This is a genomic window from Duffyella sp. Ts4, from assembly GCF_051851875.1.
In the GTDB taxonomy this organism is placed as follows: domain Bacteria; phylum Pseudomonadota; class Gammaproteobacteria; order Enterobacterales; family Enterobacteriaceae; genus Duffyella; species Duffyella gerundensis.
The window spans coordinates 57,672-115,342 of record NZ_JBLYPN010000009.1 but is presented as its reverse complement, the minus strand read 5'-3'; the positions used below and the strand labels follow the sequence as shown (position 1 = coordinate 115,342).

The 57,671-nt window shown below is 50.9% G+C and carries 49 protein-coding genes, 1 pseudogene and 1 other annotated feature (2 of these 51 cut by a window edge); of the genes and pseudogenes, 29 read left to right on the top strand and 21 right to left on the bottom strand.

The annotated features are described in order from the left end of the window. Positions 1-2,924, bottom strand: the 5' portion of a protein-coding gene (locus ACJY2L_RS14345; RefSeq protein WP_439212377.1) for a PAS domain S-box protein. It extends 64 nt beyond the left edge of the window; 2,924 of the gene's 2,988 nt are visible here — the first part of the coding sequence; it begins with the start codon at positions 2,922-2,924; its stop codon lies off the left edge, out of view. 176 nt (positions 2,925-3,100) lie between these two features. Next, positions 3,101-3,721 (bottom strand): phosphatase PAP2 family protein, encoded by a 621-nt coding sequence (locus ACJY2L_RS14340; RefSeq protein WP_439212376.1) that lies wholly within the window; start codon positions 3,719-3,721, stop codon positions 3,101-3,103. A gap of 262 nt (positions 3,722-3,983) precedes the next feature. On the opposite strand from ACJY2L_RS14340, the gene udk reads away from it, so the two are divergent. From udk to asmA, 3 genes are all read left to right on the top strand, one after another. After that, positions 3,984-4,625 (top strand): uridine kinase, encoded by a 642-nt coding sequence (udk, locus tag ACJY2L_RS14335; RefSeq protein ID WP_067432111.1) that lies wholly within the window; start codon positions 3,984-3,986, stop codon positions 4,623-4,625. Positions 4,626-4,699: 74 nt separating this feature from the next. Beyond that, positions 4,700-5,281: a dCTP deaminase gene (dcd, locus tag ACJY2L_RS14330; protein ID WP_067432110.1), complete on the top strand. Its 582-nt coding sequence runs from the start codon at positions 4,700-4,702 to the stop codon at positions 5,279-5,281. Between the two features lie 21 nt (positions 5,282-5,302). Further along, a complete protein-coding gene (asmA, locus tag ACJY2L_RS14325; protein WP_439212375.1) occupies positions 5,303-7,141 on the top strand; it encodes an outer membrane assembly protein AsmA in 1,839 nt (612 codons plus the stop codon). Between the two features lie 43 nt (positions 7,142-7,184). Here asmA and ACJY2L_RS14320 read toward each other — a convergent pair whose 3' ends face one another. Next, on the bottom strand, positions 7,185-8,759 hold the full coding sequence (locus ACJY2L_RS14320) for a TerC family protein (protein ID WP_439212374.1): 1,575 nt from the start codon (positions 8,757-8,759) through the stop codon (positions 7,185-7,187). Between the two features lie 602 nt (positions 8,760-9,361). Next, positions 9,362-9,628: a hypothetical protein gene (locus ACJY2L_RS14315; RefSeq protein WP_187485728.1), complete on the bottom strand. Its 267-nt coding sequence runs from the start codon at positions 9,626-9,628 to the stop codon at positions 9,362-9,364. Here ACJY2L_RS14315 and wbaP point away from each other — a divergent pair. The 22 genes from wbaP (at position 9,537) to gndA (ending at position 37,695) form a co-directional block, all read left to right on the top strand. Beyond that, a complete protein-coding gene (gene wbaP, locus ACJY2L_RS14310) occupies positions 9,537-10,970 on the top strand; it encodes an undecaprenyl-phosphate galactose phosphotransferase WbaP (RefSeq protein ID WP_187485695.1) in 1,434 nt (477 codons plus the stop codon). The two genes, ACJY2L_RS14315 and wbaP, sit on opposite strands and share 92 nt — an antisense overlap. A 308-nt stretch (positions 10,971-11,278) precedes the next feature. Next, positions 11,279-12,412 carry a polysaccharide export protein gene (locus ACJY2L_RS14305; RefSeq protein ID WP_067432097.1) on the top strand — a complete coding sequence of 378 codons (1,134 nt, stop codon included), beginning with the start codon at positions 11,279-11,281 and terminating at the stop codon, positions 12,410-12,412. 16 nt (positions 12,413-12,428) lie between these two features. Beyond that, complete coding sequence (locus tag ACJY2L_RS14300) at positions 12,429-12,863, top strand: arsenate reductase/protein-tyrosine-phosphatase family protein (RefSeq protein ID WP_439212373.1); 435 nt, start codon at positions 12,429-12,431, stop codon at positions 12,861-12,863. A 12-nt stretch (positions 12,864-12,875) separates the two neighbouring features. Then, positions 12,876-15,053, top strand: coding sequence for a tyrosine-protein kinase Wzc (wzc, locus tag ACJY2L_RS14295; RefSeq protein ID WP_067432095.1), 2,178 nt, complete (start codon positions 12,876-12,878; stop codon positions 15,051-15,053). 104 nt (positions 15,054-15,157) lie between these two features. Further along, positions 15,158-16,063 carry a glycosyltransferase family 2 protein gene (locus ACJY2L_RS14290; RefSeq protein WP_067432092.1) on the top strand — a complete coding sequence of 302 codons (906 nt, stop codon included), beginning with the start codon at positions 15,158-15,160 and terminating at the stop codon, positions 16,061-16,063. Between the two features lie 231 nt (positions 16,064-16,294). Continuing rightward, a complete protein-coding gene (locus tag ACJY2L_RS14285; protein ID WP_262411327.1) occupies positions 16,295-17,326 on the top strand; it encodes an EpsG family protein in 1,032 nt (343 codons plus the stop codon). A 59-nt stretch (positions 17,327-17,385) separates the two neighbouring features. Beyond that, on the top strand, positions 17,386-18,138 hold the full coding sequence (locus ACJY2L_RS14280; RefSeq protein WP_067432087.1) for a glycosyltransferase family 2 protein: 753 nt from the start codon (positions 17,386-17,388) through the stop codon (positions 18,136-18,138). A 63-nt stretch (positions 18,139-18,201) separates the two neighbouring features. Continuing rightward, a complete protein-coding gene (locus ACJY2L_RS14275) occupies positions 18,202-19,236 on the top strand; it encodes a glycosyltransferase (RefSeq protein ID WP_439212372.1) in 1,035 nt (344 codons plus the stop codon). 61 nt (positions 19,237-19,297) lie between these two features. Then, on the top strand, positions 19,298-21,520 hold the full coding sequence (locus ACJY2L_RS14270) for a phage tailspike protein (RefSeq protein ID WP_439212371.1): 2,223 nt from the start codon (positions 19,298-19,300) through the stop codon (positions 21,518-21,520). A 129-nt stretch (positions 21,521-21,649) separates the two neighbouring features. Beyond that, positions 21,650-22,603 carry a glycosyltransferase family 2 protein gene (locus ACJY2L_RS14265; RefSeq protein WP_439212370.1) on the top strand — a complete coding sequence of 318 codons (954 nt, stop codon included), beginning with the start codon at positions 21,650-21,652 and terminating at the stop codon, positions 22,601-22,603. Positions 22,604-22,605: 2 nt separating this feature from the next. Then, positions 22,606-23,898, top strand: a complete 1,293-nt coding sequence (locus ACJY2L_RS14260) for an oligosaccharide flippase family protein (RefSeq protein ID WP_439212369.1) — start codon at positions 22,606-22,608, stop codon at positions 23,896-23,898. 705 nt (positions 23,899-24,603) lie between these two features. Continuing rightward, positions 24,604-25,761, top strand: a complete 1,158-nt coding sequence (locus tag ACJY2L_RS14255) for a glycosyltransferase family 4 protein (RefSeq protein WP_439212368.1) — start codon at positions 24,604-24,606, stop codon at positions 25,759-25,761. 285 nt (positions 25,762-26,046) lie between these two features. Beyond that, entirely contained in the window at positions 26,047-26,940 is an 894-nt protein-coding gene (galF, locus tag ACJY2L_RS14250; RefSeq protein WP_439212367.1) for a UTP--glucose-1-phosphate uridylyltransferase GalF, read from the top strand. Between the two features lie 47 nt (positions 26,941-26,987). Beyond that, on the top strand, positions 26,988-28,001 hold the full coding sequence (galE, locus tag ACJY2L_RS14245; RefSeq protein ID WP_439212366.1) for a UDP-glucose 4-epimerase GalE: 1,014 nt from the start codon (positions 26,988-26,990) through the stop codon (positions 27,999-28,001). Positions 28,002-28,305: 304 nt separating this feature from the next. Then, on the top strand, positions 28,306-29,073 hold the full coding sequence (locus tag ACJY2L_RS14240) for an ABC transporter permease (RefSeq protein ID WP_439212365.1): 768 nt from the start codon (positions 28,306-28,308) through the stop codon (positions 29,071-29,073). Beyond that, the gene (locus tag ACJY2L_RS14235) at positions 29,073-29,810 is read left to right on the top strand and encodes an ABC transporter ATP-binding protein (RefSeq protein WP_439212364.1); all 738 of its coding nucleotides are present in this window, start codon (positions 29,073-29,075) and stop codon (positions 29,808-29,810) included. Before ACJY2L_RS14240 ends, ACJY2L_RS14235 begins: the two co-directional genes overlap by 1 nt. An 11-nt stretch (positions 29,811-29,821) precedes the next feature. After that, entirely contained in the window at positions 29,822-31,726 is a 1,905-nt protein-coding gene (locus ACJY2L_RS14230) for a DUF4422 domain-containing protein (protein WP_439212363.1), read from the top strand. A 3-nt stretch (positions 31,727-31,729) separates the two neighbouring features. Further along, on the top strand, positions 31,730-32,881 hold the full coding sequence (glf, locus tag ACJY2L_RS14225; protein WP_439212362.1) for a UDP-galactopyranose mutase: 1,152 nt from the start codon (positions 31,730-31,732) through the stop codon (positions 32,879-32,881). Continuing rightward, entirely contained in the window at positions 32,878-33,780 is a 903-nt protein-coding gene (locus ACJY2L_RS14220) for a glycosyltransferase (RefSeq protein WP_315310302.1), read from the top strand. The genes glf and ACJY2L_RS14220 overlap by 4 nt, the downstream gene beginning before the upstream one ends. Further along, positions 33,780-34,904, top strand: a complete 1,125-nt coding sequence (locus ACJY2L_RS14215; protein WP_439212361.1) for a glycosyltransferase family 4 protein — start codon at positions 33,780-33,782, stop codon at positions 34,902-34,904. Before ACJY2L_RS14220 ends, ACJY2L_RS14215 begins: the two co-directional genes overlap by 1 nt. Then, positions 34,897-36,135, top strand: coding sequence for a capsular polysaccharide export protein, LipB/KpsS family (locus ACJY2L_RS14210; protein WP_439212360.1), 1,239 nt, complete (start codon positions 34,897-34,899; stop codon positions 36,133-36,135). Before ACJY2L_RS14215 ends, ACJY2L_RS14210 begins: the two co-directional genes overlap by 8 nt. A gap of 150 nt (positions 36,136-36,285) precedes the next feature. Beyond that, positions 36,286-37,695, top strand: a complete 1,410-nt coding sequence (gene gndA, locus ACJY2L_RS14205; protein WP_439212359.1) for an NADP-dependent phosphogluconate dehydrogenase — start codon at positions 36,286-36,288, stop codon at positions 37,693-37,695. 75 nt (positions 37,696-37,770) lie between these two features. On the opposite strand, the gene ACJY2L_RS14200 is transcribed toward gndA, so the two are convergent. The 13 genes and pseudogenes from ACJY2L_RS14200 to hisL form a co-directional block, all read right to left on the bottom strand. Continuing rightward, positions 37,771-38,841 carry an acyltransferase family protein gene (locus tag ACJY2L_RS14200; protein ID WP_439212358.1) on the bottom strand — a complete coding sequence of 357 codons (1,071 nt, stop codon included), beginning with the start codon at positions 38,839-38,841 and terminating at the stop codon, positions 37,771-37,773. Positions 38,842-38,992: 151 nt separating this feature from the next. Next, entirely contained in the window at positions 38,993-40,291 is a 1,299-nt protein-coding gene (locus tag ACJY2L_RS14195; protein ID WP_439212357.1) for a succinylglutamate desuccinylase/aspartoacylase family protein, read from the bottom strand. Positions 40,292-40,397: 106 nt separating this feature from the next. Then, positions 40,398-41,155, bottom strand: a pseudogene (locus ACJY2L_RS14190) (ABC transporter substrate-binding protein). Positions 41,156-41,259: 104 nt separating this feature from the next. Then, on the bottom strand, positions 41,260-41,739 hold the full coding sequence (locus ACJY2L_RS14185; RefSeq protein ID WP_439212356.1) for a YbaK/prolyl-tRNA synthetase associated domain-containing protein: 480 nt from the start codon (positions 41,737-41,739) through the stop codon (positions 41,260-41,262). An 81-nt stretch (positions 41,740-41,820) separates the two neighbouring features. Beyond that, positions 41,821-42,432 (bottom strand): bifunctional phosphoribosyl-AMP cyclohydrolase/phosphoribosyl-ATP diphosphatase HisIE, encoded by a 612-nt coding sequence (hisIE, locus tag ACJY2L_RS14180; RefSeq protein ID WP_187487477.1) that lies wholly within the window; start codon positions 42,430-42,432, stop codon positions 41,821-41,823. Then, positions 42,426-43,202, bottom strand: a complete 777-nt coding sequence (gene hisF, locus ACJY2L_RS14175) for an imidazole glycerol phosphate synthase subunit HisF (protein ID WP_439212355.1) — start codon at positions 43,200-43,202, stop codon at positions 42,426-42,428. The genes hisIE and hisF overlap by 7 nt, the downstream gene beginning before the upstream one ends. Continuing rightward, the gene (hisA, locus tag ACJY2L_RS14170) at positions 43,184-43,921 is read right to left on the bottom strand and encodes a 1-(5-phosphoribosyl)-5-[(5-phosphoribosylamino)methylideneamino]imidazole-4-carboxamide isomerase (protein WP_439212354.1); all 738 of its coding nucleotides are present in this window, start codon (positions 43,919-43,921) and stop codon (positions 43,184-43,186) included. The genes hisF and hisA overlap by 19 nt, the downstream gene beginning before the upstream one ends. Positions 43,922-43,923: 2 nt before the next feature. Continuing rightward, on the bottom strand, positions 43,924-44,514 hold the full coding sequence (gene hisH, locus ACJY2L_RS14165) for an imidazole glycerol phosphate synthase subunit HisH (protein ID WP_439212353.1): 591 nt from the start codon (positions 44,512-44,514) through the stop codon (positions 43,924-43,926). Further along, positions 44,514-45,581, bottom strand: a complete 1,068-nt coding sequence (gene hisB / locus ACJY2L_RS14160; protein ID WP_439212352.1) for a bifunctional histidinol-phosphatase/imidazoleglycerol-phosphate dehydratase HisB — start codon at positions 45,579-45,581, stop codon at positions 44,514-44,516. Before hisB ends, hisH begins: the two co-directional genes overlap by 1 nt. Continuing rightward, positions 45,578-46,660: a histidinol-phosphate transaminase gene (gene hisC, locus ACJY2L_RS14155; RefSeq protein ID WP_439212351.1), complete on the bottom strand. Its 1,083-nt coding sequence runs from the start codon at positions 46,658-46,660 to the stop codon at positions 45,578-45,580. The genes hisB and hisC overlap by 4 nt, the downstream gene beginning before the upstream one ends. Then, a complete protein-coding gene (gene hisD, locus ACJY2L_RS14150) occupies positions 46,657-47,964 on the bottom strand; it encodes a histidinol dehydrogenase (RefSeq protein WP_225701526.1) in 1,308 nt (435 codons plus the stop codon). Before hisD ends, hisC begins: the two co-directional genes overlap by 4 nt. A 4-nt stretch (positions 47,965-47,968) precedes the next feature. Further along, entirely contained in the window at positions 47,969-48,868 is a 900-nt protein-coding gene (hisG, locus tag ACJY2L_RS14145; RefSeq protein ID WP_067431998.1) for an ATP phosphoribosyltransferase, read from the bottom strand. Between the two features lie 55 nt (positions 48,869-48,923). Further along, positions 48,924-49,048 (bottom strand) — a sequence feature (His leader region). Further along, positions 49,024-49,071 carry a his operon leader peptide gene (gene hisL / locus ACJY2L_RS14140; protein WP_157883921.1) on the bottom strand — a complete coding sequence of 16 codons (48 nt, stop codon included), beginning with the start codon at positions 49,069-49,071 and terminating at the stop codon, positions 49,024-49,026. It overlaps the preceding feature by 25 nt. 170 nt (positions 49,072-49,241) lie before the next feature. Between hisL and ACJY2L_RS14135 the strand changes: the two genes are divergently transcribed. Continuing rightward, entirely contained in the window at positions 49,242-50,066 is an 825-nt protein-coding gene (locus tag ACJY2L_RS14135; RefSeq protein WP_439212350.1) for an SDR family oxidoreductase, read from the top strand. Between the two features lies 1 nt (position 50,067). Here the strand turns inward: ACJY2L_RS14135 and ACJY2L_RS14130 are convergent, their stop codons facing one another. The 3 genes from ACJY2L_RS14130 to puuD are packed head-to-tail and all read right to left on the bottom strand — an operon-like array spanning position 50,068 to position 52,687. Next, the gene (locus ACJY2L_RS14130) at positions 50,068-51,345 is read right to left on the bottom strand and encodes an NAD(P)/FAD-dependent oxidoreductase (protein ID WP_082691690.1); all 1,278 of its coding nucleotides are present in this window, start codon (positions 51,343-51,345) and stop codon (positions 50,068-50,070) included. 23 nt (positions 51,346-51,368) lie between these two features. Beyond that, positions 51,369-51,926, bottom strand: coding sequence for an HTH-type transcriptional regulator PuuR (puuR, locus tag ACJY2L_RS14125; RefSeq protein ID WP_439212349.1), 558 nt, complete (start codon positions 51,924-51,926; stop codon positions 51,369-51,371). Then, on the bottom strand, positions 51,923-52,687 hold the full coding sequence (gene puuD, locus ACJY2L_RS14120; protein ID WP_439212348.1) for a gamma-glutamyl-gamma-aminobutyrate hydrolase: 765 nt from the start codon (positions 52,685-52,687) through the stop codon (positions 51,923-51,925). Before puuD ends, puuR begins: the two co-directional genes overlap by 4 nt. Positions 52,688-52,894: 207 nt before the next feature. Here puuD and ACJY2L_RS14115 point away from each other — a divergent pair, with 207 nt between their 5' ends. The 3 genes from ACJY2L_RS14115 to ACJY2L_RS14105 all read left to right on the top strand — a co-directional run bounded on the left by ACJY2L_RS14115 (position 52,895) and on the right by ACJY2L_RS14105 (position 57,498). Further along, positions 52,895-54,313 carry a glutamine synthetase family protein gene (locus ACJY2L_RS14115; RefSeq protein ID WP_439212668.1) on the top strand — a complete coding sequence of 473 codons (1,419 nt, stop codon included), beginning with the start codon at positions 52,895-52,897 and terminating at the stop codon, positions 54,311-54,313. 233 nt (positions 54,314-54,546) lie between these two features. After that, positions 54,547-55,845, top strand: a complete 1,299-nt coding sequence (gene gabT, locus ACJY2L_RS14110; RefSeq protein ID WP_439212347.1) for a 4-aminobutyrate--2-oxoglutarate transaminase — start codon at positions 54,547-54,549, stop codon at positions 55,843-55,845. A 294-nt stretch (positions 55,846-56,139) separates the two neighbouring features. Further along, positions 56,140-57,498, top strand: coding sequence for an APC family permease (locus ACJY2L_RS14105; protein WP_439212346.1), 1,359 nt, complete (start codon positions 56,140-56,142; stop codon positions 57,496-57,498). A 46-nt stretch (positions 57,499-57,544) separates the two neighbouring features. Here ACJY2L_RS14105 and ygbI read toward each other — a convergent pair whose 3' ends face one another. Continuing rightward, on the bottom strand, positions 57,545-57,671 hold the end of the coding sequence (ygbI, locus tag ACJY2L_RS14100) for a DNA-binding transcriptional repressor YgbI (protein WP_067431977.1). It continues 635 nt past the right edge of the window; only the last 127 of its 762 coding nucleotides appear in the window; its start codon lies beyond the right edge, outside the window — the gene reads right to left on this strand; it ends in the stop codon at positions 57,545-57,547.

The following is a 57,671-nucleotide window of genomic DNA, read 5'->3' as shown; positions in this document are numbered from 1 at the left end:
TTTCCCCATACGCCATTAATGCCAATAGTGTTCAGCGTGGTCAGCGCAGCGGGTAATTCTATCGGGCCAGCCAGCGTGATAATTTGCCGCTTTTCTGCCTGACCGTGAATAATAGAGACTAACATTTCATCCATTAAGCTGGTGTGAACCGTGGCCACCAGATCAGGCGACATCATAATGTAGTCGATGGCTGCGCCGTGGAATTGATTAAAGGCGTCGAGGTGACGGCCAAAATTTTGCAGCATGATGCGACAACCACAACCTTTCAGTTGGACGATCGCCTGCGGCAGGCGGCTGCTGTCGGCAAGCAGTGCCGCTGTTTCAATCACCACGATAAGTTGTGCGGGCGGTAGCGGGCTGGCGTGCAGCAGCGCAAGTAACTCGGTAACGAATGCGTCGTCACGCAGCGCAGCCGCTGTAAAGGGCAGCGCCAGCGTGATGGCTTTGCTGGCCAGCGGCTGCGCATAGTGAGCAAAAAAGTGGCGCATCAGGTTGCGATCTAAGGCGAGTTGCAGGGCGGTTTCCTGCGGGGCGTTCTGCCAGCTGTTTTCATCCAGCGGCCAGCTGGCATCGGCCAGCCGTTCTACCTCGAGCACATAAAAACTCACCGATTGTGTTTTGCCCGGTGGTGTCACCGCCCAGCTCAGCAGCCGTATCGGCATTTTTTCTACCTCGGCGGCGGTCAGCGTTGAGGCCGGGTGGGCGACAATGCTGGTGTGATGACGCTGATAAACCTGCAGCTGGCCACGACCATTGTGCTTAGCGTGATAACAGGCGGCATCCGCCTGCGACATCACATCACTGCTCTGGCAGTTCGTGGCGTCAATTTGCGTCATGCCTGCGCTGGCACCCACCTGATAAATGTTGCCCTGCCACTGAAAGGCGTAATGATTGACCGCGTTAATCAGCCGCTGAATAAGCTCGCTGGCGCTGCGCAGCGTTGAGTCCGGCAGCAGCACGCCAAACTCATCACCGCCGAGTCGGGCAATCACGTCATTGCCGTGCAGATGATGCAGCATCAGCGTCGACAGCTCACACAGCAGCGCATCGCCCGCGGCGTGTCCGGCGGTATCGTTTACCGCTTTGAAGCGGTCAAGATCGATAAATACCAGCACGTGCTGCTGACTGCCGCTGATATTCTGCAATAGCTGCCGCAGCTGCTGTTCAAAGCTGGCGCGATTGGGCAGGCGGGTCAAAATATCGTGCGAGGCGCTGTAGGTTAGCTGACGTAGCGTTTCCCGTGACTCGCTGACGTCGCGAATCACCATGACCGTACCGACATGGTGGCCCTCTTCGGTTTTCAGCGGCGTAAGGCTGTATTGAATATCAAACTGTTCATGCTGCGCGCTATGCAACACCAGCGCTTCATCGAGGTCAGGCGTGTTTTTGGCAGCAGGCAGCGCGCACAGCAGCAGGTTTTCGATACGATCGCCATTAACGCCGTGCGTAATGTGCAGCACATCGCTCAGCGCCTTGCCCGCCGCAGCTTCCTGCGACCAGCCGCTCATGCGTTCCGCCACCGGATTCATAAAGGTAACCAACATTGCTTCATCAGTACTGATCACCGCTTCGTCAATCGAATCGAGAGTAATGTGCATGCGCTCTTTCTCTTCGAACAGCGCGGCATTAGCCAGGGTGATGCGCTCCATCAGGCAGCGGTTAGCCTCTTCGGTACGCTTCAGCTCGGTAACGTCCTGCAGCTGAGAAATAAAATAGAGCGGTTCGCCGTGGCTGTTCCTGACCAGCGAAGAGGCCAAAGTGGCCCAGACCGTTTCGCCATCTTTGCGAATATAGCGTTTCTCCATACGGTAGTTGTCGCCTTCGCCGGCGAGAACCCGCTGCATGGCGGCGACGTTGCTGCTGATATCATCCGGGTGCGTAATCTGCTGAAAGGTCATCTGTATCATTTCAGCTTTCGGGTAACCCAGCAGCTGGCAAAGCGCATTGTTTACGCTTAGCCAGTGCCCTTCGGGCGAAACCATCGCCATACCGATAGTGGAATACTCCATGGCATGGCGGAAACGCAGCTCGCTTTCGCTGATATGCGCTTTTTCTGCACGGAAAGAGTGCATAATCAGCGACATCATATGGCTTGGCAGCAGAATAAGCAGAAACGGTAGCCAGATCGCGGTGTGGCTTAGCCAGACGGTATCAATATGTAATACCACCAGCCGTAATCCCAACAGTACGGAGATCATCAGGGCGTTAACTAAAAACACCACAAAGGCGGAAAAACGTGGCAAACGCACGGCGCAGGTAAACAGGATCACGATAATAAAAGCGAAGGGCCACGGCAGAAAACGCAGCGCCACGTAGCAAGCGGTGAGTGAAGCAACGATGCACAGCAGGGTTTCAGACAGCTGACGCGCACTGATTCGCTGCCGCAGCATGCGGGGCTGCCACAGCAGGCACACCGGTGCCAGGGCCAGCATGCCGATAATTTCAGCGATCACCCAGGTGGCGAAAAAGGCACCGTTACCCTTGAGCAACCACAGGGCGAAGAACCCGCCAAGAAAGGGCGTGATAATGCCCGCCGCCAGCAGCAGCTTGCACCAGTCATATAAGGTATCCAGTGGTGCCTGAGGGTTCAGCAGCAGGCGCAGCAGTACGCCGCCTGTCAGCGCCTGTAGCAGATTGACCAGCGCATAGTACACATTGAATAACGCGGAACCCATGATCAACGTATTAGCGAGAATAACGGCCAGAAAGCAAAACAGCAGGGTCAGCGCCGCTTCCACGTAGCCCAGGCGGAAAGCGGCCACGGTCATCAGCGCGGTGGGCAGCCATAACGGCGAAATCGTCCCGCTAACGACAATCAGCTGCAGACAAAAAAGCGCCAGCAAAAAGCAGAGGCCACCTAGCAGGAGCGCCGTGGTTAAGCGCTGCAGCATGCGATGTCTGAAACCAAACTGAGCTGTGATCATGAGATGTAAACACACCTGACATAAAGGCGAGAGATCAACAGGGACCTCCGCCTGACAGCTGGACGGAATGACCCTGTTTGATGATTATCAGGTTATGCTAGCATATTCAAAATCGTTGTCGTGGCCGAATTCACAAATGCCCTCTATTCGGTCAATTGAACCCTTCAGCCAGACAATTACTGGCGCAGTTTCAGCAGATCGGCACGCGTCCAGGGCCTGTCGATACCGGCCAGATCGGCGGACAAATGCGCCAGAAACTGCTGCGTGGTGGCAATGCGGCCGTGCCCTAACAGCAGCAACGGCAGCAGCAATGCCGCTGACATCTGTCCGAGGCTAAAGCCCTTGAGCTGTGTATGGCGCTGGCTGAGCAAAAACGTCGTGCTGATGGAGAAGCCCAGCAGCAGACCCAGTACCACTTCGCTTTTGGAATGGGCGTGAATCACCAGCCGCGAAAGGCCGACCATTAGCGGAATCAGGTAGCCAATAATGATCGCACACCGGCGCCAGGGTTGCGTCGCGCGCCCGGAAACCAGCCACAGCATCACCGGCCACAGGGTGGCGGACATGGCGCTATGGCCGCTGAAGCCGGTAAAATTGAAACGAGCACTGCCAATACCGAAGCCAAGGAACAGCACTTTTGACACCGAGACCACAAATCCGGCAAGGCAGAAGGCAAAAATCCAGTACCAGACCGTGTGCCGATCGCTGCTTTTCCACGGTAAGACCAGGGCGATAATGATTGCTGTGGGGATCAGCAACATGCTGTCACCAAAATAAGTGAGGGTTTTCCAGGACATATCTTACCTTTATTGTTGTTATGAAAGATTGCCGCACCCGCATTGGCTGGCGCTGAATCTTGTCGCATGCAGTTTATCGGTGAAACAGCGAGCCCGCCAAAGGATATATTCTGAAAAACCTGATGCCGCTTTTTCTGGCATCAACAGGGTGAAATCCCTATAATTGCCGCGAAATAACCCTCTCATCTCCTGACCTATCGTGAGCGCTGTATAATTCTGCATCGCTTACCGGTTTGTCATACTGTAATCAGGTCTTTAATTTATGACTGACAAGTCTCACCAGTGCGTCATTGTGGGTATCGCAGGCGCCTCCGCATCAGGTAAAAGTTTAATCGCCAGTACGCTTTATCGTGAAATTCGCGATCAGGTTGGCGATGAGCATATCGGTGTGATCCCCGAAGATTGCTACTACAAAGACCAAAGCCATCTCACCATGGAAGAAAGGGTTAAAACCAACTACGACCATCCCAGCGCGATGGATCACGATCTGCTGCTGCAACATCTGCAGATGCTGAAATCAGGTGAGACCATCGATCTGCCCGTTTACAGCTATGTTGAGCATACGCGCACCGCAGAAACCATCCAGCTGAAGCCGAAAAAAGTGATCATTCTGGAAGGCATTCTGTTGCTTACCGATGCCCGCCTGCGCAACGAGATGAATTTCTCGATTTTTGTCGATACGCCGCTGGATATTTGCCTGATGCGTCGTATGAAACGCGACGTTAACGAACGTGGCCGCTCAATGGATTCGGTGATGGCGCAGTATCAGAAAACGGTTCGGCCGATGTTTTTGCAGTTCATCGACCCGTCAAAACAGTATGCCGACATTATCGTGCCGCGCGGCGGGAAAAATCGCATCGCTATTGATATTCTGAAAGCTAAGATTCATCAATTTTTTGAGTAAACGGCGGGGTGCTGGCAAACAACGCCAGCATCGGGCCAGCATTAACTACACTATGAGATTCCTGGAGTAAGGCGATGAGATTATGCGACCGCGACATTGAAGCCTGGCTGGACAGCGGTAAGCTGGAGATTACGCCACGGCCGCCGGTTGAGCGCATTAACGGCGCGACGGTAGATGTGCGCCTTGGCAATCAGTTTCGCACCTTTCGTGGCCACACCGCCGCGTTCATCGATCTAAGTGGCCCTAAACAGGAAGTCAGCGCCGCACTCGATCGGGTAATGAGCGATGAGATCGTGTTGCCGGAAGGCGAGGCGTTCTATCTACATCCGGGCGAACTGGCGCTGGCGGTGACCTTTGAGTCCGTGACCATTCCGGACGATCTGGTTGGCTGGCTCGATGGCCGCTCCTCACTGGCGCGACTGGGATTAATGGTACACGTGACGGCGCATCGTATCGATCCCGGCTGGCAGGGACGCATCGTGCTGGAATTTTTTAACTCCGGTAAACTGCCGTTAGCGCTGCGTCCTGGCATGCTGATTGGCGCACTGAGTTTTGAACCGCTCTCCGGCCCGGCAGCGCGTCCGTACAACCGCCGTGAAGATGCCAAATACAAAGGCCAGCAGGGCGCGGATGCCAGTCGTATCGACAAAGATTAAGCAGAGGTAAAGACGGTTTTGATGAGAAGATTGATAACCACGCTGGCCATTTTGCTGGTGGTGATAGTGGCGGGCATGACCGCGCTGGTACTGCTGGTCAATCCCAATGACTTCCGCGGTTACATGGTTAAACAGGTACAACAACGCAGTGGCTATCAGCTGAAGCTGGATGGCGATCTGCGCTGGCACGTCTGGCCGCAGCTCAGCATTCTGGCGGGTCGCATGTCGCTGACCGCGCCGGGCGCTGCGCAGCCAATGGTCAGCGCGGAAAATATGCGTCTCGACGTCAGCCTGATACCGCTGTTCTCTCATCAGCTCAGCGTGAAACAGGTGATGCTGAAAAACGCCGTGATCCGTGCCACGCCGGACAGCGAAAGGCAGCGTCCGCAAAACGCCCCGATTGGTCCGGCTGACTCAACGCCCGCCGAGCCCGCCAGCGGCTGGCAATATGATATTGGCCATTTGCGCATTGTGGACAGCCTGCTGATTTGGCAGCAGCCGGGCGGCGAAGAGATCAATTTTCGTAATCTTAACCTCGATATGACTCAGGATCGTCGCCAGTCGGCGGCGCTGGATGTTGCCACCTCGGTGAGCCGCGATCAGCGCACTCTGCAACTGGCGCTAAAAGGCCACATGAAAATCGCCGACTATCCGCACCGCCTGTCCGGCAACGTTGATAGGTTGCAATGGCAGTTAAGCGGCGCGGGCATTCCGGCTGATGGCATCAAAGGCGATGCGAGCATGCTGGCCAGCTGGCAGGCAGAAAATCAGCAATTCTCACTGCAACAGATCGTCGCCTCACTGAACGACAGCCAGCTCAACGGCGAAATCAGTGGGAAATGGGGCATGCAGCCCGATCTGAAAGTGGCGCTGCACGCGACGACGCTCGATCTGGACAAGCTGTTTGGCATCAACATTGACGGTGTGTCGCAGCAGGCGCAGGCGGCCCAGCTCGCGGCAGCCAACCGACCGCCGGTGATTGCGGTAGAGAAATCCTGGAGCGGGGCCGGTTCACCGCTGACAGGTATACACATGCTGCTTAACCTCAAGCTGGATGCGGTGCGCTGGCGCGGTCTCGACCTGCATACGGTGCTGCTGGATGCAGAAAATCGGGCGGGCGAGATTAGCCTGAATACCTTTAGTGGCCAGGTGGGGGCAGGGCGCTTCTCACTGCCAGGTGCGGTGGATGTGCGTCAACCGGTGGCGAAAATTGCGCTGCAGCCGCAACTGCAAACGGTGGCGATCAAGCCGCTGCTGCGCGCCTTCCGGTTGCCGCAGGCGCTGGATGGCACGCTGACGCTGAACGGCGAGCTGGCTGGCACCGATCTGGATATGATGGTGGCGAAAAATAGCTGGCAGGGCAGTGCGCAGGCAAATGTACAAAATCTGCAGGTCGCAACGCTCAATATTCCTCAGATGGTGCAACGTGCGATATCGCGCAGCAGCGATCGTCTGAGTGCCGATGAGGTGTCGCCCGACGGCACCATCCAGCAGCTTTCCGGCAAGATGATGTTGAATAAAGGCGTGATTACGCTAAGCCAGCTCAATGGCGAGGCACAAAAGCTGTCGCTCACCGGTGCAGGCACCGTGACGATGCCAACCGAAGCGCTGGATATGCAGCTGGCGGTGAAGATTAACGGTGGCTGGAAAGGCGACGATCGCCTGATTGCTGCACTGGCCGAATCCGCGATCCCGCTGCGTATTTACGGCAACTGGCAGAGTCTGCAATATTCCCTGCCGGTGGATCAGCTGTTGCGCAGACAGGTTGAGGACGCAGCGAAAAGCCGCCTGAATCAGTGGATAGATCGCAATCAGAGTAATGAAAAAGCGCAGCAGTTAAAGAAACAGCTCCAGCGATAATTTTGCGGGCCGGAAATTTCCGGCCCGTTTATTATCATACCGGCTAGTCTGATTCAGTAAGAAGACGTGGTTGAATGGCCACTTTTTGTACCCGATGATTCTCGACCTGTAAGGTGCGGAACAGATAGTCGCCCACCTTAACTTCCTCGCCTTCCTGCGGTATCCGCTGCAAATTCTCCATGAGCAAGCCGGCAATAGTGTGATACTCGCGCTTTTCATCCAGATCCAGCGGCACAAACATCACCAAATCATCAAGCGGCATATGGCCATTGGCAATCCAGCCGCCGTCGTCGCTTTTAATAATATCGTGACGCGCATCGACGCTGTCGGGTTCATCGCTCTCATTGGGCAGGCTGCCAGCGATAGTTTCCATCACGTCGCTGAGCGTCACCACGCCTTCAACCGAGCCAAACTCATCAACAACAAAGGCAAAATGGGTGCGCGCATTGCGGAACTGTTCCAGCGCCTGTAGCAGCGGCAAACGCTCCGGGAAGACCAGCGGCTGGCGAATCAGCGCCCGGAGATCCAGTGAGCTTTCATGCAGCGCCTGGTGCAGCAGGTCGATGACGTGCACTACGCCCAGCGGCTCCGGCTCGCCATCGGTGATGAGCAGACGCGTATGCTGATTACGATCCAGCTGTGCCATGATATGTGCCGGATCCGCCTGCAAATCGATACTTTCTACATCGTGCCGCGACGTCATGATACTGCTGATGGTGCGCTGACCCATGCCCAACATGCGCGCGATCATCTCACGTTCCTGCTGATTAAAAATCGCCTGCGCCTCATTGCCACCTGGCAGCGCATTCTCAGCATTTAGCTCGGCCTGCTCGTGATAACCCCGCAGCAGCCGCATTACGGCATCGGTGGTGCGTTTTCGCAGCGGCTGACCGGCGGTGAGAAAGCGTCGGCGATTAAACTGTGCCAGCTGGTTGAGACCTTCAATGACAATCGAGAAGCCGATCGCCGCATAGAGGTAGCCCTTGGGAATGTGAAAGCCGAAGCCTTCTGCCACCAGGCTAAATCCAATCATTAATAAAAAGCTCAGGCACAGTATGACAATAGTGGGGTGTCCATTAACAAAACGCGTTAATGGTTTGCTGGCGAGTAACATCAGCAAAATGGCCACGGTGACGGCCGCCATCATCACTGAAAGTTCTTCCACCATGCCCACGGCGGTAATCACGGAATCGAGTGAGAAAATGGCATCCAGCACCACAATTTGCGCCACTACCGGCCAGAATTTAGCGACGCGTTTTTGGCCGTTCTCCTGCTCATCTTTGCCCTCAAGGCGCTCGTTGAGCTCCATGGTTGCCTTAAATAACAGGAAGATACCGCCTAACAGCATAATCAGATCGCGGGCGCTGAAGTCGTGATGGAACAGGCTGAAAAACGGCTCTGTTAGTGTAACCAGCCAGGAGAGCGATGCCAGCAGGCCCAACCGGGTTACCAGCGCGAGTAAAAGGCCGATTATTCGAGCCTTATCTCGTTGTGCGGGAGGCAGCTTCTCTGCGAGGATCGCAATAAAAATGAGGTTATCAATCCCTAACACCAGTTCCAAAACGATTAGCGTGACTAAACCGGCCCAGATGCCAGGATCGGTGATCCACTCAATCATGTTCATAACACCTTAATAATAGAATTCTGCTTTATCCGATGATAGTGAATTATTAGCCCGTAAACAAACCGCCCTCAACTAAGGAGAGATTCTGGAGAGAAACTGTTCTGATAAAACAATTATCACTATTCAGAATTAACTGCTTTTGAATTTAACGATCATTCTTTAGCATTCTACCGCGCGCATTTAAGATGTCAGTAGTTTTGACAGGATTTAATGAGGCGCCAGAATTTGCGTTAAATGCAAAGGCGAATAGTCCGAAACTTAAGAGAAATTTCTGGGGAGTTGGCAAGGTGACCGTACTAATGGGTGGTAGTCTTTTTCCTAAAATAGTGCAGGGAGTACGGGCCCTACTTGTAAACAGGCCAGTAATAACTAGTATAGCAACCAGTAAGGAAATGTCTGTGCCTGTGTTGCCATAACCACGTTCAAACCACACTTAATCTCACGAATTGTGACGTTAGCCACGTTTGAACCACTACACATCAGGCAGAGCAGCACCAGCAGCGACAAGATGAAAACGGGATTTACCATGCAGTGTGGCAGCAACAAGCCAGGGGCGGTAGCGTTCCTTAAACCGTTTGTTGTTGATTTAGCAGGAATTAATCACCGTTTAGCCTTAATAAAGCGTCACCAACCACTATCTTGCCGGACATTGATGAACGTTGCTGTGAACCCGGAATCGATTGATTGCTTATTCGTGAGCCAATAGTCAAGCGAATAATCATGTTAAGAAACGTCCTGGGCTTCAGGGATAATAAAATAAAAGAGTCAAACATGCGCGATAATGAAATTACTTTTAAAAGCTTATTTACTAAATTGTTGTTGGCGTTTTCAGATTTAATTTGTTTTAACGCAGCGTTATTCATCGCGTTGTCGTTAATAAATATGCTGCCGGTCGATCCTCTGGCGAATATTAGCGAAAAAGATTTGAATCTGAAAATTCTGACTCACATCTGTCTGTCAGTGATTTGTATTGGCTGGTTTTGGGTCCGCCTGCGTCATTTCACCTATCGCAAGCCGTTCTGGTTCGAGCTCAAGGAAATACTTCGTACGGTCTTTATTTTTGCCATCATTGACCTGTCGATTTCCGCCCTGTCAAAATGGGAAATGTCTCGCTACGTCTGGTTAGTGACCTGGCTGCTGGTGCTGATTATGCTGCCACTGGGCCGCGCCATTACCAAACGCGTGCTTAACCATTACAAGCTGTGGAAGAAAGACACCATCATTATTGGCAGCGGCAAAAACGCCCGCGAAGCTTTCCTCGCGCTGCAAAGCGAAGAGGTGATGGGCTTCAACGTTATCGCTTTCTACGATGTTGACGAATCGTCTGAAGAGACCATGCTGTGCGGCGCGCCAATTCTGAAGAATGAAGATGCACTGTGGCAGCGTGTTAATGGCGAAACGCAGTTTATCGTTGCGGTTGAGTATGAGCAGAGTCAGTACAGTGATATCTGGCTGAAGACGCTGGCCAAACATAACTGTCGTTCAGTATCGGTGATTCCTTCGCTGCGCGGCGTACCGCTTTACGGCACAGACATGGCTTATATCTTTAGCCACGAAGTGATGATTCTGCGTGTGAACAACAACCTGGCAAAACGCACCTCGCGTTTCGTTAAGCGCGTTTTCGATATCGTTGGTGCGCTGGCGATCATGACCATGCTGATGCCCGCGCTCGCCATACTCATTTTCCTGGTTTCTCGCGACGGCGGTGCACCAATCTACGGTCACGAACGCGTTGGTCTCAATGGTCGTAAGTTTAAGTGTCTTAAGTTCCGCTCGATGGTGGTGAACTCGAAAGAGGTGCTGGAAGAGGTGCTGCGCACCGATCCGGTCGCCCGTGCCGAATGGGATAAAGACTTCAAACTGAAAAACGACCCGCGTATCACTAAAGTCGGTCACTTTATTCGCAAAACCAGCCTCGATGAATTGCCGCAACTGTGGAACGTGGTGCGTGGCGAAATGAGCCTGGTGGGTCCGCGTCCGGTGATTGAAGATGAGCTGAGTCGTTATGCGGGTGATGTCGATTACTACTACATGGCCAAACCGGGTATGACCGGCCTGTGGCAGGTAAGCGGCCGTAATGATGTTGATTACGAAACCCGCGTCTACTTCGATTCATGGTATGTGAAGAACTGGTCCTTATGGAATGACATCGCCATCCTGTTCAAAACGGTCGGTGTGGTTCTTAAGCGAGACGGCGCGTATTAAACGCAACGGAAAGGCGTTGTTTACAACGCCTTAATGCACGCGAAGGTGGCAGACGTAAGCCGTGTTGGGAATGTCTTTGGCAGGAGCTGGAGTTCTCGGAATACCGAAAAGACATTATTTTCTCACAAACTAAAAATAATGTGCTCTTATAGTGTCGGCATTTTCCGTGACGACAATGTAAAAAAGCCAGGGAGCGAATGATAATGACCCACTTTTTCAGGGTATGAGTGGATAAGCATACTCATTTGACGCTAACACAGCGGCGTTCTCGCCACTATCAATCAAATTACTGATAGCGATGATTCTAGATGATTACAATCAAAACTAAATTGATACCTCTTTTGGTATCCGCCACTTTTTTGTCAGGGTGCACAATCGAACCAGGTCAGCACCTTTCAACCAGTGGTAAAGATGTCATACAGCAGCAAGACAGCAACTTCGATATTGATAAATACGTTAACGTCTTTCCGATGACACCGCGTCTGGTGGAATCTATGCGTCCACGTCCAGTGGTTGCGCAAAACAATCCCGGCCTGCAGCTGGAACTTCAGAACTACGAATACCGCATTGGTGTAGGCGACGTGATCAACGTTACCGTCTGGGATCACCCAGAGTTAACCACGCCAGCAGGTCAGTATCGTAGCGCCAGCGATACCGGTAACTGGGTACATGCTGATGGCACCATTTTCTATCCTTACATCGGCAAAGTTCGCGTGATGGGCCGTACCGTGACTGACGTGCGTACAGAAATCGCTCGTCGCCTGGCACAGTTTATCGAAAGCCCGCAGGTTGATGTCAGCCTGGCGTCGTTCCGTTCGCAGAAAGCCTACGTGACCGGTTCTGTGACCACCTCTGGTCAGCAACCGATCACTAACGTGCCGTTGACCGTTCTGGACGCCGTTAACGCCGCGGGCGGTCTGGCCGCTGATGCTGACTGGCGTAACGTGATTCTGACCCATAACGGTCAGGAGCAGCGTATTTCGCTGCAAGCGCTGATGCAAAATGGTGACCTGAGCCAGAACCACCTGCTCTATAACGGCGACATTCTGTTTGTTCCACGTAACGATGACCTGAAAATCTTCGTCATGGGTGAAGTGAAGCAGCAGACCACCCTGAAGATGGATCGCAGCGGCATGACGCTGGCAGAAGCACTGGGTAGCGCGCAGGGCATCGATCAGACCTTAGCTGACGCCACCGGCGTATTTGTTATCCGTCCGATTAAAGGCAGCAACCGCACCAAAATCGCCAACATCTATCAGTTGAATACCAAAGATGCCGCCGCGATGGTCATGGGCACCGAGTTCCAGCTGGAGCCGTATGACATCGTTTATGTTACCTCAACACCTCTGACTCGTTGGAACCGCGTGATTTCGCAGCTTCTGCCGACCATCTCTGGCGTTGATGACATTACGTCGAGCATCAGTCGTATCCGCACCTACTGATAAGCGGGTTGTAACGATGATTAACTCTGTCCTCGTAGTTTGCGTTGGCAACATCTGCCGTTCACCGACTGCTGAACGGCTGTTAAAGCGGGCGTTACCGGATAAAAAGATCGTTTCAGCGGGCCTCAGCGCGCTGAAAGGTCATGCCGCTGACGCCACCGCCTGCGATGTTGCTGAAGAAAATGGTCTGTCGCTGGCAGGCCATGAAGCGCAGCAGCTGACCTCGAGTCTGTGCCGCCAGTTCGATCTCATCCTGGTAATGGAAAAAGATCAGATTGAACAGGTGAATCGGATCGATCCGGCCGCACGTGGCAAGACGATGCTGATAGGGCACTGGCTCAACCAGCGAGAAATCGCCGATCCCTTTCGCAAAAGCCGGGAGGCTTTTGTTGCGGTCTATGAATTACTGGACAACGCTACCCAGAAATGGGTGAACGTATTAAGCCGATAGCTGAGATTATCCATGAAAACAAAAAATAAGGTTTTGAGTGCGCCGAAAGAGGAATCGGGTGGATTAGATCTGGCGCACCTTGTGGGACAACTGATTGACCATCGCTGGGTAATAGTGGCCGTTACGGCTTTCTTTATGCTGATGGGTACCCTTTACAGCCTGTTCGCAACGCCAATCTATAACGCCGATGCGCTGGTACAGGTAGAAAGCAAAAACGCCAATACCGTACTGAACGACCTGCAGTCAATGCTGCCAGATTCACAGCCGCTTTCTGCAACCGAAGTGGAAATTATCAACTCACGTATGGTGATTGGTAAAACGGTCAAAGATTTAGGTCTGGATACCATGATCGAGCAGGAATATCTGCCGGTGATTGGCAAAGGCCTGGCACGACTGATGGGTAACAAGCCTGCACAGATCGCGATTTCTCGTTTCGATCTGCCACGCAGCTTTGAACCGCGAGCAGTGAAAGTAGAAGTAGAAGGCCCGGACAGCTACAGCGTCTCTTTCAACGGTGATGAACTGTTCAAAGGTAAAGTCGGCCAGCTGGAGCAGCACGGTGATGTCACCATGCTGGTCAGCGATATCAAAGCGGAAGAGGGCACCAGCTTCAAGGTGACCAAGCTGACTAACCTGCAGGCGATCAAAATGATCACCAGCAACCTGTCTGTAGCCGATAAAGGTAAAGACACCGGCGTGCTGGGACTGAGCTACACCGGTGAAGACCCGGTATTAATCAGTAACGTACTGCAGAGTATCGTTGAAAACTATCTGCTGCAGAACGTACAGCGTAAATCAGAAGAAGCGCAGAAGAGCCTTGAGTTCCTGCAGGTTCAGGTGCCGGCCGTTCGTGCCAAACTGGACGCAGCAGAAGACAAGCTGAATCAGTATCGCCGTCAGAATGACTCGGTTGATATGTCACTGGAAGCGAAAGCGGCGCTGGACTCTTCCGTGAGCGTGCAGACGCAGTTGAATGAACTGACCTTCCGTGAAGCTGAAGTTTCACAGCTCTATACTAAAGATCACCCAACCTACCGTGCGCTGCTGGAAAAACGTCAGACACTGGTTGATGAGCAGAAGAAGCTGAATACACGTATTTCGCAGATGCCAAAAACGCAGCAGGAAATTTTACGCCTGACGCGTGACGCGCAGTCTGAACAGGAAATCTACGTTCAGTTACTGAATCGTCAGCAAGAGCTGAACATCAGCAAAGCCTCAACCGTGGGTGATGTGCGTATCATCGACAGCGCAGAAACGGCGGGAATGCCTATTGCGCCGAAGAAATCGCTGATCATTCTTGCCAGCCTGCTGGCCGGTCTGGTGCTTTCCGTTGGCCTGGTGCTGTTGAAAGCGATGTTCCATCACGGCATTGAAAACCCTGAGCAGCTGGAAGAGCTGGGCATGAACGTCTATGCCAGCGTGCCGCTATCTGAATGGCAGCGTAAGAAAGATACTGAAGCGCTGGCGCGCGGCGGCAGCAAAGTTAAAGCCGATCCGCACAACACGCTGTTGGCACTGGGTAACCCGACTGACCTGACCATCGAATCAATTCGTAGCCTGCGTACCAGCCTGCACTTTGCGATGATGGAAGCGAAGAACAACATCCTGATGATCACCGGCGCCAGCCCAGGCATCGGTAAAACCTTTATCTGTTCTAACCTGGCGGCGTTGATTGCTAAAGCGGGACAGAAAGTGTTGTTTATCGATGGCGATATGCGTCGTGGTTATACGCACGAACTGTTGGGCGCAGAGAACAAGCAGGGCCTGTCCAGCGTGCTTTCTGGCCAGACACCGTTTACCCCTGCGTTGATTCAGCGCGGCGAATACGGTTTTGACTTCCTGCCACGCGGTCAGGTTCCGCCAAACCCATCTGAGCTGTTAATGCATCGTCGTATGCAGGAACTGCTGGAATGGGCGAGCGAGAACTACGATCTGGTGCTGATCGATACGCCACCAATCCTCGCGGTAACCGATGCGTCAATTATCGGTAAGCTGGCCGGCACGTCGCTGATGGTGGCGCGTTTTGAAGGCAACACCACTAAAGAGCTGGATGTCAGCTACAAGCGCTTTGCACAGAATGGCATTGAAATTAAAGGTGTGATTCTTAACGCAGTGGTGCGTAAAGCGTCTAACGCTTACGGCCATGGTTACGACTATTACGATTACAGCTACAAAAACGCTAAAAGCTAAGAACTGCACAGGGAACCTTTTCTGCCACTGGCGGGCAGGTTCCCTCTGTTTTTGCACATGCGTTATGTAACCCTTTTATTTTGACGTTAAAAAGGTGCCAGGCAATGAAGGATATCCGCTTTTCAATCGTAATCCCGGCGTACAACGCCTCTGAATCGATTATTACCACGCTTGACTGCGTGGCGGCGCAAACCTACCGCAACTTTGAAGTCATCATCATTGATGACAAATCGAATGATGCTGAAGCGCTGGCGGCAGTGGTGCAGGGCGAACGTTATCGTGACCTGAACATCAACCTGGTGTTATCCCAGGAGAAACTCAACGGTGCAGGTGCGCGTAACAAAGGCATCGATTTAGCCACCGGTGATTTCATTAGCTTTCTCGACGCAGACGACGAGTGGCGCGCTGACAAACTGATGATCGCGGCAAAGAAAATCGAAGAACTGGAAGCGCAGGGCAAAAGTCGCTACGTGATTTTTAGCCAGGTGAACATTATCCAGGACGGCAGCTTTCTTAAGGTGATGCCGATGCAGCCGGTGGCCAAAGGCGAAACCGTGGCAGAGTATCTGTTTGGCTGTTACGGCTTTATCCAGACCAGCACCATCGTGCTGAAACGCGAATACGCCGCTGAGATTAAGTTTGATACGCGCTATGTGCGCCATCAGGATTATGATTTCTGCATTCGTGCCGATCGCCTTGGCTTTGAATTTTTCATGATTGACCAGCCGCTGACTAACTATCATCTGATCACCACCTTTGGCTCCAAACACAAAGGAGAATCCGTTAAGTATTCTCATTTCTGGCTGGACAGCATGAAGCCACATCTGACACAGCGCGATATTCATACGTATAAAGCCTATAAATTACCGTTGAGATACAAAATGGATGGCAAGTCGCTGCTCGCCAGCGTCAGTTTTGCTCGCTATTTCTTCTTAACGAATAAAGATAACCGTACCTATTTTATCAATCGCCTGAAAGATAAGGTTAAAGGGCGTTTTGCCGGGAAATAAGGTTATCGCTAAAAATATATAGCCAACATAGTTGGTGTTGCCGTTCGACGAGACGGGAAGCGAACCCGGCTAACGGGCGACCGTATCGTTGTGGCAGCATCAGTTATAACGGGTAACCATCCGGTGGGAAAGTGAATGGCGATTTATTGGATTATTAGCTACACAATTTTAGTTTTTTGTGTGTTTGAACTGGCAGCAATAAACCAGCTTCGGGAAGTAAAAACGCGCTCCATGGTGAACTACTTGTTCTTTATTTTCACCGTGTTGCTGATCTGTTTTGCCGGTATGCGCGGACCTGGCAGCGGTATCGATGACTGGCAATATCTGGGCTTTTTTCACGATCTTGCTAATCAGGTGCATATCAGTGATTTCTCAACTGTTGCCCAGATTTATCGTTATGAGAATTTCTTTACCTTATTAGCCGGCCTGTTATCGCTCTTTACTAAAGAGAGTTACTATTTTCTGCTGTTCGTGGCGATCGTTGCCGTCAGCACGAATGCCTGGTGTTATAAAAAATATTCGCCGTTGATTCTCTGTTCATTGTGCCTCTATTCAACGCACCTGTTCATTAACAAAGACATGAACCAGATTCGATTCGGACTCTGTAGCGCGTTTGCTATCGCCAGCATTCTGCTGGCAGTGAATCGCAAATTTATCTGGTCAGCGGTGATGCTGGTGCTGAGCACCCAGTCTCACTCCACCGGTTATGCGCTGGTGATGGTGATTCCGTTTCTGTTTCTGCCGCAGCGTAAATACTGGCCGTTGCTGATGGTGTTCCTGGCAATTCCACTCGGCTTTATTGGTGGTAAGAAGCTCTTTCTTGATTCGCTGGGGATTGTGCCGGTGGTGGGCGACCGTGCCACCAGTTACGTCGGTACGACCTTCGATAACAATTCACCGGTTATCAGCCTCGCCAACCTGAAAAACATCGCCTTCATTGTGTTTTTTATGGTGGTGTACTGGGGTAAAAACGCGATACAGAAAGAAGATCGGCTGCCGTATCTGCTGTTGATCGCCTACGCCATTGGTGCGGCGGTGCGTATGGTGTTCTCCGACTTCGCCATCCTGGGCGGCAGGGTAGGTAACCTGTTTCTGCATGCGGAACCGTTGCTGCTCGCCCTGTTGATGATGCGAATACGCAATCTGGCGCTCAACGTAGCGCTACTCGGCGGCATGGCAACCTACTACTTAGCATACAACACCATTCTCTCACCGCAGTCGGTCACCGGCTGGAGTTTAGCCGCGGTGTATCGCCTCTTCTGATTTCAATTGCTCCGTTTACGGAGCAATTTTTTTGGCACTCTTTTAATTCAGGTACTCAGATGAACAATCACGTTGGTACAGTTGGCATTATCATCCCAATGTACAATGCGCGGCAGACCATCCTGCGCGCGGTACAATCCGTCATTGATCAAACTTATCCGGACTGGCACATCTATCTGGTGAATGATAAATCGACCGATGATTCGCTGGCCTTCGTGCGCGAACACTGTCAGGACGCGCGCATCACCATCCTCGATAACGACGTCAACATGGGTGCGGCAGAAACCCGCAATGTCGGCCTGCGTGCGGCGACAGAAGAGATCATCGCCTTTCTCGACAGCGACGATGAGTGGCACAAAGATAAACTGGCACTGCAGACAGCGGCCATCGCTGCCGGCGACGACTTTGTGATTTCGCATTATCACTACAAAACCAAAAGCGCCGATCACGATATCACCTGGTCGAAGCCTTACCTGCAGCAGGACAGCTTTGTGAAGAAGCAGTATCGCGTCTGTTTCTCTTCGGTCTGCTTTCGACGGCCGCCACAGGGCATTTTCTTCCAGCGCAAAGGTCACGAAGACTTCCTGTTTTTGTATGAGCTGTTTACCCGCTACAAACAGGTACGCGTGATTGAAAAGATCCTCGTGAACTATTACGAACTGGGCGATTCCCTGTCGCGTAATAAAAATAAAGCCGCGAAATGGCATCTGGAACTATTAAGAATTATCTATAAAAACAACCCGTTAAAAGTATATTACTATTACGTCTGGTATATGGTTAACGGCGTACTGTTCACGTTGAAGCATCGGTAAATTTTTGTGGGCCGGAAACGGCCTTCTTTGTTTTTGAACGCAATTGAGGTGGACAGAGTAACGATGAAAAGAGTCGTGCTGGTCATTAAAGACGCTTATTCCTACGCAGGCACAGAAAATATCTGCAACTTCATGTCAGAGTGCCTTGGCGAAGCGCATCAGGTTTCCATCTATTCTCTGGAAGGCAGCGGAAAGACCTTTTATCCGTTCAGTCAGGTTAAAGAGATCCTGAGCTTTGAGGGGCAATCTAACCCGATTAAAGCGGCGGTTCAGCGTATTCAGCAGCAGGATTTTGATGCCGTTTTCCTGATCAGCATGGGACGCCTTAGCGTGATGTTTGCGCTGTGGAGCATGCTGTCACTGAAGAAAAAACGCGCCAAAACCTACGCCTGCGAACATATCGCCATCAAATCATTCAGCAAGCCGATTCAGTGCCTGAAATACCTGATGTTGCGCTACTACGATCAAGTCATCGTACTGACCGATAAAGATCATCAGGTGTTCTCCAACTGGCATATCAGCAGTACCGCTATCCCTAATCCGGTGGTATACAAAAACTATCAGCGCACCCAGCGTCATCGCCAGGCGCTGGCGGTAGGCCGACTGGATCACCAGAAAGGCTTCGATCTCCTGCTCGACGTCTGGCAGGGCTTTGTCAGCACCAATCCGGAATGGAAACTGGTGATTGCCGGTGATGGCGAGCTACGTCAGGCGCTGGAACAGCAGGCGAAAACGCTGGGCATCAGCAACAGCGTGAACTTTGTCGGCAAGGTGTCCAATATCAATGATTACTATCGCGACAGCGACATGGCGCTGATGACCTCGCGCTACGAAGGCTTGCCGCTGGTGCTGCTGGAAGCAAAATCCTGGTCACTGCCGGTGGTTGCCTACGACTGTCCGACTGGCCCGCAGGAAATCATCAACGACCAGCAGGATGGTTTCCTGGTGGCGATGAACGACAAGCAGACCTTTATCGAAAAAATGAATCAACTGGCCCACGATGACGCGCTCTTCTATGCCATGAGCGCCAATACTCAGGCCACCGCGCTGAAGTTCGACGGCGCAACCATTAAGCAGCGTTGGCTGTCATTGGTATAAACCCCTCTGGGAAACTGTTTCTCGCCTGCTAATGGGTAAAATTGACCACGGGATTGAACGAATGAAAAGAAGAGAAGTATTGCAAACAGCGGTGTCATCAATTGTAGCCGCCGTTTCCGTCAGCACGTTCTCCAGCTATGCCGCGAAGAGCGGATCCGGCACGTTAAACCTGAAAGATGTGAATCCAAAAGATATTCCGCCAGCGGATGTTCCTATTTTGACGCCGGAAAACGTCTATACCATGCCGCCGCAGTTCTGGCACAACTTCCAGGGTAAACTGTGGATTGGCAAAGCGGGCGTGGATCCGACCAAAAGCGGCAATACTATTCCGGTTTTCCTGCGCAATGCCGACGGTAAAGTCTCTGAAATTCAGCAGCCCATCACGCTGAATCGCGGCAATTTCGATCAGTTCATTGCGGATAACGCGGCGTTAATCGCCAACCCGTCCCATTCGATGGCGGTCTATGATGACAACGGCGAGCAGCTGTTCTTTATGCCTGATGTCTCTCGTCCGAGCAGCGCTGACTTTAGCCAGCGTCTGGCGCAGCCAACGGGCTATCAACTGATCGGAGAGATTCCCTCGGTTGAGCAGCTGCGTAAAACACGCCCACTGTTTGAAGGCGCCAAAATCAAGCTGAAAAGCTGGCATGAAGGCCTGGAAGTCGGCGGCGGCGAGTTTGTTGGCAGCTTTACCGCGGCTAAAGACAACGGCGGCGTAATCTTCAGCAGCGGCAGCGATTTCCACTGGCGTCGTGTGGTGGAAGATTATAACCGCCTGACGTTGTTTGATTTCGGTGCGATTGCTGACGGTGAAACCGATACGGCGCCGATTATCATGGCGATGTATCAGTGGTCACAGGACGCTAACCAGCAGATCTGCGTGCAGTTTCCCGCAGGTAAGTTCTTTGTGTCCGGCTGTGATTTTGGTGAGAAAGAGACCGGCTTTTTCCGGGTGTCTGGCGCCATGGTTAACTTTGGTTACTTCCCGGCAACGACCATTGTGTCGAATGGCAAATCGGCGTTCATCTTTAAGGTGAACGCACGCCGCGTCGAGTTGAGTAGCCTGGTGTTTGATGGTCAGGTGAACAAAAACCCTAACAAACAGGGCTTTTTCGAAAATACCTGTGCCGGCGGTCAGTTCTTCCGTGGAGCCTGCCTGCGTTTCAATTTTGTTGGCGGCACCGCGCTAAGCATGCTGGATACGCTCGACTGCAAAATTGACCAGTGGTACGCCTCACGCTGTACCGGCGACGTGATCAAATCCGCGTGGTCTGGCAGAAAGCAGGGCAGTTGGGACCACAGTACCGCCATTGAACTCTCTAACTTCAATGCCCAAAACTGCAGCGGCGGTATGGTGCTAAACCTGCCGCGTGCGACCCAGTCAATTATCCATAATGGCTGGATTGAGCATACTGAAAATCCGGGCGATATTTCTAATGGCCAGTGGATCATTGATGCGCTGAGTATGGAAGGTTGTAAAAACCCTCTGCTGGCGCATCATTCACGCCTGAATACGCGCCAGACCAACCTGCAGGTTGGCAGCAAAATTGATAACTCACACACCGGCGAAGAGTGGCTGAGCGCATGGGAACGTGGGTCCACACGCGTTGAATCCTACGGTGTTGCCGTTGATGGCAGCATGAAATATAACTATCTGACCTCGCGTTTTCGCATCGAAAACAACTCAAATCAGGAAAAATGGTTTGAGCTGGGTAATCTGTATAGCCCGGATGTCGGCGACTGTTGGGAGATTGAGATTTTCGGTCAATCTTCTTACAACAAAGGTACTGACCAACAGGTGTTGAGCGATGTTACCGGCGGTAAAACCACCGGTGGCAAAGCGATCATCAGCCTGCAGCGCAAAACGCAGAAGGCAGAAGCGAGTTGGCATGCTGAAGGCGTCAGCCCGATTGTCGATGTGATGGTCGATGCACCTTATGACACCGATGCGCGTGTCTTCATTAAACTCGCCGGCTGGCTCGCTTCCGCCGGTGTGCTAATGAAAACCACGGCGAAAGATCGCTTTATGGTTGGCCGCTGTGCCCGTTTTGACAGCACGATGAAGTTTGTCAGTCAGCCTGCCGGTGCCAGCACCCACAAAGCCCTGCAGCGCTTTTCCGTCCACAACGGTAAAGCAGGTTTTGGCGCGAATGAGCAAGGCGATGTGCTGATGGAGTCGCGTGCCCTTCGTCCTGAACAGGTTAATACCGATAAAGTCGAAGGCTACATCTCCGTTGTCATTAATGGCAAGCAGGTTGCGATGCCTTATTACGCGATTAAATAACCACTCGGCTTTATGGTCCGGTAGCCCTTAAGCTGCCGGGCTGTGGCTCAAAAACCTCCTCTCACAGCATTATCTTGATCGTGTGTAAAGCAGGGATCGGCTGACTTAAATTTTAACCGAGTAAAACGCATGAATATTCCACAAAAGAAACTTGATATTATTTGTCCTGTTTATAACAAACAGGATTTGGTGAAAGACTTTATACAATCGGCAATGGTGCTACCTGCTGATAAAGTGAATATCATTTTGGTCAATGATGGTTCCACTGATGACAGTGCAAATAGCATTCAGACCAAAATTACCGAACTGGCCGTCGATAATTTTTATCTGATTAATAAGATAAATGGCGGTGTCTCTTCCGCTCGTAATGAAGGGCTGGAGCATGCTTCGTCCGATTACGTCTGGTTCTGCGATCCGGATGACTTGATCCTGCCCGACGCTGCTAAGGCAGTCAATGAGCTGGGAACGCTGGATGCTGAAATGTTAGTGTTTCCTTATCGACTGTTTTTTACCTGGGAAAATCGTGCCGAAGAGAAAAAATTCTCACCGACTGGCCAGATGAGCAGCGCACAGTTTTTGCAAGATTTTAACTATTTTGGCAATAATAACTGTCTGAATACCGTATGGAACCGCTTTTTCAAACGCAGTGCCATTGGCGAATTTCGCTTTGATGAAACCATGCATCATTCAGAAGATCGCTGTTTTGTCCTTGATGTGCTGAGCCGCGATCCAAAAGTGCATATGGGCACCTGGTCTATTTATCAGCACAATCGCTATCTATCCGATACGCTGAGTACGGTAGAATCGCCGGGCAAAATCGCCGATATGACCAAGGCTAATTTAAAAAATATTGCCAGCCTGGATAAAGTCAAAAATACGCGGCCAGAAAAGAAACATCATATTAATGCGATGACCGTAAAAAGAATCAAGCTGAAAGAAAAAAACGTTTATAAGTATTATGTTAATGAGCATAAAAAACTTAATATTCCTGTTTTTCCGTTAACGTCTGTAAAAGAATCACTCCTGTACATTTTACTCGTTACTCATACCTACGGTTTATTTAACCAGATTACCAGGAAGTAAAAATGTACAAAAAAATTGATATGCGCTACCGCAATGCTATCTGGATGGCGCTTGAAAAAATCATCTCGATAGCGGGCGTTTTTATCGTTACCGCCGCCATGGCGAAATACATTGGGCCTTATTACTACGGCGTGCTTTCGCTGGCAACCACCTCTTTTTCGATGATCTACATCATTTCATCAATGGGCGTGGATCCGTTAGTTCTGAAGAAGGGCAGTTACAATGCCCGTCAGGGAGAAATGCGCTCTATATTAATGTGCATCATCCGTACCACGGTCTTTACGGTACTTTCCCTGCTGTTTATTATTTGGTGCTGGCTTGACGGGAAAATCCACGATCGCGTGGAAATGGGCCTTTTTCTGGCGGTAATGATTTCCCAGCTACTGTTGTCTGTTGATTTTATTGCAATTATCAACAACTATATGCTGCGCTCCAAGCTTAATACCATCAGTAATATTGCTGGCCTTGTCACCGCGCTGGTGCTGCGTCTGGTGTTTGTTGAACTCAAGCTGCATGTGCTTTGGTTCGCCATTCCGCTAATCATTAGCCCATTGATTGCCGTAACCATAAAATACCTGACGTTCAGTCGCATTAACAAAATGTCCAGCGTCTTTGCTTCCATGCGGGCGAAGAAAATTAAAGCGCTGGTTGGCACTGCTGTCCCATTTGCCGTCTCCAGCGTGGCTGCCAACATTTACAATAAAATCCCCATGATGATCATTGCCAGCGTGATGGGCTATGCCTGGTCAGGGATCTACGCCTGCGCACTGATTATTGCCAGTACATGGTCATTCATGCCAGTCGCGCTGATTTCATCTTTCATTCCGCGTTTCTATCAGATCAACGATCTGAAGAAAAATGAAGATTATATCTCTTTGTTAGTCACGATGATTTTGCTGGTCTGCACCACCATTTCGGTCGCTATCTGGCTGATTTCGCCCTACCTGATTGATATTTTGTATGGTGCGAAATACCGTGATGCAGTAAGCATTGTGCCCATTATCCTGGCATCAACCACGTTAGGAATGTGCGGCTCCGCGGTTTATCACATTCTTATCAAAACCAAAGGTTACTCTTTCATCATGAAAAAAATGGTCGCCTCGGCGATTCTGAGTGTGCCTTTGACCTGGTTCATGACCATTCATTATGGTATTGAAGGGGCGGTAATGAGTCTGCTGCTGATTGAGATACTGAACCTGACTGTTTTCAACTTCATGTATAAGAAAACTAAGGTAGCGCGCATTTTACTTAACAGCCTGTCACCTGCGCAGATTAAAAACCTGAAAAATATTTAATCTAATAATGTGCTTTAGCAGGCCAGTTGCATACGGAGATGCACTGGCTTGCTGCTTTCAGGTGTGGCAATAATCTGAATCTTGTTGGCGTTCGATACTTTCAACGCATTCCGATTCTTTCTGCCGGTAATGGCTATTATGATTGCTATCCCTGTCGGCACGATGAACGCTTACTATTTTTAATCAAATCTTCTGGAATCTGAAAAGTGTGGTTTTTATTTCCAACGATTAAAAATACACGGCTGCCGTTTTTTGTGAAATAAAAGCGGCCAGTGAAAAATAGAGTTCATTTTAATTGAGACGCAAATATCAAAAAATAGCTTTGATTACTTAGTGTTCTGCTATTTAGGTAGGGATGAATTTGAGAAAATTCTTATGATTGAATTGTTAGTGTTTCATGCTATTTAATCTACACTGTCACCAACTTTGACCGTATCCAGGACAGTGGATGAAAAGCCGGATATACAGGCGCAGGACGTGTTTGAGCCAGGCAACGGCAGACGGGATTCTGAAGTCGATGATGCTGTAAGCGATAAAAATTTGGCGTTTCACTCTGTTACGCCCAGCGCTTGCGACAGACCAAAGACCTGTCATGCATAAAATGGCCCTGAAAAGCACTCTTGTATATTTGTGGTACACAGCATGGCATGTGACATAAATAGCTATATATCATTCAGAGCTTATGTTTTTTGATGAGGTGGTTTTATGAGAGTGGGTATTTCTAACGATAATTATCCAGAAAAAAGAACAATAAAAGTGGATCCCAATAACGAATATGTAAATTTTAAATATAGAAATATTTATTCTTATATAAACTTCTTAACAATGAGAATTCTCAAAAAAAAGAAGGTATTCGTTTTTAAACCACTCTGTTCGCCTGGACATCAGGATGTCGACATTTTTCATCTTTTTAATGATGTCGCTATCACCGATAAAAAATGGTTAGCCACTTTTGAAACTGATACACCACGTATTTTGTTTGAGAAAAAGGGACGTAAATACGGCCCTGATTATATCAACCATCTGAAAAAATTGGTTCCTTACCTGGCCGCCGACAACTGTCTGGCGTTGATTGCGTTGTCAAAAGCCGCGCTGCACATGCAGCAAAAGCTACTGCTCGACAATGGCGATCTCTCTCAGGCAATCCTGAAAAAAACCGTGGTAATGCACCCACCGCAAAAGCTGCATACCACGCATCGCCTGCCGCGTGATGCGCAAAGCCCTGTGCACTTTGTCTTTATCGGCAATGAATTTTTCCGCAAGGGTGGCGGGGAAGTGGTGCAGGCGTTTTGTGAGTTGATTGAAGAGTCCCGTCTGCGTTCCGATCAGGTGAAAGTAACGCTGATTGGCGATCTGAAAAAAACCTACAACTATGCGCTGAACGAGTTTCAGGACGATGAAGCTTTCTCTGAAAGCACGCTGGCCGCCATTGCTAAACATGACATCTTCACTCACCACAGCTTTATGCCGAACGAAAGCGTACTGGCACTGTTTCAGGAAGCTGATATTGGCCTGCTGCCAACCTGGGCCGAAACCTATGGTTTCTCAGTGCTGGAGATGCAGTCCTGCGGATGTCCGGTCATCACCACCAACGTCAGGGCATTGCCTGAAATCAACCCGGATAGCGTGGGCTGGCAGGTCGTTAATACCCTGAACGATGAACGTGATTATGAAATCCGCTCTGAAGAAGAAAAACTGAGCCTGCGCCAGCGTAATATTGAGCAGCTGAAAACGATCATCATGGACATTGTCGCTAATCCGGATCAAATTCTGGAAAAAGCCAATGCGGCTATTCAACGCATTAAATCGGAACATGACTTAACATCCTACCGCGAAAAACTGCGCGCAATTTATAACCAATAATTTGCCTTAGTCTGGCAGGGCGGATATTACTGCCTGCCAGACGCAGTTATTAGCATCGTCTTTTGATCCAGCTGATCGTCACCTTACCAATATCGAACTATTCTTATTTCCACCGCGGGCTTATTGCGGTGTCCGCCAACACGTTAATTTCACGCAGAAATAACGGCTTAGCGTGGCGCGGTTTCCGACAATCTCCCTCTACTTTTCAGATTATGATTATACTTGCGAATCATCTCTTTAATGCATAATCGTTGAACATTTCTACTTCATTTATATGGAAAAAATATGACCAAGCTTAAAGCAGTTATCCCGGTTGCGGGTCTCGGTATGCATATGCTCCCTGCTACAAAAGCCATTCCTAAAGAGATGCTGCCAATCGTTGATAAGCCAATGATTCAGTACATCATTGACGAGTGTGTTGCAGCAGGCATCAAGGAAATCGTTCTGGTCACTCATGCTTCCAAGAATGCAGTGGAAAACCATTTCGACACCACCTATGAGCTGGAAGCGCTGCTGGAATCCCGCGTTAAGCGTCAGCTGCTGAGCGAAGTGCAGTCTATCTGTCCTCCGGGCGTAACCATCATGAACGTGCGTCAGGCGCAGCCACTGGGCCTGGGCCACTCTATTCTGTGCGCGCGTCCGATGATTGGCGATAACCCTTTTGTGGTGGTGCTGCCGGATATCCTGCTGGACAACGCTACCGATCCGCTGCGTTACAACCTGGCTGCCATGGTGGCGCGCTTCGAAGAAACCGGCCACAGCCAGGTTCTTGCTCGCAAGATGTCAAAAGAAGATCTGCATGAGTATTCAGTGATTAAAACCACTGAGCCGCTGCAGAATGATGGTGATGTCGGTACAATTGCTGATTACATTGAAAAACCAGAGAATATCTCTGAGCTGGATTCAGACGTTGGTGCGGTAGGCCGTTACGTGCTGTCTGCCGATATCTGGGCCGAGCTGGAAAAAACCGAGCCGGGCGTATGGGGCCGTATTCAGTTAACGGATGCGATCGCCAGCCTGAGCAAAAGTAAGCCAGTAGACGCGTGCCTGATGACCGGTAAAAGCTATGACTGTGGCCGTAAACTGGGCTACATGCAGGCGTTTGTGACCTACGGCTTACGCAACAATGCGCAGGGTCGCGAATTCCGCGCAGGCATTCAGAAGCTGCTGGCTAAGTAACGCTGACCAATCATTGCCGCGCGAATGTGCGGCAAAAAGGAGTTCACATGGCTATTTTAGTAACCGGCGGAGCGGGTTATATCGGCTCGCACACGGTACTGGCGCTGCTGCAGCGCGGTGATGATGTTGTGGTGCTGGATAACCTCTGCAATGCCTCTCGCGAAGCGATTAACCGCGTAGAGAAACTGGCGGGTAAAAAAGCGACCTTCGTTGAAGGCGATATCCGTGACCGCGCCTGTCTGCGTGAACTGTTCGCATCCAACAGCATTTCAGCCATCATTCACTTCGCAGCGCTTAAAGCGGTGGGTGAATCGACGCGTATGCCGCTGGAGTACTACGAGAACAACGTTGCGGGCACTGTCGTGCTGCTGGAAGAGATGCGTGCTGCCGGTGTCTGGAACTTCATCTTCAGCTCATCAGCGACCGTCTACGGCGCAGATGCACCGGTTCCTTACGTTGAGACCACCCCGATTGGTGGCACTACCAGTCCGTACGGCACCTCCAAGCTGATGACCGAATTCGTCATGCGCGACTTCGCCAAAGCAGAGCCGAAGTTTAAAGCGATTGCGCTGCGTTACTTCAACCCGGTTGGGGCCCATGAGTCTGGCGAAATCGGTGAAGACCCGACGGGCATCCCGAACAACCTGCTGCCGTACATCGCACAGGTCGCGATTGGCCGTCTGGAGAAACTGGGTGTGTTTGGCGGCGATTACGATACGCCAGACGGCACCTGCCTGCGTGACTACATCCACGTGGTTGACCTGGCGGAAGGCCACCTGAAAGCGCTGGACCATCTGAGCAAAGTGGAAGGTTACACCGCCTTTAACCTGGGCGGCGGCAAAGGCTTCTCCGTGCTGGAGATGATCAAGGCGTTTGAGAAGGCTTCCGGCAAGGCGATTCCGTTTGAAATCAAGCCGCGCCGTGACGGCGACCTGCCTGCGTTCTGGGCCGATGCATCACTGGCGAACAGCGAGCTCGACTGGCGCGTCACCCGCGGCATCGATGAGATGATGCGCGATACGTGGAACTGGCAGAGTAAGAACCCGGATGGGTTTAAATAAACGTTGAAGTAGCAAAAAAGCCTGTCTATAGACAGGCTTTTTTGCGTTATGAAACATGTAAATCCGCAGACTTTGAACTGCCTCAGGAAGATGATAATATCGCAGGTTTAATATCGGTCTTTCTTTCAAAGAGGGATGATTAATCAAATCTAATCAGCTCTTCTCTGTAATATAAAGAAACAATTCAAAAATTTGGTCTGCTAAATAGTCTTGTGGTAGCTGTTGAGCCAGGGGCGGTAGCGTGGTGTAAGCGCCCGGCGAACATAAATTAATCATTTTAAAAGTTGAAAACAGAGCGTAATTTATGAAGTATAGTTTTGGTTATCTCATTGATTTAGTTACAGTTATCACTGAGAAAGAGCTAAAGGTCCGATACAAAAGTAGTTTCCTTGGATATTTATGGTCAATTGCGAACCCGCTTCTTTTCGCGATGATTTACTACTTTATTTTTAAGCTGATCATGCGTGTTCAGATTCCAAATTACACCATATTCATCATAACCGGATTATTCCCATGGCAATGGTTCGCAAGCACGACGTCTAACTCACTGTTCTCATTCATTGCAAATGCTCAGATTATTAAAAAAACAGTTTTTCCTAGATCGGTTATTCCCTTCAGCAATGTCATGATGGAGTGCCTGCATTTTTTGTGTACCATCCCTGTAATTATCGTGTTTTTATTTATATATGACATGACCCCGCATTGGAACTGGTTGTATGGGATACCACTGATAGGTGTAGGACAATTAATATTTTCTTATGGCATAGCGCTCTTCCTGTCCACGCTGAACCTCTTTTTCAGAGATTTAGAGAGGTTTGTCACACTAGGCATTATGTTACTTTTCTACTGTACGCCAATTTTATACGCAGGAGATATGATACCAGCCAATTACCAGTGGTTAGTTAATTATAATCCTCTGGCTGACATGGTATTAAGCTGGAGAGAGCTGTTTATGAACGGTAACGTTGATTATGAAAAAATTCTCTCATTGTATGGGATGGGCGTAATCACAGTTATTGTCGGCTCTTGGGTATTTAATAAATTGAAATTCCGATTTGCAGAGATCTTATAATGGAAGTGGCAATAGAATTTAAATCAGTTACCAAGCGTTATCCTTTATATCATCATATTGGTTCCGGGATAAAAGAGCTTATTTTCAATCCTAAGCGTGCGTTGACACTGCTATCAGGCAGAAGCTATCTGGCAATTGAAGATATAAGTTTCACTGTCTATAAAGGCGAATCCGTTGCACTAATCGGCCGTAATGGTGCTGGTAAGAGCACTTCGCTTGGGCTCGTGGCTGGAGTCATTAAACCCACTTCAGGAATTGTCAAAACCAACGGCAGGGTTGCCTCAATGCTGGAACTCGGCGGCGGTTTTCACCCGGAACTTACGGGCCGTGAAAATATTCGTCTGAATGCAACTCTGCTAGGACTGCGACGTAAGCAATTAAATGAGAGAATAGACAAAATAATAGAGTTTTCCGAACTAGGCGAGTTTATAGACGAACCTATTCGTGTTTATTCAAGTGGGATGCTAGCTAAGCTGGGATTCTCAGTGATTACGCAGGTTGATCCTGATGTTCTCATCATTGACGAAGTTCTGGCAGTCGGTGATTATGCGTTCCAGAAAAAATGTATTGAGACAATAAACAATTTCAAAGCCAAAGGCGTTACAATTTTATTTGTAAGTCATAATCTTAGTGATATTGAAAAAATCTGCGATCGTGTCGTCTGGATTGAAAATCACAAATTAAGAGCGAGTGGTGATGCAGAAACTATATTGCAACAATACCGTTCTTCTATGTAAGGAAACATCGAATGAGTATTCACACTAATAAAGTTAAACTCTATACAAGCCATCATAAGCCTAGCGCTTTTCTTTCATCTCCAATAATTAAACCTATTCATGTTGGAAAAGCGAACAGCTTCAACGATATATGTTGCGATGGTGATGATTCCGGTGAAAATATTTCGGTAAAAAATCCATTTTACTGCGAGCTGACGGCACAATACTGGGTATGGAAGAATGATATTTCTTCTGAATATGTAGGTTTCATGCACTACAGGCGCCATCTGAATTTTTCAGATAAGCAGGATTATCCTGAAGATGTGTGGGGCGTAGTAAATGACGAAATTATTTCAGAAGAATATGAAACCAAGTTTGGTCTGAATGAAGAGTCAATCGTTAATGCTATCGCTGATAACGATATCTTACTGCCAAAAAAATGGAGTGTCAGGCAGGCAGGAAGTAAAAATAATTATGAGCATTATAAAATTTCACAGCACCTGCATATTGAGGACTACCAGTCAGCTATAGACAGTCTGCTATATCTGTATCCGGAATATGCCGCTGCAGTTAAGATTTTTAACAGTGCCCACGACGGCTATTACACTAACATGTTTGTTATGAAATCTGAGCTATTTGCAGAATACTCAGAGTGGCTTTTCAGCATATTCGATGACATGGAAAATAATTTCTCAATGAGAAATTATAACGGTCAGGAGAAACGCGTGATCGGACATATCTCCGAACGTCTCTTCAATATTTTCCTGATTCACAAGGAAAAGTGTTCTGGCCTGAAAAAGAAAGAACTCCAGAGAACTTTTGTTAAAACCGAAACATTTAACGGAAAGTTAAAGCCTGCATTTAATCACAATAACATTCCTGTAGTTATTTGTTTTGACGATAATTATTCTCTGAGTGGCGGTGCGCTGGTCAACTCAATTATCAAAAACAGTAGCGAAACTGATAACTACGATATTGTGATTCTGGAAAACGGTGTTTCACAAAGAAACAAGTCCCGTTTTATCTCTCTGCTTAAAGGCAGGAGAAATTTTTCATTGCGCTTCTTTGATGTAAACGCCTTTAGCGAAATGAAAAGTGTATATACACGTGCTCACTTCAGTGCTGCTACTTATGCCAGGTTATTTATACCTTCTATATTCAGTGAATTTGAAAAAGTTCTGTTTATTGATGCTGATACCATCGTAGAAAGTGACGTCGCCGAACTGGTTCATACTGAAGTTGGCGAGAATTTAATTGCTGCAGTCCGTGACATCGTGATGGAAGGTTTCGTTAAGTTCGGCGCTATTGCTCATATTGACGAACCTGCCAACCTGAATGCTGGCCAGTATCTGGAACAGATTTTAGGCATGAAAGAAACCCAAAACTATTTTCAGGCTGGTATTATTCTTTTCAATATTTCTCAAATGAGAAAAGAAAACACCTTTGCCAGTCTGATGGCGGCGATGAAGGCGCGCAGATACTGGTTCCTCGATCAGGATATTATGAATAAGGTATTTTACGACCGCGTTCATTATCTTCCAGGTGAATGGAATGTATATCATGGCAATGGAAACACCGATGATTTCTTTCCCAATCTGAAATTTGTAACTTACATGGATTTTCTGAAATCAAGAAAGCAGCCTAAAATGATCCATTTTGCCGGCGAAAACAAGCCGTGGGATGCGCCTCATGTAGATTTCTTCGATAATTTTATGTCATATATCAATGCGACACCATGGCAGAAAGAAGTTTATGACCGTTTGAATAAAACCGGTTTTACTACGCACCCTGCAATAGCTAGTCAGCATATTCTGTTCCAGACTAAGGTTAAAAGGAAGATTATGCCTTACTTCAACCGGTTTGCTCCGGTTGGCAGTAAACGCAGGCAAATGATCGCTCGTAACTATTACAAAATTCGTCGTGTGATTTTAGGTTAATTTATGAAAAAGAATATTCTGATCGTTGGTGCTGGTTTTTCTGGTGCGGTAATTGGCCGTGAACTGGCTGAAGATGGCCATAAAGTACGTATTATCGATGCGCGCAATCATATAGCGGGTAACTGCTACAGTGAAAGAGACGCTAAAACGAATGTGATGGTTCATACATATGGACCTCATATTTTCCATACTGATAATGAAAAAGTGTGGGAATACATCAACTCACATTGCGAAATGATGCCCTATATCAACCGCGTCAAGGCGACTGTAAATGGCAGCGTATATTCGCTTCCTATCAATCTGCATACGATTAATCAGTTTTTTGGCCAAACCTGCAACCCGAAGCAAGCGAAAGAACTCATTGATTCCAAAGGTGACAGAAGCATTACCGATCCTCAGACTTTCGAGGAGCAGGCATTACGCTTTGTGGGTAAAGAGCTATATGAAGCCTTTTTCAAAGGCTACACAATCAAACAATGGGGAATGGAACCTAAAGAGTTACCTGCGTCTATTCTGAAAAGATTGCCTGTCAGATTCAATTATGATGATAACTATTTCAATCATAAGTATCAGGGAATGCCGAAAGAGGGCTACACCCCTATCGTAGAATCGATTCTCAACCATGAAAATATCACTGTTGAATTAAATACCCGTTTTGATCGTAACGAAAAAGTGAATTATGACCATGTCTTTTATAGCGGTCCGTTAGACGGGTATTTCAATTTCAAATCAGGTCGTCTAGGTTACCGGACGTTAGACTTTAAGCGTTTTGAAGCTGAAGGTGATTATCAGGGCTGCGCCGTAATGAACTATGGTGAGGTCGATGTTCCCTATACGCGCATTACTGAGCACAAATATTTTTCACCTTGGGAAGATCATGAACAGTCTGTCTGCTATGAAGAATATAGCAGATCCTGCACTGAAAACGATATTCCCTATTACCCCATCAGGCAGATGGGCGAAATGCAGCTGCTGCATAAATATCTTGATGAAGCGGAAAAGGAAGAGAATATTACTTTTATCGGTCGTTTAGGTACTTATCGCTATCTTGATATGGACGTAACGATAAAAGAAGCTCTGGACATTGTTGAAAAATACCGCGAGGCGCTGGGCAACGATCAGAAAATGCCCGTTTTCTCGGTTAACCCTAGATGAAGATTGCCGCTTTAATCGTCACCTACAATCGTCTCGAAAAACTTAAAAAGTGTTGGGCTGCGGTAGCATCATTACCCTTTCATGAAATAGTTATTGTGGATAATGCATCTACAGATGCTACCTCTGAGTGGTTAAAAAATCTGATTGATCCACGGCTAAAAATAATTTCAAGTGAAGTTAATGATGGCGGAGCTGGTGGCTTTTACAGAGGCTCTGAATGGATAGCATTAAACAGCACCCCGGATTGGGTGCTGTTCTTCGATGATGACGCCTATCCGGACTCAACATTACTCGACAAATTCACAGCCAGTGACAAGCAAAACGCTCAGGCGATTGCGACCCGGGTTCTGGATACGCGTGGTACGCGTTGTAAAATGAATATCCCATGGAAAAAAATACCTAATACTGTTAGTGAGTTGCTGCAGTATTCTGGTGAAAAATCTGAATTTGAAGCTATTGAATTGGTTTCTACAGAGATTCAGGCATTTTCATTTGTTGGGGTTTTCGTAGCGTTTGATACGCTTAAAGAGACATATCAGTTCATTAATAAATCACTTTTTATCTATTTCGATGATGTATTCTATTCGTGGAAATTGCATATCGAGGATTGCAAATTAATATATAATCCCGATCTGGTTTTTCACCACGATGTTGTTGAATCCAGTTCTGCTATGATGCCATGGAAAATTTACTATTTAGCACGCAATTTAATATTATCGCGTTATATCTTCCCTGACAAAAAACCGTTCAGCATTGTTTCTATCTCAATGCGGATAACGAAATATTATCTGATGGCTGTGAAGTCGGAGAGTAAGCTTAGTTATCTTGCGTCTCTATCCAGAGGTGTTGTTGATGGTTTGTTCTTTGCAGCGAAAGGTTTCAAAAATGGCAGGCGTTAATGAAAAAGCTTTGTTTTTATATTAATTCTGATTGGTATTTCAATTTACACTGGAAAGAGCGGGCGCTCGCTGCAAAAGAAAATGGATATGAAGTTCATGTAGTCTGCAATTTCGAAAATGCAAAGATCTTCAATGATTTCGAGTCTTCAGGCATTCAACCCCATAATTCCAGGATGTCAGAGCAATCTCTCAATCCGTTTGTCATATTCAGGGATTTGGTCCGGTCTCTTCAAATTATCAGGAAAATAAATCCTGACATCCTACACTGCATAACCATTAAGCCGTGCCTTATCGGTGGCTTTTATGCAAAAGCTTTCAGAAAAAAACTGGTATTAAGCTTTGTTGGCCTGGGACGTGTATTCTCCTCGAATGCAAAAAAATACAGAATACTTAAATATATTGTTTCAATTTTTTATCGCTGGATTAGTAAAAAAAAGGACATTTTCTTTATCTTCGAACATGATTTGGACCGCGATAAAATAATATCAATTACTGGAATCGATTCCAGTAAAACGATTGTGATCGATGGTGCAGGAATTGATACTGGAAAATTTGAATATCTGAATGAACCCGATAATACACCGCCAACAGTACTATTTGCCAGTCGTCTTATCTGGAGCAAGGGCCTTTCTGATCTGGTTGAAGCCAGAAAGGTTCTCCTTAAAAAAGGGATCCATTTTAACCTGGTTGTTGCAGGCATTACTGTTAAGAAAGACCCTGACGCTATTCCCGATAATGTCATCAGGAAATGGTCCGAAGCAGAAGATATTATCTGGCTTGGTCAACGCGATGATGTAAAAACGCTTATAGAGGAATCAAATATCGTTGCTCTGCCATCAGTTTATGCCGAGGGTGTGCCAAGGATTTTGATAGAGGCTGCGGCTGTTGGGCGTCCCTCAATCGCTTACGACAGGGGGGGATGCAGTAGTATCGTTGTTAACAACAATACAGGTTTTATCGTCGATAAAAACATTGACGATCTGGCACAAAAACTTGAAACGTTAATTACGAATAAAAAATTGAGAGCGGAATTTGGAATCAATGCTCGGGCTTGGGTAATGTCGCGTTTTTGCTCGACGTATGTGATAAAGAAAACGTTGGGGGTATACAATGAACTTGAGTGACAAAGTAGAGAAATCCATGCCATCAAAAATCGTTGTAGAAGTTCCGGTATCATGGATGAAAAACCCAGTCGATGGACATAAGCACAGATTTTTTATTAATAACCTGATTCTGGCTCTTACAGAAAGGAAAATTCCTCTTTATTTCAGAGAAGTTCCATTTGGCGCTGATGAGGCTCCCAGAAAGCCTGAAAAGGGAACTTTAGTCTTTTCTTATCACTCATGGGGTGATGAAAATAACGTAGTAAGGATGAAGGAAGCTGCAATTACTCCGTTATTTTCAATGGAATTTTCTGGCTATTCAGGATGGTCCGATATTTCGCTAAACTTTGACGAATACAGAGAAAAAGTCAGTGCTTTAGATGAAAATGAAGTCGAAAAAATACTCGATGAATGGAAATTGAAGTTCATTGAAAAAAACGAGTCAAAATATCCTCAGTCTGACGAGGCACTGCCTGACAGTGCTAATGATTTTGTTTTCTATCCTATGCAGGTTCAGAATGACCCGGTTGCTATTCATAGTCACTATGATGGCGTCCGGTTACTGCTAGATGCGGCTGATGTTGCACGAGAAAAACAAGTTTATTTATTCGTTAAAAGACATCCGTTCTGCCAGTCTTTTGCTGTTGAAGAGACGATTACATTGCTGACCCAAAGCAATCCCTGGGTGGTCAGAACCAACAGCAACATTCATCACCTAATCAGAGAATCCAGATCGGTTATTACCATCAACTCCGGCGTTGGAATTGAAGCATTAATTGACGGAGCCTCTGTTTTTTGTGCAGGCAAGTGTGAATGGCAGCAGTGCTCAAACATAATCGAAGATAAAAAAGATCTGGAAAAAGCATTTTCTGATAATCCTGATAAAATGAATACAGAACAGAAAAAATTGCTTGCCTTCCTCTTAACCGACTACTGGATCGATCCTAATAAAACGTCAAGACTTGACGATGCAATCGATAAAGCATTAGCCAGTTTTGATCCTGAATATGGTGATTTGACCACGGATTTAAATCCGTCAGATGTATTGTTGCCTATTATACTGGACCTGCACGGCCGGCTTGAATATGAACAGCGTAAAGCGAAGCAATCTACCCTTGATGCGTATGCAGCAATAGACCTGTATGAAAACCTCAAGAAAGAAAAGGAAAGTATCGTCTCTGAACTTCAACGCTATATTGAACGAGTCAGAGTATGTGAAGAAGAGTTAGAGCAGTTACGCAACAAAATATAATTCCCACGTCGGGTTTCAGACAGGAACATGTTCTTTTTTGTCTGTTAGTGCTTGATTTTACAACCCTATGTAATTTTAGATTAGCATCATGTATTATGAAAAAGTGCATTTTTGAATGATTATTAGTCTCAAATCAGACAGGAGTAAATAATGTCCAAGCAACAGATCGGCGTTGTAGGTATGGCAGTGATGGGCCGCAATCTGGCTCTTAACATTGAGAGCCGCGGTTACACTGTTTCTATCTTCAACCGTTCACGCGAAAAGACTGACGAAGTCATCGCCGAGAACCAGGGCAAGAAGCTTGCTCCTTTTTACACCGTTGAAGAGTTTGTTGAATCGCTGGAAAAACCTCGTCGTATCCTGCTGATGGTTCAGGCGGGTGAAGCGACTGACAAGACTATCGCCTCACTGACACCACACCTGGATAAAGGCGACATCCTGATTGATGGCGGTAACACCTTCTACAAAGACACCATCCGTCGTAACAAAGAGCTTTCTGATCAGGGCTTCAACTTCATCGGTACCGGCGTTTCCGGCGGTGAAGAGGGTGCACTGAAAGGTCCATCCATCATGCCTGGTGGCCAGAAAGAAGCCTACGAGCTGGTTGCACCGATTCTGGATAAGATTGCGGCACGTGCAGAAGATGGCGAAGCCTGTGTGGCTTACATCGGTCCGAATGGCGCGGGTCACTATGTGAAGATGGTTCACAACGGCATCGAATATGGCGATATGCAGCTGATCGCAGAAGCCTACGCTCTGCTGAAAGGCGCGCTGGGTCTGAACAACGAAGAACTGGCTGAAACCTTCACCGACTGGAACAACGGCGAGCTGAGCAGCTACCTGATCGACATCACCAAAGATATCTTCACCAAGAAAGACGAAGACGGTAAATACCTGGTTGATGTGATTCTGGATGAAGCAGCGAACAAAGGCACCGGTAAATGGACCAGCCAGAGCTCACTGGATCTTGGCGAACCGCTGTCACTGATCACCGAGTCTGTCTTCGCTCGTTACCTCTCCTCACTGAAAACGCAGCGTGTTGCGGCCTCTAAAGTACTGAGCGGCCCACAGGCTAAAGCCTTCACAGGTGACAAAGCGGAATTCATCGAGAAAGTTCGTCGCGCTCTGTACCTGGGCAAAATTGTCTCTTATGCGCAGGGCTTCTCACAGCTGCGTGCTGCGTCAGAAGAGAACAACTGGGAGCTGCACTACGGGGAAATCGCTAAGATCTTCCGCGCTGGCTGCATCATTCGTGCCCAGTTCCTGCAGAAGATCACCGATGCTTATGAAGCCGATACAGGCATCGCTAACCTGCTGCTGGCTCCGTACTTCAAAGATATCGCGGATCAGTATCAGCAGGCGCTGCGTGATGTCGTTTCTTACGCAATTCAGAACGGTATCCCAACGCCAACCTTCTCCGCGGCGATCGCTTACTACGACAGCTACCGTTCAGAAGTGTTGCCTGCAAACCTGATTCAGGCGCAGCGCGACTACTTTGGTGCGCATACGTATAAGCGTATTGATAAAGATGGCGTGTTCCACACTGAGTGGTTAGATTAACTAAAATAGTAAAGGCCTCTTCGGAGGCCTTTTTGTTACTCTTTAAAATAAGTTATTTCAGGGAGCGTTTGGTAATTACAAAGCATCAGAGCTATAATGTTTATCAATTGAGTTATCGGATTTTTCCTTAAGTCTTTTATATATTGGCAATTCAAAGCGGTTGTATATGAAGTGTGAAATAGAAACTAACGCTATTATAAATGTTAATGTTTGGATTACTAAATTGCTCTTTCTAAAAAAACTGGTCTGGTCAAGAAGCAACATTATAGGCGTATGTAGCAAATATATTGAAAAGCTGATATTACCGAAATAAACCATTACTTTGTTGGATGCGAAGGTACTCCAGAAGCTAGAATAATTTATTAGTGTAAAGAATATGTAGCAGAAAGAAACGATTACCAGCACGTCATGAGAGTGAATAGTAGATTTTGAATAAATAAAGTATCCAGCTATAGCTACGGCGAGTGTCTGGAATGCCGTTATCAGGAAACCAGCATTTTGTTTCGAAGAAGCATAATTTGATAGGTTTGATATGAGTACTCCCAGTGAAATGCCCGCGATACATTTAAGCATTCCCGATGAGAATAAAAACAGATGAAGATCTGTTGCTGCTTCAAGATTATGATGTCTGGCATAAACAAGAAGATAACAGATGACGGCAATAGTTATTAGCGTGAAGTTATTTTTTATTTTTATTAATAACGGGAATGCAAAAATAGAAGCATATAGCTCTACTGATATTGACCAGCTTGGATCATTCCAGTTCCAGGATGACGCAAAACCTAAACCATGTATTAAAAGCATATTATACATAGCGGTCAGACCTGGGTTTTCGAAAGGGAAACTATCGAAGAATTTACTATAAATAAGATAAGTAATTACAAAAGTCAGGATATGCAAAGGGTAAAGTCGCTCCAGACGATGTAATGAATATTTAAAAAATTCACTACTGGAACTCAATAACTTTTCTTTATAAATGTAAGAAAGTACTATACCAGACAGTATGAAAAAACCATCTACAGATATGTAGGAATGAGAAAAATTAACATTTCCCCATCCCATTCGGCTACCGATCCAGTGTCCTGCAACAACTGTCCAGCATAGTAAGCCTCTGCAACCATCAAGCTCCAATAGCCTTTGCTTCATATATCCTCGGATTTAATGCGTAAAATGTAAAGAAATTGTAAGACTTTTTAATTTAATTTCTTGTACTTATCAAGCATTAAGCGTTTTTTTGTTAAAAAACCCAAGACTTTCAGAAAGTAAGGTAATGGATAGATGCTTTTACCACTATATTTTACACCACCAGCAAATCCCCGCTCCGAATCTCCCGTTCACCGGCCAGCCGCACCACCAGCATGCCTGCCGTTGCAAATCTTACCCAGTGCCTCGCATAGAGAATACCGCCATACTCCGCTACCAGCGGAGTGATGTGGTCCGTAATCGGATCAACAATCTCAGCCACCACTTCTCCCGGACGAATCAGTGCGCCCAGCGGTTTGCGATGCAGAATCAACCCTGACATCGGCGAATGAATATATTCACAGCCTGCTAACGGCGTAGGTGGATTTTTCAGGGCAGGGGAGGCGGCCGCCGAACCCTCGCTGTGACGTTCTTTAATCACGCCCGTCTCGCCCGGTGCTTCAGCAACGTCAGGTACGTTCAAACCAATCGGCCCGTCATTGATGGCCACGATATCGTCACCGCCCGCACTCGCCGGAACCAGTTCATCGCCGCCGATGACGGGCGCGGCCACCTCTACGGAAATCGACGGTTCGCTGTAGCCGATATAACCGCCTTCCTGCAGCGCCGGAATAATGGCATCCGCATCTTTCTCCGCCTGTTCAGGCGACACATCACGCACGCCACGCAGCTCCAGCGTCACCGGCAGTAAGCCGCGCGGCATCGGGTAATCCTTGCCAAATCGCTCTGCCAGCGTCAGCCAGGGTTCGCAGCAGGCTTCATCAAATGGCTCTCCACCGGAGATCTGTGCCAGCAGCTGTACTTCACTGCCTAACCAGCGCGCCAGCGGCTCAATGTCCGGCCAAGCATGCGGCGTGGTATAGAGATGCGGTACAGCTTCCCAGTCACAGTGCAGGTCAATCATCAGATCGGCCTGACTGGCCATGCGCATCAGCGTATAGCGCTGTGCATCCAGCTCGGTTTTTGGCACGGTATCGCGATAATGACGATCAATCGCATCGCGGATAAGGTTCCTGTTCTGTGATTCACTCTGGGTCAGACTCTCAGCCAGCCCGGCGGCCAGTGTTGTGCCCAGTGACGGGAAGCGGCGATTAAAGTCCTGACCGGAGAGGGTATGGAAGCGGCCCAGATGCGTACCGTGCCAGTGCTGTCCCAGTGCCAGCGGATTGGCTACCGGTACCAGGGTAAATGCAGCTTTAAGCTGTCCGGCAGACTCCAGCGCCTGCAGCCGCTGCTTTAAATACCAGGCAACCGCCATACCGGGCAGTTCGTCGCCATGCAGCGCAGCCTGAATATAAACCTGACGTTCATTGTCCTCAGCAAAATGAAAACTGATGATTTCACGCTGGGTGCCTAAAGAGGCGCTTAACAGTGGATGATGTTGTTGATGCATACCGTGTTAATGTCCTTTAATCGGCAAAGGACGACAGCGCGCCGTCCCGAAAAAGTTAGAGTATAGTGCCGGATCGCGGTGAGGACGAAAAAGGGCGACCGCGAGTTTATTGCTGGATTGAGATATCCGTGGCGAAGTAGCGCTTCTGAATCTGATCAAAGGTGCCATTCTTTTTGATTTCGGCAAAGGCATTATCCAGCGCCGTTTTCAGTTCGGTATCGCCTTTGCGCAGGCCAATTGCCGTGCCTGGGCCGATAATCGGATCCTGAATAATCGGGCCAGCCAGTTCAAAATCTTTGCCCTGCGGATGCTTCAGGAAGCCAATCGCCGCCTGTGCCGCGTCGGTAAAGACGGCATCCAGTCGGCCAGAAACCAGATCGCTTTCTACCTGTGCCTGATCGCCATAGGGCACCACGGTCACACCATGAGGCTGCCATTTCGCCAGCGCATAACGTTCCTGTACCGTTCCCTGCTGCACACCGACCGTTTTGCCTTTCAGTGAGTCGGCCGTCATCAGCACGCCAGTGCCTTTGCGGGCAATCAGCTGGGTGAGGGTATCATATAGCGGAACGGTGAAATCGATCTGCTTCAGGCGCTCTTCCGTAATGCCGATGTGTGACAGAATAGCATCGAATTTACGCGCCTTTAGAGCCGGGATCATGCCGTGAAACTCGCTCTCAACCCAGACGCATTTCGCCTGCATCTGGATACACAGTGCATTACCCAGATGGATATTGAAACCGACCAGCTTGCCCTGGAGTGTTTTGGATTCAAACGGTGCATAGTGAGATCGACAGCGAAGCGTATCTGCTCGATTTTTACCTGCGTGCTGAAGGCGCAGCCAGCTATTACAGCGAGCACCAGCGTCTTCCGCTGACTGGCAGAAAAGCATTTATTTCAATAGTAAAAGTCTTCGTATGTCGTGATGAGGGCTCACGCGGAGTAACATTGACCGGTATTGATGGAAATTACTGGATGATATTCAGGATGTTAGCCTTGCATAGTGCCCGGTAATCGTTGGTGTTAAGGATCACCGATTTCTCCAGCAAACCCGCATTAAAAGCTATCTCGTCAAATCGCTCAAACAGCAGCGGGTCAACCAGCAGGCGTAAATCAGGATGAAAGCTAAACGGCGGAATGGCACCAAACACGCAACCCGTTAGCCTGTCCACTTCTGCCGGGCTGGCGAGCGAGGCGCGCGTACCGCCTGCCGCTGAAGCGACGCGTGTTAAATCGGCCTGCTGGTCGGCGGGTAACACTGCCAGCACATGCTGACGAATACCGTTACCTTTGACGTGGCAAACCAGCGCTTTGGCACCCTGGCCGATGGCGGTACCGCGAATGGCAGCGACCTCTTCACATTTACCGGTTGGTGTATGCTCCATTAGTGTGTAACGCGCCTGATGCTGGTCGAGCAGGGCAAGCAGTTTTTCATGGGTGGTCGTCATCGTGGGCTCCAGCAAGGATAGGGCGGGGAAAGGGAATAACCCGCTCAGGAGAGAACCTGCGCGGGTGGTAATCAAAGGGAATTATTTATGACGCTGGCGCAGGTTCTCAATAATGGTGCTGAGATTTAAATCCTGGTCCTGCAGCAGTACCAACAAATGATAGATCAGGTCGGACGCTTCATTGGTCAGCTCATGGCGATCGTTAACCGTGGCCGCCAGTGCGGTCTCGACGCCTTCCTCACCCACTTTCTGCGCGATGCGCTTGGTGCCGCTGGCATAGAGTTTGGCGGTATAAGAGCTTTCAGGATCGGCGCTTTTACGCGATGCCAGCAGCTCTTCCAGTTGATAGAGGAAAGTCCAGTCGGCCGCTGCCGGTGCGAAGCAACTGGACGTGCCTTTATGACAGGTTGGGCCAAGGGGATTAGCCAGCACCAGCAGCGTGTCGTTATCGCAATCGGGCGTAATGCTTACCACGTTGAGGAAATGACCAGAGGTTTCGCCTTTGGTCCACAGTCGCTGTTTGGTGCGTGACCAGAAGGTCACTTTGCCTTCGTTCAGCGTGTGCGTTAACGCCTGCTGATTCATGTAGCCATGCATCAACACTTCGCCAGAGACGCTGTGCTGCACAATGACCGGCATCATGCCGTCGGTTTTCACCCAATCCAGTTGGTCCAGTTGTTCTGCTGTTAACACGCGCGAATCTCCACTTCTTTAGCGATCAGGAACTGTTTCAGCTCACCGATATTAATAATCTGCTTATGGAACACCGATGCCGCCAGCGCGCCATCAACGTTAGCCACATCAAAGGCTTCAAAAAAATGTTCCATGGTGCCGGCACCGCCAGAGGCAATCAGCGGCACTTTACACACCTCGCGCACTTTCTTCAGCTGCACCAGATCGTAGCCGTTACGCACGCCGTCCTGGTTCATCATGTTCAGCACTATTTCACCGGCGCCACGTTTCTGCACTTCCTGCACCCAGTCGAGCGTTTGCCATTCGGTCACGCGCGTGCGCGCTTCGTCGCCGGTGTATTGATTGACCTGGTAAATGCCATTGGCTTCATCAAACCAGGTATCGATACCGACCACGATGCACTGCACACCAAAACGATCGGCGAGGCGGGTAATCAGCGACGGATCGGCCAGTGCCGGTGAATTGATGGAAATCTTGTCGGCGCCAAACGAGAGAATCTGTGCGGCCTCTTCCGGCGTTTTAATGCCACCAGCCACGCAGAAGGGAATATCAATGACTTCTGCCACGCGCGACACCCAGCTTTTATCAACCACCCGGCCATCAGAAGAGGCGGTAATATCGTAGAACACCAGTTCATCTGCGCCTTCTTCCGCGTAGCGCTGCGCTAGCGGAACGATGTCGCCGATGATTTCATGATTGCGGAACTGCACGCCTTTCACCACCTGGCCGTCACGTACATCAAGACAAGGAATTATCCGTTTTGCCAGCATGAAATCGCCTCCGCTACCGTAAATTTGTTTTCTAAAAGTGCCCGACCGACAATCACGCCGCGCGCACCGCTGCCGCGCAGGGCGGCGATATCGTCCAGTGAACCAATGCCACCGGACGACTGAAAGCTGACCTCAGGATAGCGCGCTGCCACGTCCTGATAGAGCGCGACGTTAGAGCCGCTCAGCGTACCATCGCGTGAAATATCGGTGCACAGCACGTGTTTGAGGCCAAACGGCTGATACTGTTCGATCACTTCCTCCAGCGTCACGCCTGCTGCTTCCTGCCAGCCGCTGATCGCCACTTCCTTACGGTTGTTGGCGTCAATGCGCACGTCCAGCGCCAGCACAATCGCCTCGGCACCAAACTCACGGAACCACTGCTGAACTTCTTCAGGATCTTTTACCGCCGTGGAGCCAACCACCACGCGCGCCGCGCCCGCAGCCAGCAGCGCCGCCACGTCGTCACGGCTACGAATACCGCCACCCACCTGCACTGGCACGCTGACGCCCGCAATCAGGGTTTTCAGCAGGGGTATTTGCCGTGCGGCGGGATCTTTCGCGCCGGTCAGGTCAACCAGATGCAACAGCTGCGCGCCCTGACGCTCATAGTCTTGCAGGCGTGGCAACGGATCGCTGCCATAATCGCGCTGCTGGCCATAATCGCCCTGATGCAGCCGAACCACCTTGCCCTCAATTAAATCTAAAGCGGGGATAATCATCCTTACATCTCCAGGAAGTTCTTCAGCAACTGCGCGCCCGCTTTGCCGGAGCGCTCAGGGTGGAACTGCACGCCGTAAAAATTATCTCTCTGCACCGCAGCAGTGAAGGCTTCGCCGTAATGGCACTGGGCGATGGTACTGGCGTTGATCGGCATGGCGTAGCTGTGCACAAAGTAAAAATAGGCATCTTCGGCAATACCACGAAACAGATGATGGCCCGCCAGGGAGGAAATCTGGTTCCAGCCCATGTGGGGTAGCGGCAGATCGTGTGTGTTCATCAGCGTTATCGGCTGATCGACAATACCCAGCGTCGGCACGCCGCCGCTCTCATCGCTGGTGGCACCCAGCAGCTGCATGCCGAGACAGATGCCCAACACCGGTTGGGTACAGGCTTTGATCAGCCCGATTAGCTCACGTTCATGTAGCTGATCCATTGCTGCCTGAGCAGTGCCGACGCCCGGTAAAAATAGCTTATCGGCGTTGAGCACGATATCCGCTTCGCGGCTGACCTGCGGCTCATAACCCAAACGCTGCACTGCCCATTTCACCGAAGAGAGATTGGCGCAGCCGGTATCCAGAATCACAATATCCATTACAGCACTCCCTTCGAACTCGGCAGCGTATTGCCTTCAACGCGAATCGCCTGGCGCAGCGTGCGGCCAAAGGCCTTAAACAGGCTCTCCACGCGGTGATGATCGTTCTTGCCCTTGGTTTTCAGGTGCAGCGTGCTCGCCATGGTGTAAGAGAGCGAGCGGAAGAAGTGCTCAACCATTTCCGTGCTGAGATCGCCGACGCGCTGATAGGTAAACTCCGCCTTGTATTCGAGATGCGGGCGGCCGGAGATATCCAGCGCGCAGCGCGCCAGGCATTCGTCCATCGGCAATACAAAACCGAAGCGGCCGATGCCACGCTTATCGCCCAGCGCTTTCAGCAACGCTTCACCCAGCGCAAGGCCGGTATCTTCCACGGTGTGGTGATCGTCAATATAGAGATCGCCTTTCACCTCAATGTTCATGCGAAAGCCGCCGTGGGTGGCGATCTGATCCAGCATATGGTCAAAGAAACCAACGCCGGTGTTAAAGCGGCTACCGCCTTCGCGATCCAGCCAGACTTCTACTTTGATTTGCGTCTCTTTGGTGTTGCGTTCCACCAGCGCATGGCGATCGCGTTTGGTCAGCTGCGCGGCAATCGCGTTCCAGTCGAGGTTCTCGTTACCGTAACGCAGGCCCTGAATGCCCATGTTTTCGGCCAGCTCGATATCAGTAGCCCGGTCGCCGATCACATAGCTGTTGGCCTTGTCCAGCGCACCGTCAGTGAGCCAGGCTTCCACCATTTTGACTTTAGGCTTGCGGCAGTCGCAGTGATCTTCCGGCTTATGCGGGCAGATCAGCACATCGCTGAAGGTGATGCCCTGCGAAATTAGGATCTGCATCATCAGGTTGTGTGGGCCATCAAAATCCGCCTGTGGAAAGCTGCTGGTGCCTAAACCATCCTGATTGGTGATCATCACCAGCTGATAGCCCGCTTTCTGCAGCTTCAGCAGCGCTGGAATGGCATCCGGCTCAAAGGCGAGCTTGTCCATACGGTCGACCTGAAAATCTTCGGGCGGCTCAGAAATAATGGTGCCGTCGCGGTCAATAAAAAGCGTTTTCTGGCTCATGCGTGCTCCCTGGAAGCGCCGGATAAAAGTTGCAGTGCAGCGATAACGCGTTCGCACTCGTCGCGGGTACCGATAGAAATACGCAAGCATCCCGCCAGCCCCGGCTGTTTGTTTTGATCGCGCAAAATAATGCCCTGATCCCACAAGGTTTTAAAGATAGTGGGAGAATCGCTAAAGCGCGCCAGAACATAGTTGGTTTCGCTGGCGAAAACCTGCTCTACGCAGGCGCACTGACGCAGCGCATCGAGCAGCCACTGGCGATTATTGTTCAGCTGCGCGACATGCTGGCGCATCAGCGTAATACCATCATCGCTTAATGCCTGGCCGGCAATATCTGCCACCGGCGTGGAAAGCGGGTAGGGTGCAATCACCTTCATCAACAGATCGATCACCGGTGGATTCGCCAGGGTAAAACCGCAGCGCAGACCGGCTAGCGCAAAGGCTTTGGACAGCGTGCGCAGAATCACCAGGTGCGGATACTCCGCCAGCCAGCTCGCCAGCGTCGCCTGGGGACAGAACTCAATATAAGCTTCATCGGCAATCAGCAGCGCCTTGCCGCGCGTCATCTCCAGCAGCTGACGAATATCGTCAGCGCTGATCAGATTGCCGGTAGGATTGTTCGGGCTGCACATATAGACCAGCTTGACGCCATCCAGCTGTTCAGCGATAGCTGGCAGGTTCAGCTGCCAGTTATCGGTGGCCGCCACGGTACGGTATTCAATCCCGATGGTCTCCGCGCTGACGCTGTACATGCCGTAGGTCGGCGGGCAGAACAGAATCGCATCTTTGCCTGGTTCACAGAAGGCGCGCATCAGCAGCTCAATGCCTTCATCGGCACCGCGGCTCACCAGCACCTGATCGGATTGCAAACCGGCATAACGGGCGTAGCGCTCGATCACCAACTTCGGCTGACATTCCGGATAGCGATTCAGCGTATTTTGCGACAGCTCAAACGGCACCGGCAGTGGAAACTCGTTGGCATTCAGCCAGACGTCGCCGTTGCCACCCAGGCGGCGCGCCGACTGGTAAGGCGTTAAGTCGCGCACGTTGGCCCGGGCCAGCGCAGTGATATCGGTCATGCTTTCTCCTTAAGAGCGGCAACGCGCAGCGTAACGGCATTTTTGTGGGCAATCAGCTGCTCGGCAGCAGCCAGGGTTTCAATCGTCGGCGCCAGCTGCAAAAAGCCCTGCGGCGTCAGCTCCTGCACCGTCATACGCTTCTGGAAATCGGCCAGGCCAAGGCTCGAGCAGGTGGCGGTATAACCATAAGTTGGCAGCACGTGGTTGGTGCCGGAGGCGTAATCGCCTGCCGATTCGGGCGACCAGTCGCCGAGAAATACTGAACCAGCGCTGGTGATGCTCTCCACCCAGTCACGCGCCTGGCGCGTCTGGATGATCAGGTGCTCAGGGCCGTAGCGGTTGGAGATTTCCACGCACTGCGCCAGATCGCGGGCCACAATCAGACGGCTGCTCTCCAGCGCCTTACGGGCGGTTTCCGCACGCGGCAGTTGCGCCAGCTGGCGCTCTACTGCTTCAGCCACCGCCGTCGCCAGCTCGGCGGATGGCGTGAGCAGAATCACCTGTGAGTCGGGACCGTGTTCCGCCTGTGAAAGCAGATCGGAGGCGACAAAATCGGGTGTGGCTTCAGCATCGGCAATCACCAGCACTTCAGATGGACCCGCAGGCATATCGATCGCCGCGCCATCCAGACGCTGGCTCACCTGGCGCTTGGCTTCGGTTACCCAGGCGTTACCCGGGCCAAAGATCTTATCCACTTTAGGCACCGATTCGGTACCCAGTGCCAGCGCAGCAATCGCCTGCGCGCCGCCAACCTGAAACACTTCCTGGACGCCACACAGCTGTGCCGCATACAGAATTTCATCAGCCACCGGCGGCGGGGAACAGAGCACCACGCGACCGCAACCGGCGATGCGGGCAGGCGTCGCCAACATTAATACGGTGGAAAACAGCGGCGCAGAGCCGCCAGGAATATACAGGCCAACCGAGCGCACCGGGCGCGTCACCTGCTGGCAGCGCACGCCAGGCTGCGTTTCGATATCCACAGCCGGCAGCTGCTGGGCGACGTGAAAGGTCTCGATATTGCGTACGGCGATCGCCATCGCCTGTTTGACCTTGTCGTCAAGGCGCGCGGACGCCGCGTCGATCTCCGCCTGCGACACGCGCAACGCATCGACCTGAGTTTTATCGAAGGTGGCGCTGTAATAACGCAGGGCGTCGTCGCCTTCCGCTTTCACCTTGTCAAGGATGGCGCGCACCGTCTGCGTAATGGCATCAGACGCAGAAATCGCCGGGCGCATCAGCAGACGTTGCTGTTGCTCGTCACTGCACTGATTCCAGTCAATAAGGGTATTGAATGCGCTCATCGTCTTACTCCATCATCTTCTCAATTGGCAATACCAGAATGGAGCTGGCACCCAGCGCCTTCAGTTTTTCCATGGTTTCCCAGAACAGCGTTTCGCTGCTGACCATGTGCATCGCCACGCGGCTCTTGTCGCCCGCCAGCGGCAGCACGGTTGGACGTTCAGCGCCCGGCAGCAGGCCAATCACCTCTTCCAGACGATCGCTTGGCGCGTGCAGCATGATGTATTTTGATTCGCGCGCTTTGATGACGCCCTGAATGCGCGTCATCAGCTTGTCGATCAGCTCCTGCTTGGCGGCGGACATTTCGCCGTCACGCTGAATCAGCACCGCTTTGGAACGATAAATAACATCGACTTCGCGCAGGCCATTGGCTTCCAGCGTGGCACCGGTAGAGACCAGATCGCAAATGGCATCGGCCAGACCGGCACGCGGTGCCACCTCAACCGAACCGTTCAGCAGGCAAGATTTAAAAGGAATGCCTTTCTTGTCCAGATATTGCTTCAGGATGTGGGGATAAGAGGTCGCGATGCGGGCGTTTTCCAGACACTGCGGGCCGGTGTACTCTTCATCAACCGGCATCGCCAGCGACAGACGGCAGCCGCCGAAATCAAGGCGGCGCAGGGTAAAGTAACGCGGATCATCGCCCTGAGCACGACGGTCCAGCAGCTCTTCTTCGAGTACGTTTTCGCCAATAATGCCGAGGTCAACCACACCGTCCATCACCAGACCTGGAATATCGTCATCGCGCACGCGCAGGATATCGATAGGCATGTTCTCAGCGAAGGCGATCAAACGCTGCTCCTGCAGATTGATTTTGATGCCGCAGCGCGTCAGCAATTCGCGTGATTCATCGCTTAAACGGCCAGATTTCTGCATAGCTATGCGTAAACGGGTGTTATCTAACATCGGTCCTGTCCTCATAAAATCCTGTTGATGGCTGGCGGATGTTTTACGTCAGCCCATAAAAAAACCCCCGGAAGATAATCTTCCGGGGGCTCTCTTTGCGTTGTTCGCGCCACTGGAAGATCCTAAACGTCTTCCAGCACTCATCGCCTGAAAGACTAGTCAGGGTGATGGTGATGATGGTGGGTGAACTGTACGCTGGTCATATAAATCCGTGTGAATGTCTATTCATTAGTCTGCCAATTAACCTAACCAGATTAGCCAACGAAGGCAACCCTTTTTTTCAGCATGTTACCGGATGGAAACAATCAGCCATTGTCAGTCACGGCGGGCTGACGTAGCTTAAGGCAAGAACCGTCTCAAAGAGGAATAAAGGATGAAAAAGGTAGCGATTGTTGGCCTGGGTTGGTTGGGCATGCCGTTAGCCATGGCGCTGGCCGCGCGTGGCTGGCAGGTCAGCGGCACCAAAACCACGCCCGACGGTGTGGATGCCGCGCGCCGCTGTGGCATTGATGCCTGCCAGTTGGAGCTGACACCTGAAATTGTGTGCGATGCCGATGAGCTCGAATCACTGCTTAAGGTGGATGTGCTGATTGTGACGCTGCCCGCCAGCCGCACGGTGGAAGGCGGTGAGAAATATATGCAGGCGGTGCAGAACATCGTCGATAGCGCGCTGGCTTACAACGTGCCGCGTATCCTGTTCACCAGCTCAACCTCGGTTTACGGTAAAGGTGCGGGCGTGATGAAAGAAAGCAGCGAGCTGGTGCCGGAAACCGTAGCGGGCAAAACGCTGGTGGAGCTGGAAAACTGGTTGCACGGTTTGCCTAATACCTCAGTGGATATTCTGCGTCTGGCGGGGCTGGTGGGGCCTAATCGTCATCCGGGCCGCTTTCTTGCGGGCAAAACCGATCTGCAGGATGGCGGGCAGGGGGTCAATCTGGTGCACCTTGATGATGTGATCAATGCCATCATCCTGCTGCTGCAAACCCCAAAAGGCGGGCACGTCTATAACCTCTGCGCGCCTCAGCATCCGGCACGCAACCAGTTTTATCCGACAGTGGCAAAACAGCTGGGGTTAACCGCCCCCACCTTTGTTGCCGATCCGGGTGAGCCAGGCAAAGTGATCGACGGCGGGAAAATTTGTCATGAGCTGGGGTTTGAGTACAGCTACAGCGATCCAACGGTGATGCCACTGGGTTAATTCACACCCCCAATCTGTCCCTTAGCGCGTACCACACCGCGCCCATGGCGGTCAGCGGCACCTTGAAGCGTCGGCCGCCGGGGAAGGGCAGGTGCGGTATGTTAGCGAAGGCGTCGAAGCGTTCGGCGTCGCCGCGTAGCGTTTCAGCAATCAGCTTTCCTGCCAGATGAGTAAAGGTCACGCCGTGGCCGCTGTCGCCCTGCATAAAATAGGTGTTGTGCTCCAGCCGACCAAAATGCGGCATGCGCGATAGCGTCAGCAGGAAGTTTCCACTCCAGCGATGGCTGATTTTCACCCCTTGCAACTGCGGGAAAGTGCGCAGCAGCTTGGGCAAAATCAGGTTGTCGATATCCTGCGGCTCGCGGGCGCCGTAGATCACACCGCCGCCGTAGAGCAGGCGGTTATCGGCAGTAAGACGGAAATAATCGAGCAGATAGTTACAATCTTCCACGCAATAATTGTTCGGCAGCAGGCTCAGCGCCTGATCGCGGCTCAACGGTTCGGTGGTGATAATCTGCGAACCGCAGGGCATGCTTTTGCCACTCAGACGCGGCTCGACCTGCGGCGAAATGTAGGCATTGCCAGCAAAAATCACAAATTTCGCGGTGACTTCACCGCTGGCGGTTTTAACACGGTTTGGGTTGCCGTAATCAATGGCCGTGGCGGCGGAAAACTCATAGATGCGGCCGCCGTGACGGCGTATCGCTTCGGCTTCGCCAAGCGCAAGGTTTAACGGATGCAGATGGCCGCCCTGCAGATCGAGCAGCCCGCCAACGTAGCGCTCTGAGGCCACTTCGCGTCGAATGCCGGTTTCGTCCAGCAATTCCAGCTGATGATTGCCGTAATGTTCCCAGCGGGCTTTCTGCGCCCGCAGGTGATTCAGCTGCCGGTTATTCAGCGCGGCGAAAATGCCGCCGGGACGATAATCACAGGCGATCGCGTAACGATCGATGCGATCGCGGATGATCGCTGCGCCTTCGAACATCATGCTGCCCAGCATGCGCGCGCTTTCTGCGCCATAGCGCTGTTCAATAACGTCGATATCGCGGCTGTAAGAATTAACTACCTGACCGCCATTACGGCCGCTGGCACCATAGCCAACGCGCGCTGCTTCCAGCACCACCACGTCATAACCCGCTTCGGTGAGAAACAGCGCAGAAGAGAGGCCGGTAAAGCCGCCGCCAATGATGCAGACATCGGTCTGAATCGACTCTTCCAGCCGCGGCCAGTCGTCGTGGTCATTGGCGGTCGCCGCGTAAAAACTCTCGATATGTTTCATCATGACCTCGGCTGGAAAACCGCCTAAAACGTGGCGGGCGTGTGGGCGCTAACGATGCGGCACGGCGTTGCGGACAGATTACTGAAACTGTGCGGCTGCCCGGTATCAATGACATAACTTTCGCCAGCACAGAGGTGATAACGCTGGCCGCCAACCGTCAGGATAATTTCTCCCTCAAGCAGGGTGCCGGTCTCTTCTCCCTGATGCCGAATCTTCTCGCCGGTGGTGGCACCGGGCTCGTAGGTTTCCAATAGCATCGCCAGCGTGCGCAGAGCATTACCATTGTGGATCAGCTTCAGTGAGACGCCCTGACCGCCAATATCGATCAGATCCTCGGGTTGAATCACCACTTTTGGCGCTGCGGCGATCACCGGTTCAGAGAAGAATTCCGACAGCGACAGGTTATAGACCTTGAGCAGCTTTTGCAGCGTGCTTACCGCCGGGCTGACCTTGTCCTGCTCAATGGTGCTGATGGCGCTGTGCGTCAGCCCGGAAAGCTCGGCCACGCGCCGCTGCGATAACCCCTTTTCCTGACGAATTTGCGACAGGCGCCGTCCGGGCGCCAGGGTGGCTTCGCTCATGGTCGGGCGTCCTGCTGATAACGCTGGCTGGCGCGGATAAAGCCGCCGAACAGCTGTTGTGACAGCAGTGATTCAGCGGCGTGCCATTCCGGATGCCACTGCACCCCCAGCGCAAACGGATGATCGCGCAGGCTCACCGCTTCAATCAGGCCATCGGCGCTGCGCGCTTCACTGCGCAACGAAGGGCCCAGCGTTTTAATGCCTTGCTGATGCAGCGAATTAACACAAGAAGCAGTTTCGCCAGCCATCAGTTCGCGCAACAGGCCATCCGGCTCGATAACAATATCGTGCGCAGGGGCATATTGTTCATCCAGCGATAAGGTGCCGTTTTCACGATGATCGCGTAAACCCGGCTGCACATGAAGCTGACGATGCAGTGTGCCGCCAGTGGCCACCACCAGTTCCTGCAAGCCACGGCAGATTGCCAGCAGCGGTGTGCGATGCGCAATCAGCGCATTAATCAACGCGAAGGCGAGCTTATCGCGGCCGGGATCGGCGCACGGCTCATCGCCAGATTCACCATAGTGCCAGGGTTCGATATTACTTGGGCTGCCGGTTAACAGAATGCCGCTAAGCGGAGCCAGCGCCTGCTCAAGCAAATCGGGTGCTGCCAGCAAGCCGTGCGGCAGCGCCAGCGGAATACCGCCCGCCAGCAGGATGGCATCAAGGTATTTGTTATGCACCATCTGGCTGGGATGACCTTGCATGTCGATTTGGCACATTATTACGCCAATCAACGGCTTGTTAAAAATAATGCCCATCGCCTCTCCTGCGCACTGTTCAAAATTTCTTCCGAAAAAGCCCTTTTGCTGTAAATCTGTGCAATATATTGTCAATCTAGCAACGCACCGGTGGATATTCAAACAATAATGTTACATTTGCACACTTTTTAGGGAGGCGCTATGTTAGAGCAGTGGCTGTTTTTTTGAGCATTGCGCAACCTTCAAAAACGGTAAAGGGCGGGTGGGATCATGACCAATCTTGTCGAAGTAGAAGACTTCACGCGGCACAGTGAAGAGAAACGAACCAGCGCGTTCCAGCGAGAAGTGCAAACTTACCTGGAACGCTATCCTGAAACGCAGCACGTCGATATTCTTCTCAATGATTTAAACGGTGTTTTTCGCGGCAAGCGCATTCCGGTTACCAGCCTGACAAAGCTGGAAAAGGGCTGCTATTTTCCCGCCTCGGTGTTCGCCATGGACATTCTGGGCAACACGGTGGAAGCTGCCGGTCTTGGCCAGTCGATGGGCGAACCGGACAACATCTGCCTGCCGGTTGCCGATACGCTGGTTCCCTCCGCTACCGATCCTCATCATCTGGCGCAAATTCTGCTCACCATGCGCAATCAAGATGGCACTCCCTTTGACGTTGAACCCCGAAACGTACTCAATCACCTCTGGCAGCGCTTGCGCAACCGGGGATTGTTTCCGGTGGTAGCGGTAGAGCTGGAGTTCTATCTGGTGGATAAAATCCGCGATGCCGAAGGCTTTATCCAGCCGCCCTGTACGCCGGGCAGCGACGATCGCAACATGCAGTCGCAGGTCTATTCGGTGGATAATCTCGATCACTTTTCCGCGGTGCTCAGCGAGATTGATGAGCTGGCGCGTTTGCAGGGCATTCCTGCCGATGGCGCGCTGGCAGAGGCGTCGCCAGGGCAATTCGAAATCAACTTACATCACACGCGCAACGTGTTAAGCGCCTGCGATCATGCCATTCAGCTCAAGCGACTGGTGCGGCAGGTGGCCGAAAAACACGGCATGACCGCCACTTTCATGGCCAAGCCCTATGAAGAGTACGCGGGCAGCGGAATGCATGTGCATATCAGCATGCTGGATGCCGCCGATCATAATGCGCTGGCCAGCGACGACGGCAGCGATTCGCCGCTGTTGAAACGCGCGCTGGCCGGGATGATCGATTTGATGCCCGCCTCTATGGCGCTGCTGGCACCGAACGTCAACGCCTACCGCCGCTTTTTACCGGAATCTTTTGTGCCTTTGCAGGCCTCCTGGGGGCATAACAACCGAACTGTGGCACTACGCATTCCCTGTGGCGACGTGGAAAATCATCGCGTGGAATACCGTGTTGCGGGCGCCGATGCCAATCCCTATCTGGTCATGGCCGCAATACTTGCCGGTATTCTGCACGGGCTTGATAACCAGTTGCCGTTGCCGCACCCGGTTACCGGCAATGGCCATGAAGCCGATGGTAATCCGCTACCGATTCGCCAGAGCGATGCGCTGCTCGCCTTTGAAGAGAGTCACGCGCTGCGCAAGCTGCTGGGCGATCGGTTCGGTTTCGTCTGGTATCGCTGCAAACATCACGAAATGATGCACTTTGAGCGGTTAATCACCGCCACCGAAATCGACTGGATGCTGAAAAATGCCTGAGCCAGCGCGCATGGTTGGCGGTTAAAACCTGCGCCTGACCCGCAAGGCTGCGGCGGTGTGTTGCACCGTCCGGCATCCTGCGGGGCAGGCCGCATCGCCGCGCGTTTTTTCTGTCCCAGGCCGCAGGGAGGCAGCAAATCAGGCTGGCGGATGAGGTGCTTTATATAAGCCGCCGTTACAGGCAACCCGCTGTTGTCCCCCCATCTCAGGCCTCCCGGCTCAAGGAGTTCAGCATGTCGCACTCTAATCATCAGTGGCAGTCCCGTCGCGAGGCGGCAGTCACACCCGGCGTAGCCAGCGCGCTGAACGGTTATCTCGCCAAAGCACGCAACGCCGAGCTGTGGGACGTGGAAGGGCAGCGCTACATCGATTTTGCGTCCGGCATTGCGGTGTTGAACACCGGCCATAACCATCCAAAGGTCATTGCCGCGGTGCAGGCGCAGCTGGAGCAGTTCACGCATCCCTGTTTTCAGGTTACGCCGTACGGCAGCTATGTTGAGCTGGCGGAAAAGCTTAATGCGCTGGTGCCGATTCAGGCGCCCACGCAAACACTGCTAATGTCGACCGGTGCCGAGGCGGTGGAAAATGCTATCAAGGTGGCGCGCATTGCTACCGGACGCAGCGCCATCATCGCCTTTCGCGGCGGTTTTCATGGCCGCACGCTGTTGGGTATGGCGCTGACCGGCAAAGTGCAGCCCTATAAAAAAGGTTACGGCCCGTTTCCAGGCGGCATTTTTCATGCGCCGTACCCCGCCAGCTATCTGGGTATTTCAGACAATCAGGCGCTGGGCGCGCTGCAGGGCATTTTTGCTGCTGACGTGGCGCCCGACGATGTCGCCGCGATCATTATTGAGCCGGTTCAGGGCGAGGGCGGTTTTTATGCCGCCTCACCCGATTTTCTGCGCCAGCTGCGAAAGCTGTGTGACGAGCATGGCATCGTGCTGATTGCCGATGAGATTCAGAGCGGCTTCTGCCGCACCGGTAAAACCTTTGCCATTGAGCACAGCGGCGTGGAGCCGGATATTATAACTATGGCGAAAAGTCTTGCCGGTGGTTTTCCGCTTTCGGCGATTGTTGGCCGTCGTGAGCTGATGCAAAAAGCGCTGCCTGGCGGGCTTGGCGGCACCTACGCTGGCTCACCGATCGGCATTGCCGCCGCGCTGGCGGTGCTGGAGATCATTGAAGAGGAACAGTTGAACCAGCGCGCGGAGCAGCAGGGCGAGCTGTTACAGTCGGCGCTGCACGCAATGGCCCGCGAATTTGAGTGTATCGGCGACGTGCGTGGCTGCGGCGCAATGGTGGCGATGGAGCTGGTGGAGGCGGGCGATCGGCAGCGGCCGGACAAGCTGCTGACGCAGGCGCTGGTGCAGGAAGCAGGCCGTCAGGGGCTGGTACTCCTCTCCTGCGGCGTACGCGGTAACGTGATCCGTTTTCTGATTCCGCTGACCGCCAGTAAAGAAATTATCGAGGAAGGCCTGAACGTCTTGTATTCATCACTGCGAATGGTGCAAAATACGCGCCCTGCAAAATGAAAAAATAACCGACGCTACCCGCGCCGGTTATTTTTTTGCATGTTTCTGTGAATTTACCATCGCTGAGGCCGGACAACGTTCCGGATAGATACTCACTAAAAAAGCACGCAAAACGTGTCATGTTAAGGAAAAGTACAATGGGTCACTTTGTTAACCTTGCACCAGCTATGGCTGGTCGACTCCGTGATGATTATGGCGCCACGCTGGCCGCTAACTCATATCCTTTCTTTCGCCTCGCGCGAAATTTCCCTGTGGGGCAATCCAGCAAGGTTGCTGCTATGGGGAGTCTGAATCATGACGCATAAACAGTCTGCCGCACCTCAAGGTGCCCATCTGAAAAAAACTCTGACTTTACTGCCGGTGGTAATGATTGGCCTTGCATACATGCAGCCAATGACCCTGTTTGATACCTTCGGCATCGTATCAGGCCTCACCGACGGCCACGTCGCGACCGCTTACGCCTTTGCGTTAATTGCCATCCTGTTCACCGCGGTGAGCTATGGCAAGCTGGTGCGTCGTTTCCCGTCCGCCGGTTCAGCCTATACCTATGCACAAAAATCGATCAGCCCGCACGTAGGCTTTATGGTGGGTTGGTCATCGCTGCTCGATTATTTGATCATGCCAATGATCAACATCCTGCTGGCGAAAATCTATTTCGAAGCGCTGGTTCCCGCGGTGCCTTCGTGGATATTCGTGGTGGCGTTAGTCGGCTTTATGACCCTGTCCAACCTCAAGGGCATCAAGACCGTGGCTAACTTCAACAGCGTCATTGTGGTGCTGCAGGTTGCAGTCATGATCGCGCTAATGGTGATGGTGGTGTACGGCGTGGCGCACGGCGAAGGTGCCGGTACGCTGGTCAGCAGTCGTCCATTCTGGTCTGAGGACGCACATGTCGTGCCGATGATCACCGGCGCGACCATTCTCTGCTTCTCGTTCCTTGGCTTTGATGGCATCAGTTCGCTGTCAGAAGAGACCAAAGACGCAGAGCGCACCATTCCACGGGCGATTTTCCTCACCGCGCTGTTCGGTGGCGTGATCTTTATCGTGGTCTCTTACTTCCTGCAGCTCTACTTCCCGGATATCACGCGCTTCAAAGATCCAGACGCATCGCAGCCAGAAATCATGCTTTACGTGGCGGGTCGCACCTTCCAGTTTGGCATCCTGATCTTCTCCTGCGTAACCGTGCTGGCATCCGGTATGGCCGCGCACGCGGGCGTCTCGCGCCTGATGTACGTGATGGGCCGTGACGGCGTTTTCCCGGAGCGTTTCTTCGGTTATATCAGCCCGAAATGGCACACGCCGACCTTCAACGTGATTCTGGTAGGCCTGGTGGCATTAAGCGCTATCTGGTTTGACCTGGTTACTGCGACGGCGCTGATTAACTTTGGTGCGCTGGTGGCGTTTACCTTTGTGAACCTGTCGGTGATTTCACAGTTCTGGATCCGTGAGAAGCGTAACAAAACGCTGAAAGACCACTTCCAGTTTCTGGTGCTGCCGTCGATGGGCGCGCTGACCGTGGGTGCGCTGTGGGTTAACCTGGAAGAGAGCTCAATGGTTCTCGGCTTGGTGTGGGCGACGTTGGGTATTATTTACCTGGCATTCGTTACCCGTAGCTTCCGCAATCCGGTGCCGCAATACAGCGAAGAGCTGTAAGCGATAGTCCGATCTTTCGCCCCGCCATGCTGCGGGGCGAAATCATTCATCCCGCCAGTAGCAGTTCCCCGTTCCCCTTACCTACATTCTCCTTTGCCGTGGCGCTCAGCTGCGAATCGGTAATAATCACATCAAACGTCGCCAGCGGCAGCGCCAGCCAGGTGGCAATCTTG

Bases quoted from the DNA above. Each gene is read 5' to 3' on its own strand.
- ACJY2L_RS14230 (WP_439212363.1), top strand. From the start codon at position 29,822: ATGAGTATTCACACTAATAAAGTTAAACTCTATACAAGCCATCATAAG.
- ACJY2L_RS14200 (WP_439212358.1), bottom strand. From the start codon at position 38,841: ATGAAGCAAAGGCTATTGGAGCTTGATGGTTGCAGAGGCTTACTATGC.
- wzc (WP_067432095.1), top strand. From the start codon at position 12,876: ATGAAAACAAAAAATAAGGTTTTGAGTGCGCCGAAAGAGGAATCGGGT.
- ACJY2L_RS14280 (WP_067432087.1), top strand. From the start codon at position 17,386: ATGAACAATCACGTTGGTACAGTTGGCATTATCATCCCAATGTACAAT.
- puuR (WP_439212349.1), bottom strand. From the start codon at position 51,926: ATGAGCGAAGCCACCCTGGCGCCCGGACGGCGCCTGTCGCAAATTCGT.
- ACJY2L_RS14195 (WP_439212357.1), bottom strand. From the start codon at position 40,291: ATGCATCAACAACATCATCCACTGTTAAGCGCCTCTTTAGGCACCCAG.
- ACJY2L_RS14300 (WP_439212373.1), top strand. From the start codon at position 12,429: ATGATTAACTCTGTCCTCGTAGTTTGCGTTGGCAACATCTGCCGTTCA.
- ACJY2L_RS14135 (WP_439212350.1), top strand. From the start codon at position 49,242: ATGAAAAAGGTAGCGATTGTTGGCCTGGGTTGGTTGGGCATGCCGTTA.
- hisG (WP_067431998.1), bottom strand. From the start codon at position 48,868: ATGTTAGATAACACCCGTTTACGCATAGCTATGCAGAAATCTGGCCGT.
- gndA (WP_439212359.1), top strand. From the start codon at position 36,286: ATGTCCAAGCAACAGATCGGCGTTGTAGGTATGGCAGTGATGGGCCGC.
- ACJY2L_RS14275 (WP_439212372.1), top strand. From the start codon at position 18,202: ATGAAAAGAGTCGTGCTGGTCATTAAAGACGCTTATTCCTACGCAGGC.
- ACJY2L_RS14235 (WP_439212364.1), top strand. From the start codon at position 29,073: ATGGAAGTGGCAATAGAATTTAAATCAGTTACCAAGCGTTATCCTTTA.
- ACJY2L_RS14105 (WP_439212346.1), top strand. From the start codon at position 56,140: ATGACGCATAAACAGTCTGCCGCACCTCAAGGTGCCCATCTGAAAAAA.
- ACJY2L_RS14265 (WP_439212370.1), top strand. From the start codon at position 21,650: ATGAATATTCCACAAAAGAAACTTGATATTATTTGTCCTGTTTATAAC.
- hisC (WP_439212351.1), bottom strand. From the start codon at position 46,660: ATGACCGATATCACTGCGCTGGCCCGGGCCAACGTGCGCGACTTAACG.
- ACJY2L_RS14185 (WP_439212356.1), bottom strand. From the start codon at position 41,739: ATGACGACCACCCATGAAAAACTGCTTGCCCTGCTCGACCAGCATCAG.
- ACJY2L_RS14305 (WP_067432097.1), top strand. From the start codon at position 11,279: ATGATTACAATCAAAACTAAATTGATACCTCTTTTGGTATCCGCCACT.
- udk (WP_067432111.1), top strand. From the start codon at position 3,984: ATGACTGACAAGTCTCACCAGTGCGTCATTGTGGGTATCGCAGGCGCC.
- ACJY2L_RS14255 (WP_439212368.1), top strand. From the start codon at position 24,604: ATGAGAGTGGGTATTTCTAACGATAATTATCCAGAAAAAAGAACAATA.
- ACJY2L_RS14260 (WP_439212369.1), top strand. From the start codon at position 22,606: ATGTACAAAAAAATTGATATGCGCTACCGCAATGCTATCTGGATGGCG.
- ACJY2L_RS14315 (WP_187485728.1), bottom strand. From the start codon at position 9,628: ATGAATAACGCTGCGTTAAAACAAATTAAATCTGAAAACGCCAACAAC.
- ACJY2L_RS14215 (WP_439212361.1), top strand. From the start codon at position 33,780: ATGAAAAAGCTTTGTTTTTATATTAATTCTGATTGGTATTTCAATTTA.
- hisB (WP_439212352.1), bottom strand. From the start codon at position 45,581: ATGAGCCAGAAAACGCTTTTTATTGACCGCGACGGCACCATTATTTCT.
- galE (WP_439212366.1), top strand. From the start codon at position 26,988: ATGGCTATTTTAGTAACCGGCGGAGCGGGTTATATCGGCTCGCACACG.
- hisA (WP_439212354.1), bottom strand. From the start codon at position 43,921: ATGATTATCCCCGCTTTAGATTTAATTGAGGGCAAGGTGGTTCGGCTG.
- ACJY2L_RS14130 (WP_082691690.1), bottom strand. From the start codon at position 51,345: ATGAAACATATCGAGAGTTTTTACGCGGCGACCGCCAATGACCACGAC.
- ACJY2L_RS14270 (WP_439212371.1), top strand. From the start codon at position 19,298: ATGAAAAGAAGAGAAGTATTGCAAACAGCGGTGTCATCAATTGTAGCC.
- ACJY2L_RS14340 (WP_439212376.1), bottom strand. From the start codon at position 3,721: ATGTCCTGGAAAACCCTCACTTATTTTGGTGACAGCATGTTGCTGATC.
- puuD (WP_439212348.1), bottom strand. From the start codon at position 52,687: ATGGGCATTATTTTTAACAAGCCGTTGATTGGCGTAATAATGTGCCAA.
- hisF (WP_439212355.1), bottom strand. From the start codon at position 43,202: ATGCTGGCAAAACGGATAATTCCTTGTCTTGATGTACGTGACGGCCAG.
- hisH (WP_439212353.1), bottom strand. From the start codon at position 44,514: ATGGATATTGTGATTCTGGATACCGGCTGCGCCAATCTCTCTTCGGTG.
- wbaP (WP_187485695.1), top strand. From the start codon at position 9,537: ATGCGCGATAATGAAATTACTTTTAAAAGCTTATTTACTAAATTGTTG.
- gabT (WP_439212347.1), top strand. From the start codon at position 54,547: ATGTCGCACTCTAATCATCAGTGGCAGTCCCGTCGCGAGGCGGCAGTC.
- dcd (WP_067432110.1), top strand. From the start codon at position 4,700: ATGAGATTATGCGACCGCGACATTGAAGCCTGGCTGGACAGCGGTAAG.
- asmA (WP_439212375.1), top strand. From the start codon at position 5,303: ATGAGAAGATTGATAACCACGCTGGCCATTTTGCTGGTGGTGATAGTG.
- ACJY2L_RS14320 (WP_439212374.1), bottom strand. From the start codon at position 8,759: ATGATTGAGTGGATCACCGATCCTGGCATCTGGGCCGGTTTAGTCACG.
- galF (WP_439212367.1), top strand. From the start codon at position 26,047: ATGACCAAGCTTAAAGCAGTTATCCCGGTTGCGGGTCTCGGTATGCAT.
- ACJY2L_RS14240 (WP_439212365.1), top strand. From the start codon at position 28,306: ATGAAGTATAGTTTTGGTTATCTCATTGATTTAGTTACAGTTATCACT.
- glf (WP_439212362.1), top strand. From the start codon at position 31,730: ATGAAAAAGAATATTCTGATCGTTGGTGCTGGTTTTTCTGGTGCGGTA.
- ACJY2L_RS14220 (WP_315310302.1), top strand. From the start codon at position 32,878: ATGAAGATTGCCGCTTTAATCGTCACCTACAATCGTCTCGAAAAACTT.
- ACJY2L_RS14285 (WP_262411327.1), top strand. From the start codon at position 16,295: ATGGTGAACTACTTGTTCTTTATTTTCACCGTGTTGCTGATCTGTTTT.
- ACJY2L_RS14290 (WP_067432092.1), top strand. From the start codon at position 15,158: ATGAAGGATATCCGCTTTTCAATCGTAATCCCGGCGTACAACGCCTCT.
- hisD (WP_225701526.1), bottom strand. From the start codon at position 47,964: ATGAGCGCATTCAATACCCTTATTGACTGGAATCAGTGCAGTGACGAG.